The organism is Modestobacter italicus, assembly GCF_019799965.1.
GTDB lineage: Bacteria > Actinomycetota > Actinomycetes > Mycobacteriales > Geodermatophilaceae > Modestobacter > Modestobacter italicus_A.
Map to the genome: position 1 here is coordinate 225,697 of NZ_JABGCJ010000005.1, position 54,006 is coordinate 279,702.

The 54,006-nt window shown below is 74.9% G+C and carries 61 protein-coding genes (2 of these 61 cut by a window edge); 27 read left to right on the forward strand and 34 right to left on the reverse strand.

Translation table 11 applies throughout. The features are described 5' to 3' along the window. On the forward strand, positions 1-95 hold the 3' portion of the coding sequence (locus HLA93_RS14125; RefSeq protein WP_222195027.1) for a metallophosphoesterase. Its footprint begins 787 nt before the window's first position; 95 of the gene's 882 nt are visible here — the last part of the coding sequence; its start codon lies beyond the left edge, outside the window; the stop codon is at positions 93-95. Positions 96-220: 125 nt separating this feature from the next. Next, complete coding sequence (locus tag HLA93_RS14130) at positions 221-628, forward strand: four-helix bundle copper-binding protein (protein WP_222195028.1); 408 nt, start codon at positions 221-223, stop codon at positions 626-628. A 33-nt stretch (positions 629-661) separates the two neighbouring features. On the opposite strand, the gene HLA93_RS14135 is transcribed toward HLA93_RS14130, so the two are convergent. From HLA93_RS14135 to HLA93_RS14145, 3 genes are all read right to left on the reverse strand, one after another. Beyond that, a complete protein-coding gene (locus HLA93_RS14135; protein WP_222195029.1) occupies positions 662-835 on the reverse strand; it encodes a hypothetical protein in 174 nt (57 codons plus the stop codon). An 82-nt stretch (positions 836-917) separates the two neighbouring features. Next, positions 918-1,241, reverse strand: a complete 324-nt coding sequence (locus HLA93_RS14140) for a hypothetical protein (protein ID WP_222195030.1) — start codon at positions 1,239-1,241, stop codon at positions 918-920. An 80-nt stretch (positions 1,242-1,321) separates the two neighbouring features. Further along, positions 1,322-1,876, reverse strand: a complete 555-nt coding sequence (locus HLA93_RS14145; RefSeq protein WP_222195031.1) for a DUF421 domain-containing protein — start codon at positions 1,874-1,876, stop codon at positions 1,322-1,324. Positions 1,877-2,170: 294 nt separating this feature from the next. Here HLA93_RS14145 and HLA93_RS14150 point away from each other — a divergent pair, with 294 nt between their 5' ends. Then, complete coding sequence (locus HLA93_RS14150; RefSeq protein WP_222195032.1) at positions 2,171-2,473, forward strand: STAS domain-containing protein; 303 nt, start codon at positions 2,171-2,173, stop codon at positions 2,471-2,473. A gap of 62 nt (positions 2,474-2,535) precedes the next feature. Here HLA93_RS14150 and HLA93_RS14155 read toward each other — a convergent pair whose 3' ends face one another. After that, complete coding sequence (locus HLA93_RS14155; protein WP_222195033.1) at positions 2,536-3,900, reverse strand: DUF2254 domain-containing protein; 1,365 nt, start codon at positions 3,898-3,900, stop codon at positions 2,536-2,538. Positions 3,901-3,938: 38 nt separating this feature from the next. Next, entirely contained in the window at positions 3,939-4,289 is a 351-nt protein-coding gene (locus HLA93_RS14160) for an STAS domain-containing protein (RefSeq protein ID WP_222195034.1), read from the reverse strand. Between the two features lie 143 nt (positions 4,290-4,432). Between HLA93_RS14160 and HLA93_RS14165 the strand changes: the two genes are divergently transcribed. From HLA93_RS14165 to HLA93_RS14185, 5 genes are all read left to right on the forward strand, one after another. Further along, positions 4,433-5,164 carry a response regulator transcription factor gene (locus HLA93_RS14165; protein ID WP_222195035.1) on the forward strand — a complete coding sequence of 244 codons (732 nt, stop codon included), beginning with the start codon at positions 4,433-4,435 and terminating at the stop codon, positions 5,162-5,164. Beyond that, on the forward strand, positions 5,161-6,537 hold the full coding sequence (locus HLA93_RS14170; protein WP_222195036.1) for a sensor histidine kinase: 1,377 nt from the start codon (positions 5,161-5,163) through the stop codon (positions 6,535-6,537). The genes HLA93_RS14165 and HLA93_RS14170 overlap by 4 nt, the downstream gene beginning before the upstream one ends. Continuing rightward, complete coding sequence (locus tag HLA93_RS14175; protein ID WP_222195037.1) at positions 6,534-7,214, forward strand: GerMN domain-containing protein; 681 nt, start codon at positions 6,534-6,536, stop codon at positions 7,212-7,214. Before HLA93_RS14170 ends, HLA93_RS14175 begins: the two co-directional genes overlap by 4 nt. A gap of 187 nt (positions 7,215-7,401) precedes the next feature. Continuing rightward, entirely contained in the window at positions 7,402-7,554 is a 153-nt protein-coding gene (locus HLA93_RS14180; protein ID WP_222195038.1) for a hypothetical protein, read from the forward strand. A 128-nt stretch (positions 7,555-7,682) separates the two neighbouring features. Continuing rightward, positions 7,683-7,931, forward strand: coding sequence for a hypothetical protein (locus HLA93_RS14185; protein ID WP_222195039.1), 249 nt, complete (start codon positions 7,683-7,685; stop codon positions 7,929-7,931). A gap of 71 nt (positions 7,932-8,002) precedes the next feature. Here HLA93_RS14185 and HLA93_RS14190 read toward each other — a convergent pair whose 3' ends face one another. The 3 genes from HLA93_RS14190 to HLA93_RS14200 form a co-directional block, all read right to left on the reverse strand. Further along, positions 8,003-8,149 carry a hypothetical protein gene (locus tag HLA93_RS14190; protein WP_222195040.1) on the reverse strand — a complete coding sequence of 49 codons (147 nt, stop codon included), beginning with the start codon at positions 8,147-8,149 and terminating at the stop codon, positions 8,003-8,005. A gap of 176 nt (positions 8,150-8,325) precedes the next feature. After that, positions 8,326-8,940 (reverse strand): TetR/AcrR family transcriptional regulator, encoded by a 615-nt coding sequence (locus tag HLA93_RS14195; RefSeq protein ID WP_222195041.1) that lies wholly within the window; start codon positions 8,938-8,940, stop codon positions 8,326-8,328. Continuing rightward, the gene (locus HLA93_RS14200) at positions 8,937-9,131 is read right to left on the reverse strand and encodes a hypothetical protein (protein WP_222195042.1); all 195 of its coding nucleotides are present in this window, start codon (positions 9,129-9,131) and stop codon (positions 8,937-8,939) included. Before HLA93_RS14200 ends, HLA93_RS14195 begins: the two co-directional genes overlap by 4 nt. Positions 9,132-9,189: 58 nt before the next feature. Here HLA93_RS14200 and paaA point away from each other — a divergent pair, with 58 nt between their 5' ends. The 5 genes from paaA (at position 9,190) to paaE (ending at position 13,180) form a co-directional block, all read left to right on the forward strand. Further along, positions 9,190-10,146 (forward strand): 1,2-phenylacetyl-CoA epoxidase subunit PaaA, encoded by a 957-nt coding sequence (paaA, locus tag HLA93_RS14205; protein ID WP_222195043.1) that lies wholly within the window; start codon positions 9,190-9,192, stop codon positions 10,144-10,146. Continuing rightward, entirely contained in the window at positions 10,139-10,504 is a 366-nt protein-coding gene (paaB, locus tag HLA93_RS14210) for a 1,2-phenylacetyl-CoA epoxidase subunit PaaB (RefSeq protein ID WP_368858264.1), read from the forward strand. Before paaA ends, paaB begins: the two co-directional genes overlap by 8 nt. A 119-nt stretch (positions 10,505-10,623) precedes the next feature. Then, on the forward strand, positions 10,624-11,532 hold the full coding sequence (paaC, locus tag HLA93_RS14215; RefSeq protein WP_222195044.1) for a 1,2-phenylacetyl-CoA epoxidase subunit PaaC: 909 nt from the start codon (positions 10,624-10,626) through the stop codon (positions 11,530-11,532). After that, a complete protein-coding gene (gene paaD, locus HLA93_RS14220; protein ID WP_222195045.1) occupies positions 11,529-12,104 on the forward strand; it encodes a 1,2-phenylacetyl-CoA epoxidase subunit PaaD in 576 nt (191 codons plus the stop codon). Before paaC ends, paaD begins: the two co-directional genes overlap by 4 nt. After that, positions 12,104-13,180 (forward strand): 1,2-phenylacetyl-CoA epoxidase subunit PaaE, encoded by a 1,077-nt coding sequence (gene paaE / locus HLA93_RS14225; RefSeq protein ID WP_222195046.1) that lies wholly within the window; start codon positions 12,104-12,106, stop codon positions 13,178-13,180. Before paaD ends, paaE begins: the two co-directional genes overlap by 1 nt. Before the next feature lie 46 nt (positions 13,181-13,226). Here paaE and HLA93_RS14230 read toward each other — a convergent pair whose 3' ends face one another. Together HLA93_RS14230 and HLA93_RS14235 are read right to left on the reverse strand one after the other, a co-directional pair. Then, a complete protein-coding gene (locus HLA93_RS14230; protein WP_222195047.1) occupies positions 13,227-14,492 on the reverse strand; it encodes an aldose epimerase family protein in 1,266 nt (421 codons plus the stop codon). A 145-nt stretch (positions 14,493-14,637) separates the two neighbouring features. Then, entirely contained in the window at positions 14,638-15,096 is a 459-nt protein-coding gene (locus HLA93_RS14235) for a GNAT family N-acetyltransferase (RefSeq protein WP_222195048.1), read from the reverse strand. A 6-nt stretch (positions 15,097-15,102) separates the two neighbouring features. On the opposite strand from HLA93_RS14235, the gene HLA93_RS14240 reads away from it, so the two are divergent. Then, positions 15,103-16,644: an ATP-dependent DNA ligase gene (locus HLA93_RS14240; RefSeq protein WP_222195049.1), complete on the forward strand. Its 1,542-nt coding sequence runs from the start codon at positions 15,103-15,105 to the stop codon at positions 16,642-16,644. Between the two features lie 10 nt (positions 16,645-16,654). On the opposite strand, the gene HLA93_RS14245 is transcribed toward HLA93_RS14240, so the two are convergent. The 7 genes from HLA93_RS14245 to HLA93_RS14275 all read right to left on the reverse strand — a co-directional run bounded on the left by HLA93_RS14245 (position 16,655) and on the right by HLA93_RS14275 (position 21,745). Further along, entirely contained in the window at positions 16,655-17,032 is a 378-nt protein-coding gene (locus HLA93_RS14245; RefSeq protein ID WP_222195050.1) for a DUF4267 domain-containing protein, read from the reverse strand. Then, a complete protein-coding gene (locus HLA93_RS14250) occupies positions 17,029-17,589 on the reverse strand; it encodes a hypothetical protein (RefSeq protein ID WP_222195051.1) in 561 nt (186 codons plus the stop codon). Before HLA93_RS14250 ends, HLA93_RS14245 begins: the two co-directional genes overlap by 4 nt. Then, complete coding sequence (locus HLA93_RS14255) at positions 17,589-18,224, reverse strand: class I SAM-dependent methyltransferase (RefSeq protein WP_222195052.1); 636 nt, start codon at positions 18,222-18,224, stop codon at positions 17,589-17,591. The genes HLA93_RS14250 and HLA93_RS14255 overlap by 1 nt, the downstream gene beginning before the upstream one ends. 36 nt (positions 18,225-18,260) lie before the next feature. Then, positions 18,261-19,376, reverse strand: coding sequence for a lysylphosphatidylglycerol synthase transmembrane domain-containing protein (locus HLA93_RS14260; RefSeq protein WP_222195053.1), 1,116 nt, complete (start codon positions 19,374-19,376; stop codon positions 18,261-18,263). Positions 19,377-19,650: 274 nt separating this feature from the next. After that, positions 19,651-20,679: an Atu2307/SP_0267 family LLM class monooxygenase gene (locus tag HLA93_RS14265; RefSeq protein WP_222195054.1), complete on the reverse strand. Its 1,029-nt coding sequence runs from the start codon at positions 20,677-20,679 to the stop codon at positions 19,651-19,653. 77 nt (positions 20,680-20,756) lie between these two features. Continuing rightward, entirely contained in the window at positions 20,757-21,377 is a 621-nt protein-coding gene (locus HLA93_RS14270; protein ID WP_222195055.1) for an SRPBCC family protein, read from the reverse strand. Next, positions 21,374-21,745: an ArsR/SmtB family transcription factor gene (locus tag HLA93_RS14275; RefSeq protein ID WP_222195056.1), complete on the reverse strand. Its 372-nt coding sequence runs from the start codon at positions 21,743-21,745 to the stop codon at positions 21,374-21,376. The genes HLA93_RS14270 and HLA93_RS14275 overlap by 4 nt, the downstream gene beginning before the upstream one ends. A gap of 76 nt (positions 21,746-21,821) precedes the next feature. On the opposite strand from HLA93_RS14275, the gene HLA93_RS14280 reads away from it, so the two are divergent. After that, positions 21,822-23,093 (forward strand): D-arabinono-1,4-lactone oxidase, encoded by a 1,272-nt coding sequence (locus tag HLA93_RS14280; RefSeq protein WP_308128133.1) that lies wholly within the window; start codon positions 21,822-21,824, stop codon positions 23,091-23,093. A 43-nt stretch (positions 23,094-23,136) separates the two neighbouring features. On the opposite strand, the gene HLA93_RS14285 is transcribed toward HLA93_RS14280, so the two are convergent. From HLA93_RS14285 to HLA93_RS14315, 7 genes are all read right to left on the reverse strand, one after another. Further along, the gene (locus HLA93_RS14285) at positions 23,137-24,144 is read right to left on the reverse strand and encodes a sugar phosphate isomerase/epimerase family protein (protein WP_222195058.1); all 1,008 of its coding nucleotides are present in this window, start codon (positions 24,142-24,144) and stop codon (positions 23,137-23,139) included. Positions 24,145-24,245: 101 nt separating this feature from the next. Continuing rightward, complete coding sequence (locus HLA93_RS14290; RefSeq protein WP_222195059.1) at positions 24,246-25,427, reverse strand: Gfo/Idh/MocA family protein; 1,182 nt, start codon at positions 25,425-25,427, stop codon at positions 24,246-24,248. Between the two features lie 74 nt (positions 25,428-25,501). Beyond that, a complete protein-coding gene (locus HLA93_RS14295; protein WP_222195060.1) occupies positions 25,502-26,557 on the reverse strand; it encodes a substrate-binding domain-containing protein in 1,056 nt (351 codons plus the stop codon). A 147-nt stretch (positions 26,558-26,704) separates the two neighbouring features. After that, on the reverse strand, positions 26,705-27,862 hold the full coding sequence (locus HLA93_RS14300; RefSeq protein WP_222195061.1) for an ABC transporter permease: 1,158 nt from the start codon (positions 27,860-27,862) through the stop codon (positions 26,705-26,707). Next, positions 27,862-29,445, reverse strand: coding sequence for a sugar ABC transporter ATP-binding protein (locus tag HLA93_RS14305; RefSeq protein WP_308128134.1), 1,584 nt, complete (start codon positions 29,443-29,445; stop codon positions 27,862-27,864). Before HLA93_RS14305 ends, HLA93_RS14300 begins: the two co-directional genes overlap by 1 nt. Positions 29,446-29,751: 306 nt before the next feature. Beyond that, positions 29,752-30,969: an ROK family transcriptional regulator gene (locus HLA93_RS14310; RefSeq protein ID WP_222195062.1), complete on the reverse strand. Its 1,218-nt coding sequence runs from the start codon at positions 30,967-30,969 to the stop codon at positions 29,752-29,754. Between the two features lie 72 nt (positions 30,970-31,041). Then, positions 31,042-32,010, reverse strand: coding sequence for a serine/threonine dehydratase (locus HLA93_RS14315; protein ID WP_308128135.1), 969 nt, complete (start codon positions 32,008-32,010; stop codon positions 31,042-31,044). A gap of 77 nt (positions 32,011-32,087) precedes the next feature. Between HLA93_RS14315 and pnuC the strand changes: the two genes are divergently transcribed. Further along, positions 32,088-32,798, forward strand: coding sequence for a nicotinamide riboside transporter PnuC (gene pnuC, locus HLA93_RS14320; protein ID WP_308128136.1), 711 nt, complete (start codon positions 32,088-32,090; stop codon positions 32,796-32,798). A gap of 9 nt (positions 32,799-32,807) precedes the next feature. Here pnuC and HLA93_RS14325 read toward each other — a convergent pair whose 3' ends face one another. Beyond that, positions 32,808-34,502 (reverse strand): alpha-keto acid decarboxylase family protein, encoded by a 1,695-nt coding sequence (locus tag HLA93_RS14325; protein WP_222195063.1) that lies wholly within the window; start codon positions 34,500-34,502, stop codon positions 32,808-32,810. A 93-nt stretch (positions 34,503-34,595) separates the two neighbouring features. Here HLA93_RS14325 and HLA93_RS22080 point away from each other — a divergent pair, with 93 nt between their 5' ends. Then, positions 34,596-35,075, forward strand: coding sequence for an Lrp/AsnC family transcriptional regulator (locus HLA93_RS22080; RefSeq protein WP_308128137.1), 480 nt, complete (start codon positions 34,596-34,598; stop codon positions 35,073-35,075). A gap of 38 nt (positions 35,076-35,113) precedes the next feature. After that, entirely contained in the window at positions 35,114-36,451 is a 1,338-nt protein-coding gene (locus tag HLA93_RS14335; protein ID WP_222195064.1) for a M20 family metallopeptidase, read from the forward strand. Positions 36,452-36,464: 13 nt separating this feature from the next. On the opposite strand, the gene mug is transcribed toward HLA93_RS14335, so the two are convergent. After that, positions 36,465-36,995, reverse strand: coding sequence for a G/U mismatch-specific DNA glycosylase (mug, locus tag HLA93_RS14340; protein ID WP_308128138.1), 531 nt, complete (start codon positions 36,993-36,995; stop codon positions 36,465-36,467). A 94-nt stretch (positions 36,996-37,089) separates the two neighbouring features. Here mug and HLA93_RS14345 point away from each other — a divergent pair, with 94 nt between their 5' ends. The 5 genes from HLA93_RS14345 to HLA93_RS14365 all read left to right on the forward strand — a co-directional run bounded on the left by HLA93_RS14345 (position 37,090) and on the right by HLA93_RS14365 (position 43,008). Next, on the forward strand, positions 37,090-38,658 hold the full coding sequence (locus tag HLA93_RS14345) for an AbgT family transporter (protein WP_222195066.1): 1,569 nt from the start codon (positions 37,090-37,092) through the stop codon (positions 38,656-38,658). A gap of 79 nt (positions 38,659-38,737) precedes the next feature. Beyond that, positions 38,738-39,601: an NAD-dependent epimerase/dehydratase family protein gene (locus HLA93_RS14350; protein WP_222195067.1), complete on the forward strand. Its 864-nt coding sequence runs from the start codon at positions 38,738-38,740 to the stop codon at positions 39,599-39,601. After that, complete coding sequence (locus HLA93_RS14355) at positions 39,574-40,902, forward strand: glucose-6-phosphate dehydrogenase (protein ID WP_308128139.1); 1,329 nt, start codon at positions 39,574-39,576, stop codon at positions 40,900-40,902. The genes HLA93_RS14350 and HLA93_RS14355 overlap by 28 nt, the downstream gene beginning before the upstream one ends. 232 nt (positions 40,903-41,134) lie before the next feature. After that, a complete protein-coding gene (locus HLA93_RS14360; protein WP_222195068.1) occupies positions 41,135-42,274 on the forward strand; it encodes a globin domain-containing protein in 1,140 nt (379 codons plus the stop codon). Continuing rightward, positions 42,271-43,008 carry a DivIVA domain-containing protein gene (locus HLA93_RS14365; RefSeq protein ID WP_222195069.1) on the forward strand — a complete coding sequence of 246 codons (738 nt, stop codon included), beginning with the start codon at positions 42,271-42,273 and terminating at the stop codon, positions 43,006-43,008. Before HLA93_RS14360 ends, HLA93_RS14365 begins: the two co-directional genes overlap by 4 nt. Before the next feature lie 66 nt (positions 43,009-43,074). Here the strand turns inward: HLA93_RS14365 and gdhA are convergent, their stop codons facing one another. Further along, entirely contained in the window at positions 43,075-44,424 is a 1,350-nt protein-coding gene (gene gdhA, locus HLA93_RS14370; protein ID WP_222195070.1) for an NADP-specific glutamate dehydrogenase, read from the reverse strand. A gap of 251 nt (positions 44,425-44,675) precedes the next feature. Between gdhA and HLA93_RS14375 the strand changes: the two genes are divergently transcribed. Beyond that, complete coding sequence (locus HLA93_RS14375) at positions 44,676-46,079, forward strand: short-chain fatty acid transporter (RefSeq protein ID WP_222195071.1); 1,404 nt, start codon at positions 44,676-44,678, stop codon at positions 46,077-46,079. Positions 46,080-46,103: 24 nt separating this feature from the next. Here the strand turns inward: HLA93_RS14375 and HLA93_RS14380 are convergent, their stop codons facing one another. After that, entirely contained in the window at positions 46,104-46,328 is a 225-nt protein-coding gene (locus HLA93_RS14380; protein WP_222195072.1) for a hypothetical protein, read from the reverse strand. A 166-nt stretch (positions 46,329-46,494) separates the two neighbouring features. Here HLA93_RS14380 and HLA93_RS14385 point away from each other — a divergent pair, with 166 nt between their 5' ends. Continuing rightward, positions 46,495-46,647, forward strand: a complete 153-nt coding sequence (locus HLA93_RS14385; RefSeq protein WP_222195073.1) for a hypothetical protein — start codon at positions 46,495-46,497, stop codon at positions 46,645-46,647. A gap of 12 nt (positions 46,648-46,659) precedes the next feature. Here the strand turns inward: HLA93_RS14385 and HLA93_RS14390 are convergent, their stop codons facing one another. Both HLA93_RS14390 and HLA93_RS14395 read right to left on the reverse strand, forming a co-directional pair. Next, a complete protein-coding gene (locus HLA93_RS14390) occupies positions 46,660-47,247 on the reverse strand; it encodes a hypothetical protein (RefSeq protein WP_222195074.1) in 588 nt (195 codons plus the stop codon). Positions 47,248-47,260: 13 nt separating this feature from the next. Continuing rightward, entirely contained in the window at positions 47,261-48,400 is a 1,140-nt protein-coding gene (locus HLA93_RS14395; RefSeq protein ID WP_246626645.1) for a zinc-dependent alcohol dehydrogenase, read from the reverse strand. Positions 48,401-48,501: 101 nt separating this feature from the next. On the opposite strand from HLA93_RS14395, the gene HLA93_RS14400 reads away from it, so the two are divergent. Further along, entirely contained in the window at positions 48,502-48,786 is a 285-nt protein-coding gene (locus HLA93_RS14400) for a YciI-like protein (protein ID WP_222195076.1), read from the forward strand. Between the two features lie 120 nt (positions 48,787-48,906). On the opposite strand, the gene HLA93_RS14405 is transcribed toward HLA93_RS14400, so the two are convergent. Next, complete coding sequence (locus HLA93_RS14405; protein WP_222195077.1) at positions 48,907-49,512, reverse strand: hypothetical protein; 606 nt, start codon at positions 49,510-49,512, stop codon at positions 48,907-48,909. A 165-nt stretch (positions 49,513-49,677) separates the two neighbouring features. Here HLA93_RS14405 and HLA93_RS14410 point away from each other — a divergent pair, with 165 nt between their 5' ends. Continuing rightward, positions 49,678-50,919, forward strand: a complete 1,242-nt coding sequence (locus tag HLA93_RS14410; protein ID WP_222195078.1) for an esterase-like activity of phytase family protein — start codon at positions 49,678-49,680, stop codon at positions 50,917-50,919. 61 nt (positions 50,920-50,980) lie between these two features. Here the strand turns inward: HLA93_RS14410 and HLA93_RS14415 are convergent, their stop codons facing one another. The 3 genes in view from HLA93_RS14415 to kdgD are tightly spaced (at most 57 nt apart) and all read right to left on the reverse strand, a layout consistent with a single transcriptional unit that may run on beyond the window. Then, positions 50,981-51,847 (reverse strand): ATP-grasp domain-containing protein, encoded by an 867-nt coding sequence (locus tag HLA93_RS14415; protein WP_222195079.1) that lies wholly within the window; start codon positions 51,845-51,847, stop codon positions 50,981-50,983. Then, positions 51,844-53,358, reverse strand: coding sequence for an aldehyde dehydrogenase (NADP(+)) (locus HLA93_RS14420; RefSeq protein WP_222195080.1), 1,515 nt, complete (start codon positions 53,356-53,358; stop codon positions 51,844-51,846). Before HLA93_RS14420 ends, HLA93_RS14415 begins: the two co-directional genes overlap by 4 nt. Positions 53,359-53,415: 57 nt before the next feature. Further along, a protein-coding gene (kdgD, locus tag HLA93_RS14425) for a 5-dehydro-4-deoxyglucarate dehydratase (RefSeq protein ID WP_246626753.1) crosses the window boundary here: on the reverse strand, positions 53,416-54,006 show its 3' portion. It continues 318 nt past the right edge of the window; 591 of the gene's 909 nt are visible here — the last part of the coding sequence; its start codon lies off the right edge, out of view; the stop codon is at positions 53,416-53,418.

A 54,006-nucleotide genomic window follows, 5' to 3' on the forward strand; every position in this document is an offset into this window, starting at 1 on the left:
TCACCTGCGGCGTGGGCCTCGGCCGCGCCCCGGTCCGGCTGTTCGCCCCACCGCAGGTGGTGTTCGTCGAGCTGAGCCCGGCGTCCACGGGCTGATCCGGCCGACCATGACGACCCGGTGACAACACCGCCCGATCGCGGATGACCCGGGGCGCGCCGGGCAGCCACCCGGGAGCGGGCGGCACCAGCCGCCGGCGCACACCGACCGGGAGGAACACCTGATGACCGTCGCCGCCGACATGCTGAGGACCTACCCGAAGGACCTGGGGGGCATCGACCGGGAGGCCCTGGTCGCGTGCATCGAGGCCTGTGTCGAGTGCGCGCAGGCCTGCACCGCCTGCGCTGACGCCTGCCTCAGCGAGGACATGGTTGCCGAGCTGACCACCTGCATCCGCACCAACACCGACTGCGCCGACGTCTGCGACACCACCGGGCGGGTGCTGTCCCGGCACACCGGCTACGACGCCAACCTGACCCGGGCGGTGCTGGAGGCCTGCGCCGCGGCCTGCAAGGCGTGCGGGGACGAGTGCGGCTCCCACGCCGAGATGCACGAGCACTGCCGGGTCTGCGCCGAGGCGTGCCGACGCTGCGAGCAGGCCTGCCGCACGCTGCTCAGCTCGCTGGGCTGATCACGACTCCGCCGGCGGGGTCCGGAGGGAGGGTCAGGAGCGTGCCGCCCAGCGGTGGCCGCAGGCGCGGCAGCGCATCCGGGCCCACCAGCTCCGGTCCTCCGCCGCGGGGGTGGCGTCCACCAGGTCACGGGAGGCGCAGCCCGGGCAGTGCAGCAGCAGCGCGAGGGCCCCGCTGCGCGCCGTGACCGGCCGGAGGCTGCCCACACGCACGCTGCCGGCACGGGCTCTGCCCTCGTGTGAGGTGGCACGGACGGCGACCGGGGGCAGCACGCTGGTCACGGCCGGCTCACGCGTCCGCGAACGACGGCGCGACGGCGCTCGGCTGGGGGACGCCGGCGGCCGTTGCGGCCGCTGCGGCGGCCGCCGCCGTCGGGGGCGCGACCTCCCACACCTCGGCGGTGTGGGGACGACCCAGCGCCTCGCGGTGGGCGTACAGCTGCTCGCGCGGCGGCAGCGGGTGGCCCACCGGGCAGCGCAGCGTGCCCACCTCGCCGACGTGCACCGGGCTGCGCCGACCGGGGACGACACACCGCCCGGCCCGCTCGATCAGCCGGGTGTCGCACTCCGGGCAGTGGAGGTTGTGCACTGACAGGATCCAGACGGAGACCATGCGCACACCCTGCGTGACGCAATGGCGACGGATCCAGGGCCGGTCGGCGGTTTCCGCCGACCTTCACACGATCGCAAAGCTCACCCGCGCCATCCGGCCGGGTCCTCGTCGGCCGGATCGCGCGGCTCGACCCCGGCCACCCCGTCCAACGCGGACCAGTCGCCGATCTTGCTGCGCGGGACGACGCTGAGCGTCCCGTCGCTCTCCAGCACCACCGCCGCCACCTCCCGCAGGTCACCGGAGCCCGTGGCCCGTACCGCCTGTCGCACCTCGTCCAGCGCCACCCGCTGCCGGGTCAGCGCCTCGGGGATGGGCTGCCCGTCGCGCCAGAGCAGCGTCGGCCGCGAGGTGACCACCCCGCGCGCCGCCGGCCGGTGCACGGTCACCCAGGCGACCAGCGCCTGCAGCGCGGCCAGCAGCACCAGGGCGGCCACGCCCTCGGCCCACGAGACGTCGGAGTTGAGCAGGATGGTGGCCAGGGTCGAGCCCAGGGCCACGGTGACGATGAGGTCGAAGGCGTTGAGCTTGGCCAGCGTCCGTTTGCCGGACAGCCGCAGCACGACCACCACGCTCACGTAGGCGGCCGCACCGACCGCCAGCACCCGGGCCACGTCCGACCACGAGTCCCACCACATGTCGCCTCCTCCGTCTGCAACCGGCTGTCCCGCGGTGCCGCTCCGGGGGCACCCTCCGGTCACCCGCCCCGATGCAGCCTGCGGGCACCGTCGCCGGCCCGCGAGCCGACGGCGGGCACGGTCCCCCGCCGTGTGAAGGGTCCGTGACTCTTCGGCGCGCTGCTTGTCGCGGAACCGGATCGGCTGCCATGGTCGGGCGACGGCGTACCTCGGTGGCGGGCTGCTCCGGCGAGCGTGCGCCGCCGCCCGACCCGCCGTCCACCCACGGATCGCACCGACAGACCGGAGGACGACATGCCCCCCACGCGATCACCGCGCACCCCCATCGGCCGCACGCTGACCGAGGTGGTGGACGGCCACACCGGTCGGGTCCAGGTCAGCGGCCACCTGACCCCGGCGGGCGCCGACCTGCTCCGGGGCACCGTCGAGGGCCTGCGCCGGCAGGGCCACTCCACCGTGGTGCTCGACCTGGCCGACGTGCAGGCCGCCGACGACGTCGGTCTGCACGTCCTCTCCAGCCTGCGCAGCTCGATGGCCGACTCCGGCGACCAGCTGCTGGTCCGCAACGCCCCGGCGGGGTCCGCGACCGGCGCCTGAGCCGGCACCGACGACGGCCGGACCCCCACGCGGGGTCCGGCCGTCGTCGTGTCCCCCGCCGGTCAGGGAGGCGGTGGCCAGCTCCCGGCGAGGGCGAGGTCCACCAGGTGCCGCCACCCGCGGGTCTCGTCCTCGCCGACGTCGGTGGTCTCCCCCGCGATCGCCGCCACCTTCGCCACGTAGTGCCGCAGCGGCTCGTCCACCCCGCGGCCGCGGGCCCGCCAGGCGACCTCGCGCAGCAGCCCGGCGATCCGGCGCAGCACGGCCGGCTGCCCCTCGGCGAACTGCAGCGGCTCCTCCAGCACCAGCTGCAGCAGTGCGGGCAGCCCCCAGGCGGGGACGACCACCCGCACCGACCCCTCGTCGTCCCGTACCAGCCGGAGGTCGGAGGGCCGGGTCGCCAGCACACCGAGCAGGGCCGAGGCGTGCGAGAGCGCGTGCACCGCGGTCGTCGGGTCGTTGATCCCGGGCGAGAGCGCCCGGACGGCGATGTCGATGACCTTGCGCAACGCGTAGGCGACGTCCCGGTCGGGCGAGCGCTCGAAGTGCAGCTGCAGCACCTCCTCGAGCACCTCCTCCAGCCGCACGGTGTCGACGGGAGCGCCGGGCACGTCGGGCCAGGCGTGCGCCACCGGCGTGCCCTCGACCACGGAGTCCCCGATCCGCACCGCCAGCCGCAGCTGCGCCCCGGCGTCCCGGACGGCACGGACGGCGGCTGCCTCGGCGATGCCGACCACGAAGCCGCTGGAGCGGGCCACCAGCACGACCGGCGGACCGGGTGGCGGACCCGGGTCGTGGTCCGGTCCGTCGTCCCGCTGGTCGTCCTCGGGGGCGCCCAGCTCCCGGTGGATCGTCCGGGTGCCCTCGGAGTGGACGTCGCGCAGCATCGTCTCCACCCGCAGCACCCGGGAGAGGTGTTCCAGGAACACCACCAGGGCCAGCACGCTGCCCAGGGTCAGCACGTAGGCGACGGTGATCGACAACCGGGGCACGAACGCGGTCTCGTCCTCGGTGGCGCTCTCGGTGCGCACCGTGCGCAGCACGGTGAGGGCGTAGACGAAGGTCAGCATCAGCTGCGCCAGCGTCAGCTGGACCACCCGGTCGGTGGCGAAGGTCTGCAACAGCCGCGGGCTGTACTGGCTGCTGCTCAGCTGCAGGGCGATGACGGTCAGGGAGAAGGTCAGGCCGGTGACCGAGATGAGCGAGCCCGCGATAGCCGCCAGCAGGTCCCGGGCGGCCGAGGCGCCGCCGCCGAAGGCGAAGGTGAGCGGATGACCGTTGGGCTCGTCGAGCCAGCCGTCGATCGCCGGGACCAGGACGCCCAGGCCGATGGCCAGCAGCACCCCCAGCACCGGGATCGGCCACAGCGAACTGCCGATCTTGCCGAGCACGGTGCTCAGCGGTCCGCCACGCCGGTCGTCGGTCACACCTGAGTCTCCCCCGGCGCCGGCCGACCGGCCGGACGTCACCCGCCGGGCTGGTCCTCCACCTGCATGACCCGCCACAGGCCGGTCCGGTGCAGCAGGTCCTCGGTGCGCCGGTTCACCCCGCGCAGGACGACGGCGCCGCCGCGCGCCCGGCAGGTCCGGTGCGCCCACAGGAAGCTGGCCACCGCGGTGCTGGACAGCTGGCGCACGCCGGTCAGGTCCACCACCAGCCGGCGGGCCCCGGACAGCAGTGCGTCGTGCAGCAGCCAGCGCAGGTCGGCCAGCCCGTCGGCCAGCAGGTCGTCGCTGAGCACGAGCACCACCTGCCCCTCACGGCCGGGACGCGCCGGGACGACCGGCACCGGGTGGTGGGTGGCGGCAACGGTCATCGGTGACGCTCCCCTCGCTCGTGAGTGGTCCTGCGGTCTGACCCGAGGGTCACCGCCGCACCTTGCGATCCGGCGCACCGTTGCTTTGCGATCGTGTGACGGCTGTGCTGCCGACGCGGGGAGCCGCCGCCGCCGGTGGCAGCATGTCCCGCGTGTCGCCGCGCCTGCTCCTCGTCGAGGACGACGACCACATCCGGATGCCGCTGCGCTGGGCCCTGGAGGACGAGGGCTACCAGGTGGCCGAGGCGGCCAGCGGCGAGGACGCCTGCCGGCAGGTCGACGAGGCTCCGCCGGACCTGATGCTGGTCGACCTGATGCTCGGCGCGATGGACGGGTTCCAGGTGATCCGCCAGGTCCGCCGCCAGCACGACCTGCCGATCGTGGTGGTCAGTGCCCGGGCGGACACCCACGACATCGTGGCCGCGCTGGAGGCCGGTGCCGACGACTACGTGACCAAGCCCTTCCAGGTCAAGGAGATCACCGCGCGACTGCGGGCGTTGCGCCGCCGGGCCCGCGGTTCCGGTACCCCGGCGGACGGCGGCACGGGCGAGCGTGGCAGCGAGCTGGTGCTCGACCCGGACCCGGTCGCTCCTCTGGTGCTGCGCCCCGAGCGCGGGACGGTGCACCGCGGCGAGGAGCAGTTGCCGCTCACGCTCACCGAGTTCCGGCTGCTGTGCGAGCTGGCGGCCTCGGCGGGCCGGGTGATGAGCCGGCAGGCGCTGCTGGAACGGGTGTGGGAGCACGGCTTCTTCGGTGACGAGCGACTGGTCGACGTGCACGTGCGCCGGCTGCGCACCAAGGTCGAACGCGACCCCAGCGCACCCAGCCTGGTGGTCACCGTCCGCGGTCTGGGGTACCGGCTGGATCCTCAGTGAGGCTCGCGCTCGGGCCCCGGGGGCTGCGGGCGCGGATCGTGCTCGCCTTCGCCGTCGGGGCGCTGCTGGTCTCCGCCGTGCTGGTGACCACCACCTTCCTGCTCGCCCGCAGCTACCTGCTGGACCAGCGCGAGACCGCGCTGACCCGGCAGGCGTTCGCCGACGCCAACGTGCTGGCCAGTCGGCTGTCCACCGCCGGCGCCGAGGTGGGTGACGAGCTGGTCGACCTGGTGCCCTCCGGCGGCGCCGACGTCGTGGTCAACAGCGACGGCGCCTGGTACTCCTCCCGGCTGGACGTCGGTGCGCGGGACGTGCCCGAGTCGCTGCAGGAGCTGGTCGCCGACGGATCGGCCGGCACCGCCCGGATCCGCACCGCGGCCGGGCCGCACCTCGTGGTCGGCGTCCCGATCGCCGCCGCCGGCGTGCAGTTCTACGAGGTCGCCCCACTGGTGGAGCTGCAGGCGGCGCTGCGCACGCTCACCGCCGTGCTGGGCGCCGGGGCGCTGGTGGCCACCGCCGCCGGGGCGCTGTTCGGTGGTTGGGCCAGCCGGCGGGTCGTGCAGCCGCTGGAGCAGGTGGCCGGTGCCGCGACCCGGATCGCCGGCGGCGAATTGGACATCCGGCTGCCCCCCACCGAGGACCCCGACCTGCTGGCCATCGTGGCGAGCTTCAACAGCATGGTCGACGCGCTGGCCTCCCGGATCGACCGGGACGCCCGGTTCGTCGGCGACGTCAGCCACGAGCTGCGCAGCCCGCTCACCAGCCTGGTCACCAGCGTCGAGGTGCTCGGTGCCCGGCGGGAGGAGCTGTCGGACCGCGGCCAGCAGGCGCTGACCCTGATCGAGGGCGAGCTGGGCCGCTTCCGCCGGATGCTCGACGACCTGCTGGAGCTCGCCCGGGTGGACGGCGCCCCGACGCAGGTGTCCGCGGAGCCGGTGTCCCTGGCAGTGCTGGTGCGGGAGGTGGTCTCCCGCCGCGGGCTGCCTGCCGACGTGCTGCACACCGGCTCGGACGAGGAGACGACGGTGCGGGGTGACAAGACGCGGCTGGAGCGCGCGGTGACGAACCTGCTGGACAACGCCGACCGCCACGCCGGCGGCCCGGCCGGCATCCGGGTGGAGCGACGCGACGGCTCGGTGGTCCTGCTGGTGGACGACGCCGGGCCGGGGGTGCCGCAGGCCGAGCGGGAGCGGGTGTTCGAGCGGTTCGTCCGCGGACCGCGGGCGGCCCGCCGGTCGCTGCCGGGCGCGGGGCTCGGGCTGGCCATCGTCGAGGAGACCGCCACCGGGCACGGTGGTGCGGCCTGGGTGGCCGACAGCCCCGCCGGCGGCGCGCGCTTCACCTTGTCGCTGCCGGCGGCGGTGGACGCGTGACCGGCACTGGACGCCGGGCCGGCACCCGAGGCCGGGGCGGTGCGGCCACGGTCCTGACGCTGGCGCTGGCGCTGGCGGGGTGCGGCGTGCCCACGGGCGGGTCGCCGGCCACCATCGCCGCCTCCGATGTGCCCTACGACCTGGCCTCGCCGAGCGCGCCGACCTCGGGGCCGCCGGCGACCCCTGCGGGGGTCGAGCAGCCGGAGGTCTACCTGGTCACCGAGGACGGAGCACTGGTTCCGCGCGGACGGACGGTGCCCGCCGGGCAGCTCCGGGACCGGCTGACCGACCTGCTGGAGGACCTCTCCGGTGGCCCGACGCCGACCGAGCTCACCGAGCGGCTGTCCACCGCGCTGCGCCCGGACACCACGCTCTCGGTGACCGCCCTCAGCGACTCCACGGCCACGATCGACATCGGTGGCAACGCGGAGGCCCCGTCCGGCCGGGAGAGCCGGCGGACGGTGGGCCAGATCGTGCTCACCGCCACCAGCCTGCCCGGCATCGAGTCGGTGCAGCTGACCCGCGCCGGGGAGCCGGTCGACGCGCCGCTCGCCTCCGGTGAGCTGACGTCCCGGCCGGTGACCGCGCAGGACTACCTGCCGCTGCTCACCCCGGAGGCCACGTCGGCCACCCCGGAGGCCGTCCCCCTGGACGCGGAGCCCACCCCCACCTCCTGACCGGTCGCGCCGCGCGGGTGCGCCCGACCCGGCAGCTCGGCGGATGACGAGACCGTGACGATCCGCGCCACGCGACCCGTCCGCGCCCCCGCGCTGCCAGCATGGTCCGTGGTCGCCGGGCGCCGTCGACGCCGCCTGGCGACCACCCGACGGGGTTCCGCCCCGCGCGGCCGGGTAGCCCACCGGCATGCGTGAGATCGACCCCAAGGACCCCGACACCCTCTACGCCGAGGGGCCGGTCGCTGCCGAGCCTCCGGACGACGACCTGCCCGAGACGTCGCCGATGCGGGACTCCGGTGGGACCGGCCCGGGGCCGGACGACCTGGACCGACTGCTCTGACGGCAGGAGCAGCCGAACGGGGGGCGACCGCGCCGCCGGGTTGCCCGCGCTCCGGGTGGGCCCGGCCCGGCCGGTGACCGGCCCCGTGCGCACCGAGCAGGACGGACCACACCCCTGGGAGGCCCCCGATGAGCTCTGCACCCGACCGATCGGCAGCCCACCGCTCGGCGCCCGACCGCACCGAGCGCGACCGCTCCGACGGCGACCGCGCCGAGGGCGACCGCTCCGAGCTCGACCGCTCTGTGCGCGCCGGCCTGCGGCGGAGCATCGCCGACGGGCGCTGGCCGCTGTTCGCCCTGGAGCTGGTCGTGCTGGCGGTGGTCTTCGGCTGGCTGTTCCTCACCGTCGCCGCCACCGGGGGCAACCTGCCCTGGTGAGGTGAGCCCCGCCGCGGGGCCGGCCGGAGTGACTCCCGGCCGGCTCGTTCGGTCGACGGGCCGCCGCCGCGTCAGCCCGGCTGGCCGACCAGGATCATGAAGCCGAACGCCACCACGATCATCAGCACGAACACCGACACGATCAGCACCCGGGCGCGGTTCTTGGGCAGCCGCCCCGAGTCGCTGGGACGATCGGGCCCGTCCGGTGCCTGCGTCATCTTTCCTCCTGGTGGGTCGGGGACCACGCCGGTCAGCGGTGGTGTGCGGCCGCCGGTCCACGCGTCGGTGGACGGTCGTCCCCCCGCAGTGCCCAACGTCGGGGTGACCCACTCCTCGCCCTCCCGGTGCCGGGCAACGGCGGTGCCCCGCGATCGGCGGTCGCCGGTGGACGCGGTCAGCCGGGCGGTCCGGCACGCAGGCCGCTGAAGGTGGTGGTGACCAGGGCGTCGGCCAGCGCGTCCGGGGTCAGCCCGCCGTCCGGGCCGCGGCCGGGGCGGTACCACTCGGTCAGCGAGTTGACCGCGCCGAACAGCAGCCGGCTGGTGACCGCGGGATCGACGTCCGGGCGGACGTCGCCCTCGGCCGCAGCCGCGCGCACCAGCTCGGTGACGAACCGGTCGAAGGCCCGCCGGCGCAGCAGCGCCTCGCGTTCCACCGGGGAGTTGCCGCGCACCCGCAGCAGCAGCGTGACGAACGGCAGCTCTGCGCTGAGCACCCGGACCGAGCCGCGCACGACGTGCTCCAGCCGATCGATCGCCCGGCCGGTCGCCGCCCCGGGCTCGGTGGTGACCGCGAAGAGCGCGTCCAGCGCCCGGTCCAGCGCGAGCCGGAGCAGCTCCCCCTTGCCCGACACGTGGTGGTAGATCGCCGACTTGGTGACCCCGAGCCGGGCGGCCAGCTCGTCCATGCTGGTCGCCTCGTAGCCCCGCTCGATGAACACCGCCACGGCGACGTCGAGCAGCGACTCCAGCGAGTGCCCGGGCCGCCCGCGCCGGGCCGGGGCGCTCACCTGCGCACCCGGCGGTCGGTGAGCCACTGCAGCTGGTGGGCTCGCGGCCCGTCCACGCCCACCCGCTCAGCCGGGTCGCCCAGCTCCGCGCGCGGTGTCGTCCGGTGCCGCCGGCTCGCTCCGTCCGTCGTCATCGCCCCCTCCTCGGCCGGACCGGCCGGGCGCTTGTGCCGGTCCGTGGCCTCGGTCACACTATTACTGACCGCACGGTCGGTAAATGGTCGGCAGCAGCTGTCCGGAGGAGGAGCGATGTCCGCGCCCGCGCTCGACCGGCCCCTCGACGAATCCGCCCTGCAGGGGCGGTTCGACGCCACCATCGCCGCCGGACACCGGATCGAACCCCGCGACTGGATGCCCGAGGGGTACCGGAAGACCCTCGTCCGGCAGATCGCCCAGCACGCGCACTCGGAGATCATCGGCATGCAGCCCGAGGGCGACTGGCTGCTGGCCGCGCCCAGCCTGCGGCGCAAGGCGGTGCTGCTGGCCAAGGTGCAGGACGAGGCCGGCCACGGCCTCTACCTCTACTCCGCGGCCGAGACGCTCGGCGCGGACCGGGCCGACCTGACCGACAAGCTGATCGAGCGGCGGCAGAAGTACAGCTCGATCTTCAACTACCCGACGCTGACCTACGCCGACGTCGGCGTCATCGGCTGGCTGGTCGACGGCGCGGCGATCTGCAACCAGGTGCCACTGTGCCGCAGCTCCTACGGCCCCTACGCCCGGGCGATGATCCGGGTCTGCAAGGAGGAGTCCTTCCACCAGCGGCAGGGCTACGAGCTGCTGATGACGATGATGACCGGCACCGCGGAGCAGCAGGCGATGGTGCAGGACGCCGTCGACCGCTGGTGGTGGCCCTCGCTGATGATGTTCGGCCCGCCGGACGACGAGAGCCCCAACTCCGCGCAGTCGATGGCCTGGGGCATCAAGCGGCACAGCAACGACGAGCTGCGCCAGCGCTTCGTCGACATGACCGTGCCGCAGGCGGAGGTGCTCGGGGTGACCCTGCCCGACCCCGAGCTGGCGCTGGACCGGGACACCGGCCGGTACCGGTTCGGGGCCATCGACTGGTCGGAGCTGCAGCGGGTGATCAGCGGCCAGGGCCCGTGCAACGACGAGCGGATCGCCCGGCGTCGCGCCGCCCGGGACGACAACGCCTGGGTCACCGAGGCGGCCACCGCCTACGCCGAGAAGCACGCCGGTGTCTGACCTGACCGCCGAGGGCGGCCACGGCGCCGTCCCGACCGGGCCGGAGGTGCCGGTCGAGCCGGGGGCGGCCACCACGCGCCGCGACTGGCCGCTCTACGAGGTGTTCGTCCGCGGCAAGCGGGGGCTCAACCACGTGCACGTCGGCTCGCTGCACGCTCCGGACGAGGAGATGGCCGTGCACGCCGCGCGCGACCTCTACACCCGGCGCAACGAGGGCGTGAGCATCTGGGTGGTGCGGGCCGCGGACATCACCGCCTCCAGCCCGGACGAGAAGGACCCGATGTTCACCCCCAGCGGCGACAAGGTCTACCGCCACCCCACGTTCTACGAGATCCCCGAGAACGTCCCGCACATGTGAACGTCCGCGGTCGATCGCGAGAAGCAGCGCGCGTACTTGATCGCGCGAAACCGCGCGTACGTGATCGCGCGAAACCGCGCGGACGTGATCGCGCGAAACCGCGGAGGAGAGGCGAGAGCATGCACGAGGAGACCGTGTACGACGCGCTGGACTCCGCCCACGGCGGCGAGGGGCAGTGGGCGTTCGGCACCGGGTTCGACGAGCCGCTGGCCGGTGTCGACACCACGGTGCCCGACGGGATCGACCCGGCCGACCTCGGCGAGTACTGCCTGATGCTCGGCGACGACGCCCTGGTGCTCGCCCAGCGGCTGACCGAGTGGATGACCGCGGCCCGGGAGCTGGAGGAGGAGGTCGCCTTCGGCAACACCGCCCTCGACCTCCTCGGCCAGGCGCGGTTGCTGCTGGCCCGGGCCGGGTCGGTCGGCGTGCTCGGCCGCAGCCGGGAGCGGGCCACGCCGTCGATCCCGGACGAGGACGCGCTGGCCTACTTCCGCGACCCCGACGAGTTCCGGTGCACCGCACTGGTGGCAGCCCCCGGCGGGGACTTCGGCCAGACGATGGTCCGGCTGCTGGCCGCGTCCACGCTGCGGCTGGCGGTGTTCACCCGGCTGCGCGACTCGCGCGACCCGGTGCTCGCCGCGATCGCGGCCAAGGGCGTGCACGAGCTGACCTACCACCGCGACCACGCCGCCCGCTGGGTGCTGCGGCTGGGCGACGGGACGCCGGAGTCGCACCGCCGCGCGCAGGCCGGGGTCGACGCGGTCTGGCCGCTGCTGGCCGACGTCTTCTCCGCCACCGACGTCGAGCGGCGCCTCGTCGCGGCCGGGGTGGCGGTCGACCCGGCGGCCACCCGTTCGGAGGTGACCGCCGTGCTCACCCAGGTGCTCGGCCAGGCGACCCTGCGCGTGCCGGAGTGGCCCGCCGACGTCCCGCCCCGCGGCCGGGTCGGTGAGCACTCCCCCGACCTGACCGCCCTGCTGGCCACCCTCCAGGGCCTGGCCCGCCAGCACCCCGCGGCCACCTGGTGACCGCCGCCAGCCCCGGCCATGTCGGCGAACGTGGCCGCGCGTCGGACGCCCCCTCCGGACATGTTGGCGAACATGGCCGGGAAGAGCGGGCGCGGGCGGTTGCGGAGGCGGTGACGGACCCGGAGCTGCCGCTGGTCACGCTGGCCGACCTCGGGGTGCTGCGGGACGTCCGGGTCGAGGACGGCGTCGTGGTCGTGGAGATCACGCCCACCTGGTCCGGCTGTCCGGCGATGGGGGTGATGCGCGCGGACCTGGTGCACGCGCTGCACCGGGCCGGGTACGCCGAGGTCGACGTGCGCACGGTGCTCTCCCCCGCCTGGAGCACCGACTGGATCACCGGCGAGGGGCGCCGCAGGCTCGCCGCCGGCGGCATCGCCCCACCCGGGCCGGCGCCGGCCCGCAGCACCGGCCCGGTGCCGCTGACCCTGGGCCCCAGCCGGCGGACGGCGGAGTGCCCGGTCTGCGGATCGGCGGACACCGTGGAGACCAGCGCGTTCAGCGGCACCGCCTGCAAGGCACTGCGCCGCTGCCGCAGCTGTGCCGAGCCCTTCGAGCACCTCAAGGAGCGCTGATGACGGCGGTGCACCGGCGCAGGCCGCAGTTCCACCCGCTGACCGTGGCCGGGGTCGAACGACTCACCGACGACGCGGTCGCGGTGACCTTCGCCGTCCCCGACGAGCTGGCCGAGGTCTACCGCTTCTCCCCCGGCCAGGCGCTCACCCTGCGCCGGGTGGACGACGACCGGGACGAGCGCCGCTCGTACTCGATCTGCGCCCCGCTCGGGGCGCCGCCGCGGGTCGGCGTGCGGGAGGTGCCCGGCGGCTACTTCTCCTCCTGGCTGGTGCACGACGTGCGGCCGGGCGACCGGATCGACGTCCTGCCCCCGGCCGGGACCTTCACCGCTGACCTGTCGGTGCCCGGTGACCACGTGTTCGTCGTCGCCGGGTCCGGGATCACCCCGGCGCTGTCCCTGGCCGGCTCGGTGCTGCGCGACGGGGTCTCGACGGTCACGGTGTTCTACGGCAACCGCCGGGTCAGCACGGTGATGTTCGCCGACGAGCTGGCCGACCTGAAGGACCGCCACGGCCCCCGGCTGCAGCTGGTGCACGTGCTGTCCCGGGAGCCCCGGGACGCCGAGCTGACCAGCGGGCGGCTGGACGGTGACCGGCTGCGCCGGCTGGTCGGTGCCCTCGTCGACGCGCCGGCGGTGGACCACTGGTGGCTGTGCGGCCCGCACGGGATGGTCACCGACGCCCGCGAGCTGCTGGCCGAGCTGGGGGTGCCCGGCGAGCGGGTGCACCAGGAGCTGTTCTTCGTCGACGACCTCCCCCCGGAGCCGGTGCGCGGCGACGAGCAGACCGTGCAGGGCCCCAGCGCCGAGGTGACCGTGGTGCTGGACGGCCGGACGACGACGCTGGCCCTGCCCCGTGACGTCCCGGTGCTCGACTCGGCCCAGCAGGTGCGCGGTGACCTGCCCTTCGCCTGCAAGGGTGGGGTGTGCGGCACCTGCCGGGCGCGGGTGACCGCGGGCGAGGTGACCATGCGCCGCAACTACGCCCTGGAGGCCGCGGAGGTCGAGGCCGGCTACGTGCTGACCTGCCAGACCCTGCCGTTGTCGGAACGGGTCACCGTCGACTTCGACGCCTGAGGCCACCGGGTGCGGGTGGGGTGGCGCCCCGCCCGCACCCGGTCCGTCAGTTGTCCAGCTCGAAGACCGTGGTGCTCTCGTACACCTCGCCCGGGCGCAGCTCGGTGGACGGGAAGCCGGGCTGGTTCGGGGAGTCCGGGAAGTGCTGGGTCTCCAGCGCCAGCCCGTCGCTCTGCCGGTAGACGCTGCCGCCGGTGCCCACGAGCGTGCCGTCGAGGAAGTTGCCCGAGTAGAACTGCAGCCCCGGTTCGGTGGTGGAGACGGTCAGGGTGCGGCCGCTCTCCGGGTCGTGCAGCTCGGCGGCCTCCTCCAGCTCGTCCTCGCCGTCCGAGCCCTCCCGCGCACCGTCGTCGTCCCGGTTCAGCACCCAGTTGTGGTCGTAGCCCTGGCCGTACAGCAGCTGCTGGTCGGCGACCCGGATGCGGGCCCCGATGGCGGTGGGGTCGCGGAAGTCGAACGGGGTGCCCTCGACGGGCGCGATCTCGCCGGTCGGGATGAGCGTCTCGTCCACCGGGGTGTAGGCGTCGGCGTCGATCTCCAGCTCGTGGTCGTAGATCGTCCCCGACCCCTCGCCGCCGAGGTTCCAGTAGGTGTGCTGGGTCAGGTTGACCACGGTGGGTGCGTCGGTGCTGGCCTCGTAGTGGACGGTCAGCCGCTCCTGCCGGTCGACGCTGTAGGTGACCGTCGTGGTGAGCGTGCCGGGGAAGCCCTGGTCGCCGTCCGGGCTGACCAGCTGCAACTGCAGCGCCGCGGTCCGGCGGTCGCCGACCGGGGTCGCCGTCCACACCCGGTCGTCGAAGCCCTCGGGCCCGCCGTGCAGGGTGTTCGGCCCGTCGTTGAGCGGCAGCTGGTACCTCTCGCCGTCCAGCTCGAACTCACCCCCGGCGATCCGGTTGCCGTACCGGCCGATCAGCGAGCCGAAGTACGGGTCGGCGTCGGAGGCGTAGCCGGCCACGTCGGGGAAGCCCAGGACGACGTTCTCCACCTGGCCGTGCGCGTCGGGCACCTCGAGGGTCTGGATCACCCCGCCGTAGGTGAGCACCCGCACCGTCATGTCGCCGTTGCGCAGCGTCCAGCGCTCGACCGGGGTGCCGTCGGGTGCGGTGCCGAAGGGCTCGACGGTGGTGCTCGCCTGCCCCCGGTGGTGGCCGCCGCCGCGATCGGGGCGGTCGTCGGTCGCAGCGGCCGGTGCAGCGGCGCTGCCGACGAGCAGGCCGGTGCTGAGCGCGGCGACCAGCGGCCAGGAACGCCGTCGGCGGCGGCCGGCCATCGCGGCGGGGTGGGAAGAGGGCAGGGGAACGCGTCCAGGCATGCGGGACTCCGTCGTCCGTCGCGGTGGCAGGTGCACGTGCCCCTCGACACCGGAACGGCGAACGGGGACGTGCCCTCGGTCGGTCCTGTGGAACGCACTCGACGGTAGGGACGCCGCCGAGCCACTGTCAATGGCGGGGCCGGCGTCAGTCCCGGCCGACCGCGACCGTGGTCCGCGACCGGTAGAGCAGGTCGCCGTGCTCGGCCTGGTGCCGGGCGATGTAGGCCTCGACGAAGGGGCACACCGCCAGCACCCGCAGTCCCTGGCGCCGGACGTCGTCCAGTGCCTGGCGCACCAGGGCCGAGGCGATGCCCTTCCCCTCGTGCCCGGGGTACACCTCGGTGTGGGTGAAGACGACGAGCTCGGCGGTCTTCAGGTACTCCGCGATCGCAGCCAGCTCGCCGCCGACCCGCCCCTCGTACCGGTGCCGCTCGCTGGCGTCGGTCATCTCGACCTGCATGGTGGTCCCCTCTCGCCGCCCGGGTGGTCGGCCCATCCTGGCCGGGTCGGGCCACTGGGAGGGCACCGGGGGCGGCAGCACGCTGCTCGCCGGTCGCCGGTCGCCGGTCGCCGGTCGCCGGTCGCCGGTCGCCGCTGCGAGCATGGCGGCGTGCTGCTCACCGACGTCCTCGCCACCTCTGCCGCCGTCACCGCCACCAGGTCCCGGACGGCGAAGGCCACGGCGATCGCGGACCTGCTCCGCCGGGCCGCCGCGGAGGAGGTGGAGCCGGTGACCGCCTGGCTGTCCGGCGAGGTGCGCCAGGGCCGGCTGGGCATCGGGTGGCGCACCCTCTCCGCGCTCTCCGGCCCCGCCGCGCCGGAGCCGTCGCTGACCGTGCTCGACGTCGACCGGGCCCTGGCCGAGCTGGCCGGCGTGACCGGCCCCGGTTCGGCGGCCCGCCGGGACGCCCTGCTGCGCACCCTGCTGGGCGCCGCCACCGCCGACGAGCAGCACTTCCTGGTGCGGCTGCTGACCGGGGAGCTGCGCCAGGGTGCGCTGGAGGGCGTCGTGCTGGACGCGGTCGCCACCGCCGCCGACGTGCCGGCCCCGACCCTCCGCCGGGCGTTCATGCTCTCCGGCCGGCTGCCTGAGACCGCTGCCCTGGCCCTCACCGGCGGGGTCGACGCGCTCGTCGCGGTGCGGCTGGAGGTCGGCCGGCCGGTGCGGCCGATGCTGGCCAGCCCGGGGTCGTCGCTGGACGCCGCGCTCGCCGACCTGGGCAGCGAGGTGACCGTGGAGACCAAGCTGGACGGCGCCCGGATCCAGGTGCACCGGGACGGCGACCTCGTCCGGGTGTGGACCCGCACGCTGCGCGAGGTCACCGACGGCGTCCCCGAGCTGGTGGAGCGGATCCGGGCGCTGCCCTGCACCACCGCCGTGCTGGACGGCGAGACCCTCGCACTGGACGACGACGGCCGGCCGCGGGCCTTCCAGGACACGATGAGCCGGTTCGGCAGCGATGCCTCGGACGCCGGGGTGCTGCTGAGCCCGTTCCTGTTCGACGTGCTGCACCTGGACGGCCGTGACCTGCTGGACGAGCCGCTGGCGGTCCGGCTGGACGCGCTGGCCGGGCTGCTCGCCGCCGAGGAGCACGCCGCGCTCCGGATGCCCGGGGTGCGCCGGCCCACCCCGGAGCAGGCGGCCGGGGTGCTCGAGGAGGCGCTGGCCGCCGGGCACGAGGGCGTGGTGGTCAAGGCGCTGGACGCGCCGTACGCCGCCGGTCGCCGCGGCCGGGCGTGGCAGAAGGTCAAGCCGGTGCACACCCTGGACCTGGTGGTGCTCGGCGCCGAGTGGGGCTACGGCCGGCGCAGCGGCCGGCTGTCCAACATCCACCTGGGCGCCCGCGACCCCGACGGCGGTGAGCCGCTGATGGTCGGCAAGACGTTCAAGGGGATGACCGACGAGCTGCTGGACTGGCAGACCCGCACGTTCCCCGAGCTCACCGCCGAGCGGGCCGAGTGGGGGCTACGGCTGCGGCCGGAGCTGGTGGTGGAGATCGCGCTGGACGGCGCGCAGCGCAGCACGCGGTACCCCGGCGGGCTGGCGCTGCGCTTCGCCCGGGTGCTGCGCTACCGGCCGGACAAGACCGCGGCCGAGGCCGACACGCTCGACGCGGTGCGCGCCCTGCTCGCCGGGCACCCGGCCGACTGATCCCCCGCGGTCAGCGGCGGTGCCAGCGGGCCGCGCCCGCCGCGGCGAGCGACAGCACCGTGAGCGACAGACCGGCGCTGCGCCCGGCGACGTCCCCGCCGCGGCGGCCGACCAGGACGGCGGCGGCGTCGAGCACGGTGAGCAGCAGGGTGACCTCGGTGGTGCGCCGAGCCTGGGGCGCAGGGGTGACCAGCAGCGCGGCGCCCATGGCGATGTTGCGGGCGGCGATCAGCCGCACCAGCAGTGGCAGCGCCACGTCGGTGCGGGTGGCCTCCTCCCGCACCCCCAGCACCCGGGTGATCGCCCGCGGCGCGAACAGCGCCCCGGTGCCCAGCCAGATCGACAACGACCCGATCGTCTTGCGGGTCCCGTCCCAGTCGTTCGTCATGCAGGGCTGGTGCCCGGTGGCCGCGCCGGCCAACCGGAGGCCAGCACCAGGACCACGGCGAGGAAGGGCAGTGTCGCGGCGCTGGCGACCAGGTCGCTGACCGCGGCCACGGTGAAGGCGCCGACCCCCGGTGAGTCCAGCGGCCCGAGCACCCGGTCCGCGCCGAGGGCGGCGACCGAGACGGGGATGGTCAGCAGCGCCGACACCGCGCCACCGGCGACGACCCCGGCCAGCACGGTGCCCGGCGCCCGCCGCACCGCGCGGGCGGCCAGGACGACGCCGCGGCGCAGCGCCCCGGCGGTCTCGGCGCCGCGGCCGGCGGGCAGCCCGGCCAGCGCACCGGTCACCCACAGCTGGGCGATCAGGCCGGTGGTGAAGCCGACGGCGTCCACGGCCAGGGCCGCCCCCAGCCGCGGGTCGTCCCAGACCAGCACCTGACGGAGCACGTCGGGCACGGTGTTGACCAGGGTGGCGGCGAGGGCGACCAGCCAGGCGGTGCGGGCGTGCCGGCGCAGCACGCCGAGTGCCGCGCGCAGCGTGCCCGATGGTGCGGGCATCAGGCCCGGGTGGCGACGAGCGCCGTCCAGCAGCCGGCCACCCGGGTCTCCTGGGCGGTCACCTCCAGCCCGGCGGCGCGGCAGGCGGCGGCCAGGCCGGCCGGGGTGGGGCGGTCGCCGTCGGCGGGGTGCCGGGAGACCGCACGGAGGGGCCGGCTGTCGACGATCCGGGCGGTCATCTCGCAGGAGTACAGCCGGCCACCCGGACGCAGCACCCGCGCGGCCTCGCGCAGCACGGCCCGCCAGTCCTCGGCGTGGTGCAGCACGTGGTAGCCGAAGACGGCGTCGTAGCTCCCGTCGGGTGCGGTCAGCCGGGTGGCGTCCCCGGCCGCGACGGACACCCGGTCGCCCAGGTCGGCCACCGCCGCGCGGCAGGCGTCCGCGCTGGCGGGGAAGAGCTCCACGCCGTCGGCGTGCGCGGCGCCGAAGGTGTCCAGCGCCAGTCGGAGCCCGGTGCCGCGCCGTCCGGTGCCGAGCTCGAGCACCCGGCCGCCGGGCACCGGCCCCCCGAGTCGCAGCAGCCGGGGTGCCTCCACCTGGCGCTGCGCGCGGGCGCGCAGCCGGGAGTCCACCCAGAGCCGGTTGGCGTCGACCACGGTCGAGGGGACGGCGGAGCGCGCGGGTGTGTCGGGCACGGTCCCGTGGTGCCCCGTCACCGGCGGGCACAACCGTCAGGCGGCCGGCCCCCTCCGGCCACGCGGCCGGCGCGCGGGTGACCCCGGCGTGGCGACCAGGAGCACCGCCCCGAGGCCGATCAGCAGCCACTGGCTGACCAGCCGGTAGACCAGCACCGCCGGGACCGCCTGGCTGGCCGGCATGCCGGCGGCCACCAGGGCGGCGACCAGCGCGGCCTCGACCACGCCGATCCCGCCGGGGGTCAGCCGGGCGGAGGAGACCAGCGCGCCGGCGGCCCAGGCGAGCACCAGCCCCTGCCAGGGCACGGGCGCGCCCACGGCGACCAGGGCGAGGGCCAGGCAGCCGATGTCGAGCACCCAGTTGGCCAGGGCGAGGAGGAAGGCGCGGCCGCCGGTGGCCGGACCGAGCCGGAACGCGCCCAGGGAGGTGAACAGGTCGTCGATGCGCTGGTCGACGTGCGCGCCGCGCAGCGCGGGCACCCAGCGCGCCAGCACACCGGCGGTGCGGCCGACCAGCCGCACGACCACCGTCCGGCTCCGCTCGTGCCGCAGCACCAGCACCACGCCCACGATCGGCACGACGCCGGCCGCGGTGGCCACGAACGCGCCGAGCGCGCCGACCAGCGACCCGGTCAGCGCGGAGCCGACCGCGAGCACCACGGCCAGCGTGGCGGTGGCCACGATGCCGGAGACCGCCAGCGCCCAGCCCACCAGGGCGGTGCTGTTGCCCAGCGCGTGCAGCCGCCGGTAGGTGTAGGCGGCGCTGGCGGCCGCCCCGGCGACCGGCACCGTCGCGGAGATCGTGTTGCCGGCGTAGATCGTCGTGGTGGCGTGCAGCAGCGGGACCCGCCCACCACCGGCGCGCAGCAGCCCGCGCTGCTGCAGCACCAGGCAGTGCATCGACAGCAGCGAGATCCCGGCTGCGAGCAGCACCCACGACCAGCGGACACCGACCAGCCCGTCCCACCACTCGGCGATCCGGTCGTGGAAGGCGGCGACGAGCACCACCGCGGCCACGAGCAGGCCGGCCCGCAGCGCCAGGCCGGCGACGGCGGTGCGGCGGCGACCCGCGGAGGGCGGGTCGTGCCGGCCGGTGCCGGCAGCGGCGACGGCCACCTGCTCCGGTGGCCCGGTCACCCCTCCCCCGGTCACCGTGCCGACCTCGCGGCCGGCGCCGACCCGGGGACGACACGTCCCGGACGGCGCCGCGGGAGGACGGCGAGGAGGCAGGGCATGCGCCCATCCTCCCAAGCCGCCGCCGGGACCGGGGTCGCCGCGCCCACCACCGGGGTCAGGCGGTGGTCAGGCGTCACGGCCGGCCCACCCCGTGGCCCGGCTGCACCCGCGACCCGGCCCTGGGCGACCGGTTGCCAGGCCCCGGCTCGGATGGCTCGGCCAGCGGCCGGGCAACGGCTCGGTCAGCGGCTCAGGCGGTGGCGACCCGCGGGGCCACCTCGGTGCCGAGCAGCTCGATCCCGCGCAGCAGGTCGGCGTGCGCCAGCCGCGGGTTGGTCATCTGCAGCGAGATCCGGTCGACCCCGCCCAGCTGGCCGGAGATGCGCACCAGCTTCTCGGCCACGGTGTCCGGGTCGCCCATGAAGAAGGCGCCGTCCGGTCCGCTGGTGGCGTCGAACTGGGCGCGGGACGGCGGGGCGAAGCCACGCTCCCGGGAGACCTTGGTGAACATCTCGTGCCAGCCGGGGTAGATCGTGTCCGCGGCGGCCTGGGTGCTCTCGGCGACGAAGCCGAAGACGTGCAGGCCGACCTGCAGCGCCTCGGGCGCGTGCCCGGCCTGCGCCCCGGCCCGGCGGTAGAGGTCGATCAGCGGGGCGAACTGGCGCGGCTCCCCGCCGATGATCGCCACCATCAGCGGCAGGCCGAGCAGCCCGGCGCGGGCGAAGGACTCGGGGCTGCCGCCGACGCCGACCCAGATCGGCAGCGGGTCCTGCAGCGGCCGTGGGTAGACGCCCTGCCCGGTGAGCGCCGGGCGGTGCCGGCCGGACCAGGTGACGTGCTCGGAGTCGCGGATCTGCAGCAGCAGGTCGAGCTTCTCGGTGAACAGCGTGTCGTAGTCGGCCAGGCTGAGCCCGAACAGCGGGAACGCCTCGGTGAACGACCCGCGGCCCACGACCAGGTCGATGCGGCCCTTGGAGATCAGGTCGAGGGTGGCGAACTCCTGGAACACCCGCACGGGGTCGGCGGCGCTGAGCACGTTGACCGCGCTGCCCAGCCGGATCCGCGAGGTGCGGGCGGCCGCGGCGGCGAGGATGACCGCCGGCGCCGAGTCGTAGTACTCGGGGCGGTGGTGCTCCCCGATCCCGAAGGAGTACAGCCCGACCTGGTCGGCGAGGGCGATCTCCTCCAGCAGGTGCTCCATCCGCTCCTCGGGTCCGACCAGGCGCTCGGTCCCGGGGTCGGTCACCGCTGCGACGAAGCTGTCGACGCCGATGTGCATGGGTCCTCCTGGAGGTCGCGCGCCGACGGCCGGTGTCCGTTCAACGCTCAACCACCAGTGAACCAGACCTGGCGGGATCAGCCGACCGCGTCCGGGGTGAACTGCGCCCGGGCCGCGGCGACCGCCCCGTCGACCTCCTCGGGGGTCGCCGTCCCGCTCGCCCGGACGACCTCGCTCCACGCCGCGATCGAGGCCGCGTTGTAGCCGGCGACCTCCGGCGTGCCCTCCCAGGCGGCCGGGTCGCCGACGTCCTCGCCGCGCAGGAACAGGGCCAGCCCCAGCACGGCGATGTCCCAGCCCGGCCCGACGTAGAGGGCGCCGGCTCCGCTCCCGGCGAAGGCCACCGGCACCGAGTGCTCCAGCGCCAGTTCGGTCCCCTCGCCGTCCGGGGTGAGGCTGAGCCGGACGACGCTCTCCGGCCCGCCCCAGGTGACGGTGAAGCCGTGCGGCGGGTCGCACGCGGTCACCTCTCCCCCGGCGTTGCCCTCGACCTGGAAGGCGCCACCCTCGCGCAGCTCGCCGCTGACCGGGGCGAACCAGCGGGCCAGCCGGGCCGGGTCGGTCACCGCGTCCCAGACGTCGGACACGGCGGCGTCGTACCGGCGGCGGGCGGTGACGGCGATCAGCTCGGCGTCGCCGTCCCCACGACGGACGACGTCCCGGTGGGCAGGGACGATCTCGTCGACGAGGTCTCTCATGGCTCCTCCTCCGTACGGACCACGGGACCCTCGCCCGCGGTGGTGGAACGGGACCGCTTCCCCCGCGCGAGCTCGGTGGCCAGCGCGTCGAGCCGCTGGTCCCAGAACCGCCGGAAACCCTCGAGCCAGGCGTCGACCTCGCGCAGCGCCGCGGTGTCGACGGCGTAGAGCCGCCGGGTGCCCTCGGCGCGCACCCGGGCGAACCCGTTCTCCCGCAGCACCTTCAGGTGCTGGGACGCCGCGGGCTGGGAGATGCCGAACTCGGCGTGCACCGCGGCGGCGAGCTGCCCGGCGGGCTGCTCGCCGTCGGCGAGCAGCTCCAGCAGCCGGCGCCGCACCGGGTCGCCGAGGACGTCCAACGCGTGCACAGCCGAACTGTATAAGTCTTCCCTTATGGGGGACAACGTCCGCGTGCACGAACGACGGATCGCGGGACACTGGGGCGTGACCGATGTGGCAGTGCAGTGGGCAGGGATCAACTGGGCCGGCAACTACGAGTACGGCGCGAGCACGCTGCACCGGCCGGAGAGCCTGGCCGAGCTCCAGGAACTGGTGGCCGGCACCCCCCGGCTGCGCGCCCTGGGGTCCCGGCACTCCTTCACCGCGATCCCCGACTCCGCCGAGCTGGTCAGCCTCGAGGCCATGACCGGCACGGACGTCGCCGTCGCCGCCGACCGGCGCGCGGTCACCGTCGACGCAGGCCTGCGCTACGGCGAGCTGGTCACCGCCCTGCACCGCGAGGGCCTGGCCCTGCACAACCTCGCCTCACTGCCGCACATCTCCGTCGCCGGGGCGGTGGCCACCGCGACCCACGGCTCGGGCGTGGGCAACCGCAACCTGGCCGGCGCCGTGGCCGGGCTGGAGCTGGTCACCTCCGACGGCGAGCTGCTCCGGGCGGCCCGCGGCGACACCGACTTCCCCGGCCTGGTCGTCGGCCTCGGCGCGCTCGGCGTGGTCACCCGGGTGACCCTGGACGTCGAGCCCGCCTTCGAGGTGCGGCAGCGGGTGTTCGACCAGCTGCCGTGGGCTGCACTGTTCGAGCACTTCGAGGACGTGGTCTCCAGCGGCTACAGCGTCAGCCTGTTCACCCTCTTCGGCGACGCCGTGGACATGGTCTGGGTGAAGTCGCGCACCGACGCCGGGCCGGGCCCGGAGGGCGAGCTGTTCGGCGCCCGCGAGGCCGACGGCGAGCGGCACCCCATCCCCGGCATCGACCCGACCCCGACCACCCCGCAGCTGGGCGAGCCCGGGCTGTGGTCGGACCGCCTGCCGCACTTCCGGATGGGCTTCACCCCCAGCAACGGCGACGAGATCCAGTCCGAGTTCCTGCTCCCCCGCGCCGACGCCGTCCCGGCGCTGGAGGCGCTGCTCCGGCTCGGCCCGCGGATCCGGCCGCTGCTGCAGACCTGCGAGATCCGCACCGTCGCCGCCGACGACCTCTGGATGAGCACCGCGCACGAGCAGGACTCGGTGGCACTGCACTTCACCTGGGTGCCGGCGCAGGCCGAGGTGGAGGCACTGCTGGTCGACCTGGAGGCGGCGCTGCTGCCGCTGGGTGCCCGCCCGCACTGGGGCAAGCTCTTCCTCGCCGACGCCGCGACGCTGGCACCCCGGTACGCCCATCACGCCGACTTCGTCGCGCTGGTGCAGCGGCTCGACCCGCGCGGCGCCTTCACCAACGACTGGCTCGAGCGGTACGTCCTGCGCGCCGGCTGACCTACCGGTCGCGGGAGCCCCCGTGGCTCCCGCGACCGGGGGCTCAGTTGCCGCTGGCGAACGCGGCGTCGAAGGCCGCCGCCGGCGGGTCGAACGCCAGCCGGCGGACGAAGGCCAGCGCCTCGGGGGCACCCACCAGCCGGTCCATGCCGGCGTCCTCCCACTCCACCGAGATCGGCCCGGTGTAGCCGATGGTGTTGAGCATCCGGAAGCAGGCCTCCCACGGGACGTCGCCGTGACCGGTGGAGACGAAGTCCCAGCCGCGCCGCGGGTCGGCCCAGGGCAGGTGCGAGCCCATCCGGCCGTTGCGGCCGTTGCCGACCTGCTTCTTCGCGTCCTTGCAGTCGACGTGGTAGATCCGGTCCTTGAAGTCCCAGAGGAAGCCGACCGGGTCGAGGTCCTGCCAGACGAAGTGGCTGGGGTCCCAGTTCAGCCCGAACGCCTCGCGGTGGCCGATCGCCTCCAGGGTGCGCACCGTCGTCCAGTAGTCGTAGGCGATCTCCGAGGGGTGCACCTCGTGCGCGAACCGGACGCCGACCTCGTCGAACACGTCCAGGACCGGGTTCCACCGGTCGGCGAAGTCGGCGTAGCCGGCCTCGATCATCGACTCGGGCACCGGCGGGAACATCGCCACGGTCTTCCAGATGCTCGACCCGGTGAAGCCGACGACGACGTCCACGCCCAGGGCCCGGGCCGCCCGCGCGGTCGCCTTCATCTCCTCCGCCGCCCGCTGCCGGACGCCCTCGGGGTCGCCGTCCCCCCACACCCGGGGGTGCACCATGCCGCGGTGCCGCTCGTCGATCGGGTCGTCGCAGACCGCCTGGCCGTTGAGGTGGTTGGAGATGGCGAACACCTGCAGGCCGTGCCGCTCCAGCAGGTCGAGCTTCTCCTTGACGTAGGCCGGGTCCTCGGCGGCCCGGACGACGTCGAGGTGGTCGCCCCAGCAGGCGATCTCCAGGCCGTCGTAGCCCCACCCGGAGGCGAGCCGGCACACCTCCTCGAACGGAAGGTCGGCCCACTGGCCGGTGAACAGGGTGACGGGGCGGGGCATCGCTGGTCCTCCTCGAACGAACGGACGGGGTGTCGGCAACCCCCGCGCACTTGGTCGCGCGAAACCGCGCGCGGTTCGCGCGCGCAAGCGCGGGGGGCGGGTCAGGTGGGGATGTCGGTCCAGGTGGAGCGGGCGGCCGCGCTGCGTTCCACGGCGTCGAGCACCCGCTGCACCTGCAGCCCGTCGGCGAAGGACGGCGTGGGCTGCTCACCCGCGGCCAGCGCGGTGACCAGGTCGACGATCTGGTGGGTGAAGCCGTGCTCGTAGCCCAGCCCGTGACCGGCCGGCCACCAGGCGCCGACGTAGGGGTGCTCGGGCTCGGTGACCACGATCCGGCGGAAGCCTGCGGTCGCGGCCGGCTCGCTGCCGTCGTAGAAGTGCAGGACGTTCATGTCCTCGAAGTCGAACGCCAGGCTGCCGGCCGAGCCGTTGACCTCGATCCGGATGGCGTTCTTCCGGCCGAGGGCGAAGCGGGTGGCCTCGAAGGTGGCCAGCGCGCCCCCGGTGAACCGGCCGAGGAAGACGGCGGCGTCGTCCACGGTGACCTCGCCCATGCCCTCTCCCCCGACGCCCCCGAGCTTGCCGCTGCTGGCCGGCAGCGGGCGCTTGCGCACGAAGGTCTCCAGCACGGCGCTGACGCCGGTGATCCGCTGGCCGGTGATGAACTGGGTGAGGTCGACGATGTGCGCGCCGATGTCCCCCAGCGCGCCGGAGCCGGCCTTCTCCCGCTGCAGCCGCCAGGACATCGGGGCGGCCGGGTCGGCGATCCAGTCCTGCAGGTACTGGGCGCGCACGTGCCGGATCTCCCCCAGCCGCCCGTCGGCGACCAGCCGGGCGGCGAAGGCGACCGCCGGCACCCGGCGGTAGGTGAAGCCGACCATCGCCCGGACGCCGGAGGCCGCGGCCCGCTCGGCCGCGGCGGCCATCGCCTCGGCCTCGGCCACCGTGTTGGCCAGCGGCTTCTCGCACAGCACGTGCTTGCCGGCCGCCAGCGCGGCGATCGCCATCTCGGCGTGGGTGTCGCCGGGGGTGCAGATGTCGACCAGGTCGACGTCGTCGCGTTCGAGGAGCCGCTGCCAGTCGGTCTCGGTCGACGACCAGCCGAGCCGGTCGGCGGCCTCGGTGACGCGGGCGGCGTCCCGGCCGGCGAGCACGGTCAGCTGAGGGTCCAGCGGGAGGTCGAAGAAGCGGGGCGCGGTACGCCACGCATGGGAGTGGGCGGCGCCCATGAAGGCGTGGCCGATGAGGCCGACGCGCAACGGCGGCCGGGCGGGGTGGGTCATCACAGGCTCCAGGGACGACGGGACCGGTGCCGCCGGTGACCGGTGCGGTCACCGGCGGCACCCGGTCGGGGAGGTCAGGACTCGAACGCGTCGTCGATGTACTGGTCGACGTTCTCGGCGGTGACCACCGGCGCGTTCAGCACGATCTCCCGCGGCACCTCCTGCGACACCAGGTCGGACATGCTCTTGCCCTGGGCGACGAGCCGGGCCAGCGCGATGCCGTCGGCGGCCTGGGTCGCCGGGTAGATGACGGTCGCCTCCAGCACCGACTCGCCGGACTGGATGTCCCGCATCGCGTTGGCCGAACCGGCGCCGCCGACCATGAAGAACTCGTCCCGGCCGGCGTTGTTGATCGCGGCCAGCACGCCGACGCCCTGGTCGTCGTCGTGGTTCCACAGCGCGTCGATCTGCGGGGCGGCCTGCAGCAGGTTCGCCGCCGCCTCCTCGCCGGACTCCACGGTGAACTCCGCGGCCACCCGGTTGTCGACATCCAGGCCGCAGTCGGCGAGCGCGTCGGCGAAGCCCTGGCTGCGCTCCTGGGTCAGCGGCAGCGAGTCGATGCCGGCGATCTCGGCCACGACCGCGTCGGGCTGGTCGCCCAGCCGCGAGCAGATGTAGGTGCCGGCGGAGACGCCCATCCCGTAGTTGTCGCCCAGGATGGTGGCGCGGGCGGCGAACGGGCTGGAGAACTCCCGGTCGACGTTGATCACCGGGATGCCGGCCTCCATCGCCCGCAGCGCCACCGGGGTGAGCGCGGCACCGTCGAAGGGCAGCAGCACGATCGCGTCGACACCCTCGTTGATGAACGTCTCCACCTGGGCGATCTGCGCGCTGACGTCGTTGGTGCCCTCGGCGACGATCAGGTCGACGTCCTCGTGGCGGTCGGCCTCGGCCTGGGCGGCGTTGCTGATGCCGGCCATCCAGCCGTGGTCGGCGGCCGGTGCGGAGAAGCCGATCCGGACCGTCTCGCCGGTCTCGTCGTTGGAGCTGGCGACGTTGCTGCCGCCGTCGTCGGAGCCGGAGCTCTCCGGGGTGTTGCTGGTGCAGCCGGCCACCAGGGCACCGGCACCCACCAGGCAGACGGCGGTGGACAGCAGGCGACCGTACGGACGCTGCCTCGTTGCAGACATGTTCTCTCCTCGCAGATCGCCGTCCTGGCTGCACTGCCAGGAGTCGGGGGTGGATCGGGTGGTGCGCCGGAGGCCGGACGGGCCGGTCGCCGGTGGCTGGTCCCGCGCAGCGGCTCGGAGCCGGGACGGGATCAGGTCTGAGTGGACTCAGGTCGGGGGTCGGCCGCCGGAGTCGCCAGGTCGTGCGCCGGCCGGCCCACCCGGGGTGGCCGACCCGCCGGGCAGCGCGCCGGCCGGGCTGCCCGGGGTGGCTGCGCCGCGGGCCTTCTTGCGGGGGCGGGCCCCACCGGCGGCCAGCCGCTGCTGCAGCAGGACGGCGAGCACGATGATCACGCCGCGGGCCACCGCCTGCGCGGAGCTGGACAGGTTGTTCAGCGTGAAGACGTTGCCGAGCGTGGTGAAGATCAGCACGCCCAGGACGGTGCCGACGATGGTGCCGCGCCCACCCACCAGCAGCGTCCCGCCGATGACGACGGCGCCGATCGCGTCGAGCTCGAGCTGCGTGCCGTGGGTGGAGCTGCCGGTCGTCGTCCGGGCCATGAGCATGACGGCAGCGATGCCGCAGGTGACCCCGGACAGCACGTACAGCCAGACGGTGTGCCGCTGCACCCTGATGCCGGCCAGCCGGGCGGCCTCGGCGTTGCCGCCGACGGCGAAGGTGCGGCGGCCGAAGGTCGTGCGGTTGAGCAGCACCCAGCCGGCCGCCGCGACCAGGGCGAAGATGATCACCAAGGTGGGGATGCCGAGGACGTCGCCGCCGAAGAACTCCAGGAAGCCCCGGTCCTGGACGATCTGCGTGCGCCGGTTGGCGATGATCTCTGCCAGGCCGCGGGCGGCCGCGAGCATCGCCAGGGTCGCGATGAAGGCGACGAGCTTGCCGTAGGCGATGACGATCCCGTTGACCAGCCCGGCACCGGCGCCGACCAGGACGGCGGTGACCACCATGACGATCCAGTGGAAGTCCTCGGCCATCGCCTGGGTGGCCAGTGTGGTGGCCCAGACCGAGGAGAGCGCGACCAGCGCACCCACCGACAGGTCGATGCCGCCGCCGATGATCACGAAGGTCATCCCGACGCTGACCACGCCGACGACCGCGGCCAGCCGCAGGATCGTCAGCACGTTGTCCACGTCGACGAAGCGCCCGGGCGCGGTGACGGCGCCGACGACGCAGAGCAGCAGCAGGGCCACGACCAGCCCGAGGTTGCGGCCCAGCGGACCGGCCAGCAGGCCCGGGCCCTTGCCGCCCTCGTCGGCGGCCCCGGTGGTGCTGCCCGCCGGCGGTGTCGCTGTGGTGGTCTCGCTCATCACGCCACGTCCCCTTCGCGTGCGGCGCCGTCGGTGGCGGCCGCTCCTTCCATGACCAGGTCGAGCACCCGGTGCTCGTCGAGCTCCCCGGCGGGGGCGCGGGCGACGACGGCGCCGTCGGCCACCACCAGCACGTGGTCGGCCAGGCCGAGCACCTCCGGGATCTCGCTGGAGACGACCACCACGGCCACCCCGCGGTCGGCGAGCGCCCGGATGAGCGCGTAGATCTCCGAGCGGGCGCCGACGTCGACGCCCCGGGTGGGCTCGTCGAGCAGCAGCACCGTGCAGTCGCGCAGCAGCCAGCGGGCCAGCACGACCTTCTGCTGGTTGCCGCCGGACAGCGTGCGGACCTCGCGGTCGACGTCGACGGGCCGCAGGTCCAGCGCCTCGGCCTGCTCCCGGGCGGCCTGCTTCTCCGCTCCTCCGGACAGGTAGCCCCCGCGGGCGAACCGGGCCAGGCTGGCGAGGGTGATGTTGCGGTAGATCGGCTCGCCCAGCAGGAGGCCCTGGCTCTTGCGCTCCTCCGGCGCCAGCCCGACCCCCGCGTCGACGGCGGCGGCCACGTCGCCGGGCCGCAGCCGGCGTCCGGTGACCTGCACCGTGCCGGTGGTGGCCCGCCGGGCGCCGTAGACGGTCTCCAGGATCTCCGACCGGCCCGAGCCCACGAGCCCGGCGAGGCCGAGCACCTCCCCCGGCCGGACGGCGAAGGAGACGTCGCTGAACCTGCCGAGGAGGGACAGGTCCCGCACCTCCAGCACCGGCTCGGCGGTCCGGCCGGGGAACTCGCGGCGCTCCGGGAAGACGTACTCGATCGTGCGGCCGGTCATCAGCGTGATGACCTCGGCGGTGGAGGTCTCCCGGGCCGGCAGCCCGGTGGCCACCGTGCGGCCGTCCTTGAGCACGGTGATCCGGTCGCCGACCTCGCGGATCTCCTCCAGTCGGTGGGAGATGTAGACGACGGCGACACCCTGCGCGGTGAGCTCGCGGACGACCTGGAAGAGGTGGTCGACCTCCTCGCCGTCCAGCACCGCCGACGGCTCGTCCATCACGATCAGCCGGACGTCCTGGGACAGCGCGCGGGCCATGCTGACCATCTGCTGGGCCGCCGCGGACAGCGAGCCGACCTCGGCGGTGGGCCGGATCTCCGGGTGGCCGAGCCGGGCGAGCAGCTCACCGGCGGCACGGTTGGCCGCTGCCGGCCGGGTGATGCCGAGCCGGGACCGCTCCCGGCCGAGGAAGACGTTGTCGGCGACGGTCAGCCCGGCGACCAGGTCCAGCTCCTGGTAGATCGTCGCGATCCCCCGGGCCATCGCCACCTGCGGGTCGCCGAGGGTGACCGGCTCGCCCTCCCAGCGGATCTCCCCGGCGTCGGGCTGGTGCGCGCCGGCGAGGACCTTGATCAGCGTGGACTTGCCGGCGCCGTTCTGGCCCAGCAGGCAGTGCACCTCGCCGGCCCGGACGTCGAGGTCCACGCCGTCCAGGGCGCGGACGCCGGGGAACTGCTTGACGATGCCGCGCATCTCCAGCAGCGGCGTCGACGGCAGCGACGGTCCGCCGGACGGCGACGCGACGGACGTGCTCACGCGCGCTCTCCGCGGTCGGGACCGGTTGCGCCGGGCATCAGGACCAACTCCAGACTTTTGCTCAACACTGAACAGAAGTACGTTGCGGGCAGACCATATGACCACGCTCACAGGAGGGTCAAGGTGCCGGCGCCGCGTTACCGAACCGCAACCGGCGGGCGCTCGGCCACCGACCGCGCAGGGGTCAGCTTGGGTGCGGGGCCGTGGGCCGGCAGTGCAGCAGCGCGGGCCGGGCCGTCGCGTGCCGGATGCGAGGTGATCAGACCCGGCGCGCAGCGTGCGCGGGCCGGACCGGGAACGCTGGGGTCAGCGAGTGGGCGAGCTGCCGCGCACGGCGGCCCGGGCCGGGCCGGCCTCGTCGGCGGGCAGCAGCCGGGTGACCGACTCCTCGTCCAGGAACCCCTCGATCGCCATCAGCGCCGCGCCGAGCCGGCCGGAGAGGTCGGGTGCGTCGCTGACGGTGATGTCCAGCGCCCGGGCGGCCAGGGGCAGCGAGCGACCGTAGACGGCCTCCCGGATGCCGGCCAGCAGCGGGGCCCCGGCCTGCGCCACCCCGCCGGTCATCACGATCCGGTGCGGGTTGAAGAAGTTGACCAGGCTGGCCAGCACCGTGCCGATGGTCCGGCCCGCGTCGCGGACCAGCTCCAGGGTGGGCCCGTCGCCCCGCGCCGCCAGCTCCAGCAGCTCACGCGTGGTGGCGACCGGCAGCCCGGCCGCCTGGGCGTCACGCAGCAGCGCCCCGCCCCCGGCGATCGCCTCCAGGCAGTTCTCGTTGCCGCAGCGGCAGACCACCGGCCGGCCACCCGGCGGCGACACCGAGATGTGCCCGATGTCGCCCGCGCTGCCCTGCGCCCCGCGGTACACCCGGCCGTCGACGATGATCCCGCAGCCGATGCCGGTGCCCACCTTGACGACCAGCACGTCCTCCACCGAGCCGGCCACGCCCATCTCGCCCAACGCCATCACGTTGACGTCGTTGTCGGCGTACACCGGGCAGTCGTAGCGGGCGAAGGCGCTGGGGATCGGGAAGTCGTGCCAGCCGGGCATGATCGGCGGGTGGACCGGCCGCCCGGTGGAGAACTCCACCGGCCCCGGCACCCCCACCCCCACGGCGCAGACGTCGGCCGGCGTGCGCCCGGCCTCGGCGAGCACCAGCTGGGCCAGCCGGTCCACCTCGGCGAGCACCGGGCCGGGGCCCTCGGCGATGTCGATCGGGTGCCCGACCGTGGCCAGCACCTGCGCGGACAGGTCGGTCACCGCGACGTCGACGCTGGTCACGCCCAGGTCGACGGCGAGCACGCAGCCGGCCCGGGCGTTGAACTGCAGCAGCGTGGGCGGCCGCCCGCCGGTGCTCCAGCCGCGGCCGCCCTCCTCCAGCAAGCCGGCCCCGATCAGCTGGTCGACCCGCGCACTGACGGTGTTCCGCGAGGCCCCGGTGAGCGCCACCAGCTCCGCCCGGCTGTGCGCCCGGCCGGTGCGCACGTGGTGCAGCAGCGCGCCGGCCGAGGCGGAGGGGTGGACCACGACGTCATGGTGGCACGCGGACCGGTGACCGGCGGCACACGCGGCGTGCGGACCGGCCGGGAGGGAGCCGGCTCAGCCGGTGAGGTCGGCCGGGTCGGCGTTGGCGCCGCAGACGACCACGCCGACGCGCTCCCCCGCCGCCGGCACGTACGCCCCGGCCAGCAGACCGGCCAGCGCCGTCGCCCCACCGGGCTCGGCGGCGACGTGCAGCTCCTGCCAGAGCAGCCGGCGCGCGGCCCGGACGGCGTCCTCGTCGACCAGCACCGCCCGCACGCCGGTGGCCAGCGCGGTGCTGAACCCGTGGCCGCCGACCCGGCGGGCACCGAGGGCGTCCGAGGCCAGCCCGCCGACCTCGACGTCCACCGGCCGGCCGGCGGTCAGCGCCGCGGACAGCGCCGCGGTGCCGTGGGTCTCCACCGACACGACCCGGGCCGTGTCGCCGTACCAGGCGGCGATGCCACCGATCAGCCCGCCGCCGCCGGTGGCGACCAGCACGGTGTCCAGGCCGGGCACCTGCGCGTCCAGCTCCTCGGCGACGGTGCCCTGCCCGGCGACGACGTCCCGGTCGTCGTAGGCGTGCACGGCCAGCGCGCCGGGTGCCTGCGACCGCTCCCGGCTGGCTGCGGCTGCCTCGGCGTAGGAGGAGCCCGCGAGCACCGCCGTGGCCCCGAGCGCCCGGATGCCGGCGACCTTGACCGCCGGCGCCGTCTCGGGCACGTACACCTCGGCCGGGAGGCCCAGCTGCCGGGCGGCGTGCGCCACCGCCAGCCCGTGGTTGCCGCCCGAGGCGGTCACCACCAGGTCGGGCAGCCGGGGCGCGGCCAGCAGCCGGTTGAGCGCGCCGCGGGCCTTGAACGAGCCGGTGTGCTGCAGGAACTCCAGCTTGAGCACCACCGGCACAGGCCCGCCGGGCAGCGGCACCGCCCACTCCACGGTCGGCGTCCGGCGCACCCGGCCGGCGATCCGGCGGCCCGCGGCCGCCACCTCGTCGCGGGTGACCGGCGCCGGCAGCGCCTGGTCCGGGTCCTCCTGTGCCGTCACGGCGACGAGGCTAGGCCGGGGCGGCCGGGCGGGAAGAACCGAGGAGCCGGCCGGCTTCTCACTCCCGGACGTGACCAGTGGCCGGACCGGCCCTGACCTGCGGGAGGACGGCCATGGGCTGGCTGCTCGACGCGCACGTGCACGTGCTGGGCGCGGACGTCCTGTGGCGGGAGATCATCGGCAACGGGATCGGCCTGGCCAGCGCGGTGCTCGGCATGGGCCGGCGGACGGCGGCGTGGCCGGTCGGGATGATCGCCAACGTCCTGCTGTTCACCGTCTTCCTCGGTGGGGTGTTCGCCACCCCGCAGGACACCGACCTGTACGGGCAGGCCGGCCGGCAGGTGCTCTTCTTCGCCGTCAGCGCCTACGGCTGGTGGCGCTGGCACCGCAACCGGGCCACCGGCGCCGACGCGGCTGCGGTCAGCCCGCGCTGGGCGACCGGGCAGGAACGGCTGACCCTGGCACTGGCCACCGCGGCCGGAGTCCTCGTGGCCTGGTGGGCGTTGACCCGGCTGGGCAGCTTCGGGCCGCTGGCCGACGCGTGGATCTTCGTCGGCAGCATGCTGGCCACCTACGGCATGGCCCGCGGGTACCTGGAGTTCTGGCTGGTCTGGGTGGCCGTGGACGCGGTCGGGGTGCCGCTGCTGCTGCGCGCCGGCTACTACCCCTCGGCGCTGCTCTACGTCGTCTACGGCGCCTTCTGCGTGTGGGGCTTCGTGACCTGGCTGCGGGTGCACCGGTCGGCGGTGGCCGGGGCGGCCGACCCGTCCCTGGAGGCGGTGGGCTGACCGACCGGCTCAGCCGCGGGCGGCGGTGGCGCGCTCGGCGAGCAGCCGCAGCAGCGGCGGGACGTCGTCGCGGCCCAGCCGCACGTGCACGAACACCAGCTCGTCCCGGAGCTCGGTGGCCTCGGCCAGCGCCGCCCGGAGCTCGTCGGTGGTGGCCGCCGAGCGGTACCGGCTCCGCCCCCCGGTGAGGCCGGTGACGACCGCCTCCCAGTCCCAGGCGGGCACGTCGTTGTAGGTGGCGTCCGGGCTCTGCAGCGCCCGCTCGATGGTGTAGCCGCGGTTGTCCAGCAGCACCACCACCGGCGCCAGGCCGGCGGCGGCGATGGTGCCCAGCTCCTGCACGGTCATCTGCGCCGCGCCGTCCCCGATGAGCAGCACCGGACGGCGGACGGGGTCGGCCAGGCCCTGGCCGAGCACCGCCGGCAGCGCGTAGCCGATGGAGTTCCAGATCGGCTGGCCGACCCAGACGGTGTCGGTGGGCAGCCGCAGGCTCAGCGCGCCCCAGAAGGCGGTGCCGGTGTCGGCCAGCAGCGCGGTGTGCGCCGGCAGCCAGGCCTGCAGCAGCTGCCAGGACGAGCGCTGGGTGAGTGCGCCGGCGTCGGCCGGGTCGTCGGTCCAGCCGCGCGCCGGGGTGCCCGGGACGACGGGCTCCCACGACGAGCCGGCGACCGCCCGGCCCAGCGCGCCGAGCGCGTCGGGGAACAGCACGTCGCCCAGCCGCTCGGCCCCGAGGGTGACCTCGGTGGCGTGCAGGGCGACCGTCCGCTCGTCCGGCCGGCGGGCGGTGCCGAAGCCGGTGAGCTCGGCGGTGAGCACCGTGCCGACGTGCAGCACCACGTCGGCCCGGTCGACCAGGGCGGTCGTCGCCGGGTCCAGCATGTCGCCGCAGCTGTCGCCGGCGAACGGCGCGTCGGTGCCGACCACCCCGCGGGCAGAGATCTGGGTGACCACCGGGATGCCCGACCGCCGGCAGATCCGGGCCAGCTCGGCGCCGAGACCGAACCGGGCCACCAGGTGGCCGGCGACGACGACCGGGCGGCGGGCCTCGGCGAGCAGCGCCCGGACCAGCCGCTCGAACCGGCACACGGCCGCGGCGTCGGAGTGCGCGCGCAGCGGCACCTCCAGCGGGGTGGCGTCGACCCGGGCGGTGGCGACGTCCTGCGGGACGCTCAAGTAGGCGGGCCGGCGGTGGGTCATCGCCGCCAGCACGGCCGCGTCGATCTGCTCGCCCGCCCGGTGCCGGGTCAGCACCTCGGTCCGCACGCTCACCTCGGCGGCCGCCCGGGTGAAGTGGTCGAAGTCGCCGTCGGCCAGGGTGTGGTGCAGAAGTGCGCCGGCGGCCACGCTCGCCGTCCGCGGGGAGCCGACCACGTGCAGCACGGGCACGTCCTCCGCGGCGCTGCCGGCCACGGCGTTGAGCGCGCTCAGCTCACCGACCCCGTAGGTGGTGACCAGCACGCCCAGGCCGCGGCGGCGGGCATAGGCGTCCGCGGCGTACCCGGCGCCCAGCTCGTTGGCCGAGCCGACCCAGGCCAGCCCGTCGACGGTGGCCAGCCCGTCCAGCAGGTCGAGGTTGAAGTCGCCGGGGACGCCGAACAGGTGCTCGACACCGGCCTGGCGCAGTCGGCGGCCCAGGTACTCGGCGACCGAGACGGTGGCGATGGGCCGGTCGGTCACGGCGGGGAGGGCGTCGACGACGGACATGGCCGTGAGCATGATCGGACTGCGAGGATGCGCAAGGAAGGGGCGACACGTTGAGCGGTCTGCCCAGCGGATCGACGCCCCGAGGGAGCACGAGTGAGCAGAGTGCCCGGACTCGACGCGACGGACGCACGGATCCTGCTGGCCCTGGACGACGACCCGCAGGCCTCGGTCATGGCCCTGGCGACCCGGCTGGGGCTGGCCCGCAACACGGTGCACGCCCGGCTGCGGCGGCTGGAGGACAGCGGCGCGCTCGGCGCGCACAGCCGGCGGGTCGACCCGGCCGCGCTGGGCCGGGGGCTGCTGGCCTTCATCACCCTGTCGATCAGCCAGAGCGAGGGCGACCGGGCCGGCGAGGAGCTGGCCCGGATCCCGGAGGTGGTCGAGATCCTCGCCGTCACCGGGGACGGCGACCTGCTGGCCCGGGTGGTCGCCCGGGACACCGCCGACCTCTACCGGGTCACCGAGCTGATCCTGCAGGCACCGGGGGTGGTGCGGGCCAGCACCTCGATCGCGCTGCTGGAGGTGCAGCCGATGCAGATCGCCCCGCTGCTGGCGCAGCACGCCGCGGAGTGAGAGCTGCGCCGCCGGCCGGGCAGCGGTAGACACGAACCGTGATCGAGGCCACCGGACACCAGACCCCCGTCCCTCCGGACACCGCCCACCTCGACCAGCTGCGCGCGGCCACCGAACGCGCGGCCGCGACGGCCGAGCCGCTGGGCTCGGCGCACGCCGGTGCCCCGGCGGAGCTGCTGGACCGCACCGAGCAGGCGATCGAGGCGATCGGGCCGGAGCTGCTGGCGCTCAGCCACGACCTGCACGCCCACCCCGAGGAGGGCTACGCCGAGCACCGCTCGGCGCGGGCGGTCGCCGACCTGCTCGGCCGGCACGGCGTCGAGGCCGAGGTCGGGGTGCACGGGCTGCCCACGGCGTTGCGGGCGCGCACCGGCAGCGGCGGGCCCACGGTCGCCGTGCTCGCCGAGTACGACGCGCTGCCCGGCATCGGCCACGGCTGCGGGCACAACGTCATCTGCTCCACCGCGGTCGGTGCCTTCCTCGGCCTGCACGCGACGCTGGCCGCGGCCGACCTGCCCGGCACCGTGCTGCTGCTGGGCACCCCGGCCGAGGAGGGCGGCGGCGGCAAGGAGGTGATGGCCCGCGACGGCGCCTTCGACGACGTCGACGTGGTCGTGATGCTGCACCCGTTCTCCTACGACGCCGCGGTGCAGCCGTTCCTGGGCCGCCGCCAGCTGCGGGCGACCTTCACCGGTATCGCCGCGCACGCCTCCGCGCAGCCGTTCATGGGCCGCAACGCCCTGGACGCCGTGGTCGCCGGGTACCAGGGCGTGGCGATGCTGCGCCAGCACGTCCCGGACACCGACCGGGTGCACGGGGTGATCACCGACGGCGGGCAGCGGCCCAACGTCGTCCCGGAGACCGCGGAAGCGCTGTACTACGTGCGCTCGGCGAGCCCGGAGACGCTGGCGGACCTCAGCCGCCGGATGGAGGCGGTCATGGTGGGTGCGGCAGCGATGACCGGCTGCGGGGTCGAGCTGACCTGGGACGAGCTGCCGGCCTACCTGCCGATCCGGGCCAACCTGGAGCTCGCGGCCCGGTGGACGCAGCACCAGGCGCGCCGCGGGCGCACCGCGCTGCCGCCCGGGGTCACCCCGGCGTCGCTGGCCGGCTCGACCGACCTGGGCAACGTCAGCGTCCGGGTGCCCTCGATCCACCCGATGATCGCCATCGCCGGCCCGGAGACCTCGATGCACACCACCGGGTTCGCCGCCGCGGCCGCCTCCCCGGCCGGGGACGCCGCGGTGCTGGACGGCGCGGTGGGCCTGGCGCTGACCGCGCTGGACGTGCTCGCCGACCCGGCGGTGCTGGCCGCGGCCCGGGCGGAGTTCGAGGCCGAGGGTGGCGTGCTGGACGTGGCGACCGCCCTGGGCTGACCCGGCTGCCGGGTCAGGCCGGCCGCAGCTCCCGGTAGAGCCGGGCGAGGTCGGGCAGCTGGTGGTGGGCGTTCAGCCCGCTGGGGTTGGGCGCCACCCAGGTGGTCACCCCGCCGATCCGTTCCGGCTGCTCCCCCAGGGTCGCCTTCGGCCGGCCGAAGGCATGCCGCCAGGCGGTCACCCCGAGGACGGCGAGCACCCGCGGCCGGTGGCGGGCCACCAGCTCCTCCAGCGCCACCGCCCCGGCCCGCAGCTCCTCCGGCGTCAGCTCGGCCGCCGTCCGGGTCGGCCGGTCGACCATGTTGGTCACGCCCAGGCCGTGGTCGAGCAGCTGGAGGTCCTCGTCGGGGGTCAGCAGCCGCGGGGTGAGCCCCGCCAGCTGGATCGCCGGCCAGAACCGGTTGCCCGGGCGGGCGAAGTGGTGCCCGCGCTCGGCCGAGACCGGCGAGGGGTTGATGCCGCAGAAGAGCACGTCCAGGCCCGGGGCGATGACGTCGCGCAGCGGCTTGCCCGCCCCGGCCGGCTGCTGGTCGACTCCGCTCACGCCGTCCAGTCTGGGCCAGCCGGTGCGCCGGCGGTGCCGGGCCGGTAGACACATCGCACTGACCGCCAGGGGACGCACGCCAGGAGCCGCTGCGATGACCACACCGGGCACCACCACCCGCACCGACCGGCTGCTCGGGGGCATCGAGCGGGTCGGCAACCGGATCCCCGAGCCCTTCGTGCTGTTCGTCGGCCTGTTCACGGTGCTCGCGGTGGTCTCCACCGGCATGGCGATGGCCGGCGTGCAGGCGCAGATCGAGGGCACCGAGGAGCCCACCGTCGTCCGGGGGTTCTTCACCGTCGAGGGGCTGCGCTGGTTCGCCACCACCCTGGTGGACAACTTCGTCGGCTTCCCGCCGCTGGGCACCGTGGTGGTGATCCTGCTGGCGGTCGGGATCGCGCAGAGCAGCGGGCTGCTGTCCACGCTGATCAAGAGGACCTTCGCCGGGGCGCCGTCCTGGGCGCTGCCCTACGCGGTCGCCCTCGTCGGCACCATCGGCAGCGTCATGGCCGACTCGGTGATGATCGTGCTGCCGCCGCTGGCCGCGATGGTCTTCGCCGCGGCCGGCCGGCACCCGGTCGCCGGCCTGCTCGGCGCCTTCGCCGCCGCCGGGGCCGGCTACTCGACGTCCATGGTGGTGACCAGCCTGGACGCGCTGTTCGCCGGGATCACCTCCGCGGTCACCGAGTCGCTGCCCGACCCGGGCACGCCGGTCACCCCGGTCTCCAACTGGTACTTCAACATCGCCAGCTCGCTGGTGCTGACCGTGGTCTGCGGGCTGCTGATCACCAAGGTGCTCGAGCCGCGGCTGGCGCGGCTGGGCGTGCCCCGGCACCAGACCGAGAGCGAGGACGGCGACACCCTCGGCGCGGTCGAGGACGTCGACGACCTGACCATCGACGCCACCGCCCGGCGCGGGCTGCGGCTGGCCGGGCTCGCCGCACTGGTCACCGCGGCCGCCCTGGTGCTGCTGACCGTGCTCCCAGGCGCCCCGCTGCGCAACGAGACCGGCGGCTACCTGCCGGAGTCGCCGCTGCTGGACGCCGTCGTGTTCATCGTGGTGGCCATGCTCGCCGTCCCCGGGCTGGTGTACGGCTTCACCACCGGCACCTTCACCTCGATCAAGGACGTGCCGCGGGCGATGGCCGACGCGGTGAAGGACATGAGCTCCTTCATCGTGCTGGCCTTCGTGCTGGGCCAGTTCATCGCGCTGTTCAACTGGTCCGGCGTGGGCACCTGGCTGGCCGTCACCGGGGCGAGCGCGCTGTCCTCGCTCAGCTTCACCGGCTTCGGCGCCGTCCTGGCGTTCATCCTGCTCTGCTCGCTGCTGAACCTGTTCATCGTCTCCGGTTCGTCGATGTGGACGATCATGGGCGCGGTCTTCGTGCCGCTGTTCGCCCTGCTCGGCTACGAGCCCGGCTTCACCCAGGCCGCCTTCCGGATCGGCGACTCGGCCACCCAGATCCTCACCCCGCTCAACCCCTACCTGGTGATCGTGCTGGCGATGCTGCGCCGCTACGAGCCCGGCGCCGGGTTCGGCACGCTGATCTCCCGGTTCCTGCCGTTCACCGTCTGCTTCTGGCTGGCCTGGGCCGTCGTCCTGACCGTCTGGTTCCACGCCGGCCTGCCCTTCGGTCCCGGCCAGTACGCCCGGCTGGAGTGATCTCCGCCCCTCGGGGTGCGGGGCGGCCGGGCCCGGGGAACGCTGTCCCGGGCACACCGGACGACGACCAGGAGGAACGATGGCGCGCGCAGCGGTCACCGGCACGAGCGGCAAGCTGGGCCGGGCGGTGGTCACCCACCTGGTCGAGCACGGCTGGGACGTGCTGGCGCTGGACCGGGTGCCCAGCCCCCGGACCGACGTGGAGTCCGCGGTCGTCGACCTCACCGACGCCGGCCAGGCGATCGAGGCCCTCGGCGGCTTCGACGAGCACCGCGCGCCGATCGACGCGCTGGTGCACCTGGCCGCCGTCCCCGCCCCCGGGCTGATGCCGGACGCGGCCACCTTCGCCAACAACGTCACCGCCTCCTACAACGTCTACAGCGCGGCGCTGCGGGCCGGCGTCCGCAAGATCGTCTGGGCCTCCAGCGAGACGGTGCTGGGCCTGCCCTTCGACGAGGACCCGCCCTACGTGCCCGTCGACGAGGAGTACGCACCCCGGCCGACGACCACCTACTCGCTGGTCAAGACGCTGGAGGAGGAGATGGCCCGCCAGCTGTGCCGCTGGCACCCGGACCTGTCGATGACCGGGCTCCGGTTCAGCAACGTCATGTACCCCGAGGACTACGCCGCCTTCCCCGGCTACGACGCCGACCCGGCGCTGCGCCGGTGGAACCTGTGGGGCTACATCGACGCCCGGGACGGCGCCCAGGCGGTGCGCCGCGGGCTGGAGCACACCGCGCCCGGGGCCGACGTCTTCATCGTCGCCAACCCCGACACGGTGTCCGCCCGGCCCACCGCCGAGCTGCTGGCCGACCAGTTCCCCGCCGTCCCGGTCCGCCGTGAGCTCGGCGAGCACGAGACCCTGCTGTCGATCGACAAGGCCCGCCGGGTGCTGGGCTTCGAGCCCACCCACTCGTGGCGGGACGAGCCGGGGCGCGGGTGATCGACCGGCTGCTCCTGCTCGGCGCGACCGGCGACCTGGCCGGCCGGTTCCTGCTGCCGGCGCTGGCCGAGCTGACCGCCACCGGGCGGCTGCCCGCCGGGCTGCAGCTGGTCGGCTCGGCGGCGGAGGACTGGGACGACGCCCGGTTCGCCGCCCACGTCGCCGCCCGGCTGGACGAGCACGCCGGCGACGTGCCGGCCGCCGCCCGCCGGGCACTGGTCGCGGCGGCCCGCTACCGCCGGGTCGACCTGGACGTGCCGGCCACCGTCGCCGCCGCGGCGGGTGCGTTCGACGGCGCCGGGCCGGTCGCGGCCTACCTGGCCCTGCCGCCGGTGCACTTCCCGGCCGCGGTGCGCGCCCTGGGTGCCGCCGGCCTCGCGACGGGCAGCCGGATCGCGGTGGAGAAGCCGTTCGGCCGGGACCTGGCGAGCGCCCGGTCGCTCAACGCGCTGCTGGCGGAGGCGACCGGGGGCCAGGAGCAGGCGGAGTTCCGGGTCGACCACTTCCTCGGGATGCCGGCCGTGGCCGGCCTGCTCGCGCTGCGCGGGCCGCTGGCGACACGGTGGGACGGCGAGCACATCGCGCAGGTGGACGTGGTCTGGGAGGAGACCCTGGACGCCGGCGGCCGGGCCGGGTTCTACGACCGGACCGGCGCGCTCCGCGACGTGCTGCAGAACCACCTGGTCCAGGTGCTCACCCTGCTGGCGATGGAGCTGCCGGCCACGTCGGCCGAGGAGGACCTGCACCGGGCCCGGCTGGCGCTGCTGCGGTCGGTACGGGCACCGGCGCCGGCGGCCACCCGGCGGGCCCGGTACACCGCCGGCCCGGGCGGGCCGGCCTACACCGCCGCGGACGGCGTGGACCCGGCCCGCGGCACCGAGACCCTGGCCGAGCTCGTGCTGACGGTGGACACGCCCCGTTGGGCCGGCACCCGGTTCGTGCTGCGCACCGGCAAGGCACTGGCCGCCGACCGCAAGCAGGTGCTGCTGCACCTGCGCTCGGCTGCGCCCGCGGAGTGCCCGCCGGGTGTCGAGCGGGTGGGCGACACCCGGCTGGCGATCCCCCTGGACGGCGCGCAGCGGGCCTCCGCCGGCGTTCGAGTGCACGCGCCCGGCGAGCGGACGGCCTACGGCGCGGTGCTCGCCGACGTGCTGTCCGGCAGCAGCCGCACCGCGGTCAGCGCCGCCGAGGCCGAGGAGGCCTGGCGGTTCACCGACCCGGTGTCGCGCGCCTGGGCCGCCGGTGAGGTGCCGCTGCTGGAGTACCCGGCCGGCTCGGCCGGCCCGCCCGCGGGTCGCTGACCGTCACCGCCGCACCCGGCTCCCGAGCCGGTCGGTGGGGCTCCACCGAGTCGTCCACCACCCGGTCCACCTGGTGATCCACGACTGGCACGGCCCGCGCCGAGGCACCAGACTCCAGACGTGTCCGTGGCCCGACGGCTACCCCCGGTGAGCACCGACGCGGAACCGGGGGCGGCACCGAGCGGCGCACCGTGCTCCCCACCGCGCACCGACCAGGAGGAGGACCGAGCGAGTGGACATCCCCGCGATGCGGGCCAGCTTCGCGAAGGCGGCCGCGCACGGCGACCAGGTGCCGCTGTGGTTCTACTCCCACCTGTTCCTGACCCACCCCGAGACCCGGGACATGTTCCCGGTGTCGATGGCCCACCAGCGGGACCGGCTCTTCGCCGCCCTCGGTGAGGTCGTCGCCCGGGTCGACGACCTGGACACCCTCGTCCCGATCCTGCAGCAGCTCGGCCGCGACCACCGCAAGTTCGGCGCCCTGGCCGCGCACTACCCCGCCGTCGGCGCCAGCCTGCTGGCCACCCTGGAGCACTTCGACGACGAGTGGGACGACGCGCTCGCGGCCAGCTGGGCCGAGGCCTACGGCGTGATCGCCGAGGTGATGATCGCCGCCGCCGACGAGGCCGCCGACGCACCGCCCTGGTGGGAGGCGGAGGTGGTCGGCCACGACCGGCGCACCATCGACGTCGCCGTCCTGCACCTGCGCACCGAGCAGCCGCTCCCCTACCTGCCCGGCCAGGCGCTGTCGGTGGAGACCGACCTGCGGCCCCGGCTGTGGCGCTGGTACTCCCCGGCCAACGCACCGCGGCCGGACAACGCCCTGGAGCTGCACGTCCGGGCCCGGGACGGCGGCCCGGTGAGCACCGCCCTGGTCCGGCAGGCCCAGCAGGGCGACGTCGTCCGGCTGGGCCCGCCGGTGGGGCACCTGGCCCTGGACGTCGACTCCGACCGGGACCTGCTGCTGGTCGCCGGTGGCACCGGACTGGCACCGCTCAAGGCGCTGGTCGACCAGGTCGCCCGGCAGGGCCCGGCCCGGCGGGTGGACCTGTTCGTCGGCGCCCGGACCGAGGACGGCTTCTACGACCGGGCGGACCTGCACCGGCTGGCGCAGGAGCACCCCTGGCTGACCGTGACCTGCGCGGTGTCGCACGAGAAGAGCTCCGCCCTCGAGCACGGCGACATCGGCGACGTCGTCCTGCGCCACGGCCCGTGGAACGGCCGCGACGCCTACGTCGCCGGGAACCCGGCCACCGTGGAGGACACGGTCACCCGGTTGCACGCCGCCGGGTTGCCGATGGGCCGCATCCGCACCGAGGTGTTCGCACCCAGCCGACCGAGCCCGACTGTTGACGGGAAGGTGACCGAATGACCACCAGCGACTCCGGCCGCGGCGCCGAGATCGGGCCGCCCACGGCCGACGACCTCCGCGCCGTGCACTTCACGCCGGCCAGCATGCTGCACCCGGGGTACACCGACCGCGAGGTCGACGCCTTCGTCGCCCGGGCAGCCGATGAACTGGCCCGGCTGACCGAGGAGAACACCCAGCTCCGCCAGGAGGTGGCGATCCTGGAACAGCAGGTCGCCGAGGCGGCGGCGCGCCCCTCGCCCAGCGACCAGGCCGTCGGGATCCTCGCCACCGCGCAGCTCACCGCCGACCAGTACGTCTCCGAGGCCGAGGACTTCAGCCGGCAGATGACCAGCGAGGCCCGCGCCCAGTACGAGGAGCAGCTGGCCGCGGCCCGGGAGAAGGCCGGGGCGATCATCCAGGCCGCCCAGGAGGCCGCTGCGAGCATCCGGGGCAACGGCGTCCCGGTGGTCAGCGGCGGCCAGCCGGAGTCCGAGGAGCTGCAGGAGCAGGTCGCCTACCTCAAGGCGTTCAGCCAGGCCTGCCGCGTGCAGTTGCGCTCCTACCTGGAGGCGCTGCTCAGCGACGTGGAGACCGAGTGGGGCCGGGCGCACCCCGGCGCACTGCCCACGCCCCCGCGCGGCACCCGGCCCCAGCAGCTGGAGCGCGGCCGGCCCGACGTGGCCTTCGCCGGCAACGCGACGACCGACGACACGGAGCCCGCCGGCGCCGTCCCGTTGTCCCGCTCCTCCTCCTGAGCCGGGTGGGGGCCCGGGCCGGCACCGCCTCGGCGGTGACGGCCCGGGTCCGGGGCCGGGCGGTGGTCAGACCAGGCCGTGGGCGTGGACGGCCTCCGCCACCTGCAGGAAGCCCGCCACGTTCGCGCCGAGCACCAGGTCGCCGGGGGCGCCGTACTCCTCGGCCGTCTCGTGGCAGCGGGCGTGGATGCCCCGCATGATCTCCTCCAGCCGCTGCTCGCTGTGCTGGAACGTCCAGCGGTCCCGGGACGCGTTCTGCTGCATCTCCAGCGCCGAGGTGGCCACCCCGCCGGCGTTGGCCGCCTTGCCCGGCGCGAACGCCACCCCCGCCTCGCGGAGCACCCGCACGGCGTCCGGCGTGGTCGGCATGTTGGCGCCCTCGACCACGTAGCGGCACCCGTTGCCGATCAGCGCGCGGGCTGCGTCGGCGTCCAGCTCGTTCTGCGTGGCGCTGGGGATCGCGACGTCGCACGGGACGTCCCAGATGCTGCCGCCCTCGACGAAGCGCGCTGAGGGGACCCGGTCGGCGTAGCCGCTGATCCGCGCCCGCTCGACCTCCTTGACCTGCTTGAGCACCTCGAGGTCGATCCCCCGCTCGTCGACCACGTGGCCGGAGGAGTCCGAGCAGGCCACCACCGTGCCGCCGCGCTGGTGCACCTTCTCGATCGCGTACACCGCCACGTTGCCGGAGCCGGAGACGGTCACCCGCTTGCCGTCGAAGGAGTCACCGCGCACCGCCATCATCGCCGCGGCGAAGAAGGCCGCGCCGTAGCCGGTCGCCTCGGTGCGCACCTGCGCGCCGCCCCAGCCCAGCCCCTTGCCGGTGAGCACGCCGGACTCGTACCGGTTGGTGATCCGCTTGTACTGCCCGAACAGGTAGCCGATCTCCCGCGCGCCGACCCCGATGTCCCCGGCCGGGACGTCGGTGTACTCGCCCAGGTGCCGGTAGAGCTCGGTCATGAACGACTGGCAGAAGCGCATCACCTCGGCGTCCGACCGCCCCTTGGGGTCGAAGTCCGAGCCTCCCTTGCCGCCGCCGATCGGCATGCCGGTGAGCGCGTTCTTGAAGACCTGCTCGAAGCCCAGGAACTTCACGATGCCCAGGTTCACCGACGGGTGGAAGCGCAGCCCGCCCTTGTAGGGCCCCAGCGCCGAGTTGAACTCGACCCGGAAGCCGCGGTTGATCCACACCTCGCCCTGGTCGTCCTGCCACGGCACCCGGAAGATGACCTGCCGCTCGGGCTCGCAGATCCGCTCGATCGTCTTCATCTCGCTGTACTCGCGGTGCCGGGCCAGCACGACGGTCAGGGAGTCGAGCACCTCGCGGACCGCCTGGTGGAACTCGGTCTCCCCCGGGTTCCGCCGGAGGACGTCCTGGTAGATCCGCTCGACGACCGCTGGGACGTCGGTGTCCATGCGCTGCTCCCGTCCTCGATGTGGGCCCACCCCACCACTGCTTGCCCCGACCCGCCAGAGCCGAGCGGGGCGGGACGCGGCGCAGCTGCAGCCGGCGCGCCGGCTGCCTCGCCCGCGCGCCTGCGCGGTACCGGTGCCAGGATCCCTGGGTCGCCGCTGCCGTCGCAGGCTCCGCGGCCCGCGCGGCCGGCGACCGACTGCCGACCCCGGCGTGGCCCCGGCCACCCGGCCTCCTCGAGAGCGGAGCTGCGATGACCAGGACCCCCGGTGCCGGGACCGACGCCGGATCGAGCTCGCCGGGCCGGTCCAGCGGCCTCTCCTCGCTGATGCGGCCGGTCAACGCCGTCGTCGAGCGCTACATCCCCAGCGCGCTGGTGTTCGCCGTCGTGCTGACGTTCGTCGTGGCCGCGCTGGCGCTGCTGCTCACCGACGCCGGCCCGGTCGACGTCCTGGACGGCTGGGGCGACGGGCTGTCCGGGCTGCTGGCCTTCATGACCCAGATGGCGCTGATCCTGCTGCTGGGGCACACCCTGGCCAACACCGGCCCGGTGCGGCGGCTGCTCACCCGCCTGGCGGCCGTGCCCCGGACGCCACTGCAGGCCTACCTGTACGTCTTCCTGATCGCGGCCCTGGCCTCGCTGATCACCTGGGGGCTGGGGCTGGTCGTCGGCGCACTGCTGGCCCGCGAGCTCGCCGTCCAGGGCCGGGAACGGGGCCTGCGGCTGCACTTCCCCCTGCTGGTGGCGGCCGGCTACTCCGGCTACGTCATCTGGCACATGGGCTACTCGGGCTCGGGCCCGCTCACCGCCGCCACCGAGGGCTCCTTCCTCGCCGAGCAGCTGGGCCGCACCGTCCCGGTCGGCGAGACGATCTTCACCTGGTGGAACATCACCGCCGCGGTCGCCACGATCCTGGTCGTCGGCCTGGCGCTGGCCGCGGTCGCGCCCCGCGGGGCCGACCGGGTGGTCGAGCTCCCGGCAGGCGTGCGCGACTCCGACGCCGTCCCGCTGGACGACGAGGTCGTCACCCCGGCCGACCGGGTCGACGGCAGCCGGGTGGTGACCACCCTGGTCGGCCTGGCGCTGACCGCCTACCTGGTGCACCACTACGTCGACGGCGGCACGGCCACCCTGGACATCGTCAACTGGACGTTCCTGGCGCTGATCTTCCTGCTCGTCCGCAACCCGTTCGAGCTGATCGCGCTGGTGAAGAACGCCGCGGCCAACGTCGGGGAGATCCTGCTCCAGTTCCCGCTGTACGCCGGGATCATGGGGATCATGTCGACGACCGGCCTGATCGCGGTGTTCTCCGACGCCGTCGTCGACATCGCCTCGCCGGCCACGTTCGGCCTGCTGGCCTTCCTCTCCGCCGGCCTGGTCAACTTCTTCGTCCCCTCCGGCGGTGGGCAGTTCGCCGTCCAGGGGCCGGTGATGATCGACGCCGCGCAGAGCCTGGGGGTCGACCCGGTGGTGGCGATCATGGCGATCGCCTACGGCGACCAGTGGACGAACATGATCCAGCCCTTCTGGGCGCTGCCGGTGCTGGCCATCGCGGGGCTGAAGATGCGCGACATCCTGGGGTACACGACGGTCACGCTGATCGCCTCGGGCCTGGTCTTCGGCACCGTGACGCTGCTGCTCGGCGTGCTGGCCTGAGGGGCACGGCAGCGGCCGCCGGGGTCAGGTCCAGGGCGACCGGCCCGTCCGTTCCCGGTGGGCGGCGGCCAGCCGGGCGAGGGTGCGCGCCCCGCGGAGGACGTCGTCGGTCAGGACCAGCACAGCGTCGACCACCCCGTCGACCCAGGTGTCGGTGCGCGGTCGCCCGCCCGGGGTCTCCCGCCGGTGGCCGCGGCCCAGCGCGCGGAACAGCAGCACGCTCAGGAGCAGGAAGAGGAACAGCTCCACCGGGCACCTCCGCCACCGCGCCGGCGCCCCCGGGTGGGGTGCCGCACCGCCACGATGGCCGGGCCGAGCGCGCGAGGGCCAGCGGCAGGAACGCCAGCGACCGCCGCAGGTCTGCCAGTCCATCGACCGGGGCGCAGCCGGGCGGCGGGGCCGGGGAGGAGGCACGGTGGACACCGCGTGCGCCGCCGGCGCCCGGGGGCTGGACGTGGCGCAGACCCACAGCAGGCCAGGGCGGGTGGGCCGGCGCACCTGCGCCGGGTCGCCCGCGAGCCGAGCCGGCGGCGCCGGTGGCGTCACCGGCACCGGTCGGTGCCGGTGACGCGCTGCGGGATCAGCTGCGCAGCACCCGGGCCAGCCGGCGCACCGCCAGCGCACCGAACCCAGCCCCGGCCACCCAGGGACCGGCGACCAGCAGCGGGTCGAGCACGTGGTGGCGCCGGTCGGAGCGGCCGGCGCGGGAGCGCAGGCCACCGTGCGTCAGCTCGGTGCGCACCCCGGTCTCGGTGACCGGGTTGTCCGGGCTGGCGGTGGCGAACGACCGGAGGTGGCTCCCCCAGGCGTCGACCCGGTCACCGGCGATGAGCAGCAGCCAGTGCGCCAGCCGCCCCTCGCTGAACCGGTCGTAGGCCAGCCGCCGGATCGACCCGGACAGGCCGTGCAGCGGCTGGGCGGTGCCGAACACCGGGGTGACGAAGGCGTGCTCGATGGAGCGCTCCCGGCCCGCCGACCCGGGCTGCCGGTCGGGGAAGTCCCAGTGGGCGCCGGTGTCGGCGGGGTACTGCAGCTTGGGGTGGGACGGGCGGTCGGCGGGGTCGAGGTCGGCTCCCCACCCGGGGATGCGGGCCCGCAGCTCCTCCCGGCTCGGCGGTGCGGTGCGCTTGTCGCGGACGTAGGCGCTGGGGATGTCGGGCTCGGTCATGGTGGTCCCTCCCTCAGTTCGCGCCCGGCACGACGAGCGGCTTGATGCAGCCGTCGAGCTTGGCGGAGAAGACGTGGTAGGCCTCGGCGATGTCCTCCAGCGGGAACCGGTGGGTGACCATCTGCCGCGGGGTCAGGTGACCGTTGCGGACGTGCTCGAACATCCGCGGCCACTGCCGCTTCACCGGCGTCTGGTTCATCCGCAGGGTGAGGCCCTTGTTCATCGCGTCGCCGAACTTCACCGCGTTCGGCACCGGGCCGTACGCGCCGACCACCGAGACCGTGCCGCCCTTGCGCGCGGCGTCGATCGCCCAGTTCAGCGCGGTCGGTGACCCGCCCTGCAGCTTCAGCTTCGGCCCGGTGAGCTGCTGGGTCAGGTTCCCGTCCGCCTCCGCGCCCACCGCTTCGATCACGACGTCGGCGCCGAGGTAGTCGGTCTGCTTCTTCAGCTCCACCACCACGTCGTCGTGCTCGTCGTAGTCCAGCGTCTCGGCGTAGGCCATCTCCCGGGCCTTCGCCAGCCGTTCGGCGAGGTGGTCGACGACGATCACCCGGCCGGCGCCCATCAGCCAGGAGGACTGTGCGGCGATCAGGCCGACCGGCCCGGCACCCAGGACCACCACCGTGTCGCCCTCGGCGATCTCGCCCAGCTGTGCGCCGAAGTAGCCGGTCGCGGCGGCGTCGGTGAGCAGCACGGCGTCCTCGTCGTGCATCCAGTCCGGGATCTTCACCGGCCCGACGTCGGCGAAGGGCACCCGCACGTACTCGGCCTGCCCCCCGTCGTAGCCGCCGGTGGTGTGCGAGTAGCCGTAGATGCCGCCGACCGCCGTGGCGTTGGGGTTGACGTTGTGGCAGTTGGAGTACAGGCCACGGGCGCAGTACCAGCAGGAACCGCAGAAGATGTTGAACGGCACCATCACCCGGTCGCCGACCTGCAGGTGCTGCACCGACGGGCCCACCTCGTCGACGACGCCGATGAACTCGTGGCCGAAGGTGTGCCCGATCCGGGTGTCCGGCATCAGCCCGTGGTAGAGGTGCAGGTCCGAGCCGCAGATCGCGGCCAGGGTGACCCGGACGATCGCGTCGTTGGGGTGTTCGATCCGGGGTCGGTCCTTCTCCTCGACCCGCAGCTTGTAGGGACCTCGGTAGGTCATCGCTCGCATGCGTCCTCCTGGGAACAGCCGGTCCGCCGGGAGGTGCCCCGCCGGGTCGGGCGGCAACCGTGACCGGTGGCGGGTGTGTGAGGGTGACGGCCATGCACCTGCTGCTGGAGTACACGCTGGCCGAGGACTACCTGGAGCGCCGGACGGCCCTGCGGGCGGACCACCTGGCGCTGGCCCGGGCCGCCCACGAGCGTGGCGAGCTGCTGCTGGCCGGCGCCCTGCCGGACCCGTTCGACCGCGCGGTGCTGGTCTGGACCGCTCCCCGCGAGGTCGTCGAACGGTTCGTCGAGGCCGACCCCTACGTCGTCCAGGGGCTGGTCACCGCCTGGACGATCCGCCCGTGGAACGTGGTCGTCGGCGACACCCCCACCGGCTGACCCGCCTGCGTCCGGCCATGTTGGCGAACATGGCCGGACGCATGGCCGGACGCATGGCCGGACGCGGGCCGGTCGAGCCGGCCATGTTGGCGAACATGGCCGCAAGCGGACGGGGCGGGGTCAGGGCAGTCGGACGGTCGTGGTCACCCGGACCACCGACGGGTCCGGCGGGACCGAGCCGAACCCGAAGGTGACCGGTGGCCGCACCGGCGCCAGGCCGCCCAGCGGCTCGCCGTCCCAGCTCGCCTCGACGGCGGCGAGCCGGTGCAGGTCCTGGACGCCGTACCACTCGCGGCGCCCGTTGCCGGCCGAGCCGGTCGTGCGCAGGCCGGTGAGCAGCCGGGCCGGCCGGTCCAGCAGCCCGACCCACGCCGGCGTGCGGGCCAGCGGCGCGGGAACCGCGCGCAGCAGCAGCCCGAGCGGGGGCCGGGCGCCGGTGCGCGCCCGCAGCGTGAGCGGTCCGGCGCGCAGCGACCAGGTGACCTCGTCCGGCCGGGTCACCTCGACGCCGGTCAGCCGCACCTCGTCGAAGGTGTAGGTCGAGCCGACGAACCCGGCGACGTCGGCGTCCGGGGCGAGCAGCACGCGGTGCCCGTCGGGCCGCTGCACCATCACGTCGGAGAACGGCCCCAACGGAGAGCGCGGCCAGTGCCCGAGCACCACCCGGGTGCCGGAGGTGGTGCCGGTCCCGAGGATCCAGCCGTCGAAGCGCAGCCGCGTCGTCACCGGTGCCTCCTAGCCAGGACGGCGCCCGGCCAACCCGCCGGCTCCGCGGTGGACCACCCGTTCACGGGTCCATCACAGAACGGTCACAGGGACGCCGGGCGGCGGCTGCTTCGCCGCGCCACGGTCAGGCGACCCGCTCCACCGCCGGAACCCAGGAGAGCCCCCGTGCGCCGACCGACCCGCCGTGCCGCCCTGACCCTCACCGCCGCCGGTCTGCTGACCGCCGTCGCCGTCCCGGCGTTCGCCGGCCCCGCCTCCACCGTGCCCCAGGGCAACGGCCACCAGCAGGCCCAGCTGGTGGGCCGCTCCGTGCTCCCCTCGGCCACCTTCGGCGAGCAGGTGCCCTCCGGCGCCCTGGCCAACTCCGCGAACGGCGTCACGACCCCGTTCGCCGCCCAGCCGATCCAGGGCTTCTCCGGCCTGCTTGCCGACGGCGAGGACTGGCTGGTGCTGGAGGACAACGGCTTCGGCACCAAGGCCAACAGCGGCGACTTCCTGCTGCGCGTGGTGAAGCTGCGGATCGACACCGCCACCCAGCAGACGACGGTGCTCGAGGGCGGCTTCAGCCTCTCCGACCCCGACCGGAAGCTGCCGTTCCCGCTGACCCGCAGCGACCGCCGGCTCACCGGCGCCGACCTGGACCCCGAGTCGTTCCAGCGGATGCCCGACGGCACCTTCTGGATCGGCGAGGAGTTCGGCCCCAGCCTGGTGCACGTGGACGCGCAGGGCCGGGTGCTGTCGGCCCCGGTCCAGCCCGACGGCGTCCGCTCCCCCGATGCCTGGAACCTCAACGGGGCCGCCCCGACGATCGGGTCGAGCAAGGGCTTCGAGGGCATGGCGCTCGGCGTCGACGGCCACACGCTGTACCCGATGCTGGAGGGCGCGGTCGCCGGCGACGACCCGGCCACCCGCCGGATCTACTCCTTCGACACCAACCGAGGGAAGTACACCGGCCTCAAGGCGAAGGTGAAGTTCGAGGTGCCGAACAACGCCCTCGGCGACATGGTGGCGCTGGACCAGAACCGCTTCCTGATCCTCGAGCGGGACAACGCCCAGGGCCCGGCCTCGCAGCTCAAGGCCGTCTACCTGATCGACACCCGGGACATCGACCGGGACGGCTATGCCGACAAGCGGCTGATCGCCAACCTCATGGCCATCCCGGACCCGCAGGGCGTCGGCGGCACCGCGGGCGGCTACTTCACCTTCCCGTTCGTCACGATCGAGCAGATCGCCGTGCTCGACGACCACCGGATCATCGTCGGCAACGACAACAACTACCCGGGCTCGGCCGGGCGCACCGCCGGCGTCCCGGACGACAACGAGTACGTCGTCATCCAGCTCGACGAGGACCTGCAGGTCGACCCGGCCCTGGCCTCGATCACCGCACGCGGCAGCCGCACCCGCTGACCCCACCGCCGTCCGGTCCCGGGCTCCCGGGACCGGACGGCGCCGGCTCACCCCGGCGAGGTCAACCGCCGAGGGCGTCCTGGACCCCGGCGACCAGCTGCTCCGCCGCCCCCTCGGGGGCCTGGGGCAGGAAGAGGCTGGGCTCGGTCAGCTCCAGTTCGAGCAGCACCGGCCGGCCGGCGTCGTCGGCGACCAGGTCGATCCGGGCGTACAGCAGCGGCTCGGCGCCCGGGACGAGGTCGGGGACGGCCTCGAACACCGCCTGGGCCACCGCCCGCTGCGCCGGCGTCGGGTCGACCGCGTGCAGGTCGCCGCGGCTGTCCCGGTCCTGCCGCACGCCCTCCCCGCGCCGCAGCAGCGGGCCCTTGCGCACGGCGTGGGAGAACCGGCCGCCGAGGAACAGCATCGCGGTCTCCCCGGCGTCGTCCACGCTGGCCAGGTACGGCTGCACCATCGCCGTCCGGCCGGCGGCGGTGAGCTCGGCGACGTGCCCGAGCACCGCCGCCGGCTCGGTCCACCGCGCGGTGTCCCGGGAGCCGGCCGAGATCGACGGCTTCACCACCCACTCCCCCGCGTCCGGCAGCTGTGCGACGTCGGTGGGGTCCCAGACCGTGGGCACGACGGGCAGCCCGGCGGCCGCGACCTCGCGCAGGTGCGCCTTGTCGGTGTTCCAGGCCAGCACCGGCGCCGGGTTGCGCAGCCGGGGCACGCGCTCCGCCCAGGCCAGGAACTCCGCGCGCCGCCACGCGTAGTCCCAGCAGGACCGGACGACGACCAGGTCGGGCTCGGCCCAGTCGACGTCCGGGTCGTCCCAGCGCACCAGGTCCACGGCCAGCCCGGCGCCGCGCAGCGCCGCGGACGCGATCGGCAGGTCCGGGTCGACCCGCAGTCCCCGTTCGCTGCTGACCAGCGCGACCCGGGCGGTCACGCCGGCAGCTGGAGGACGCCGTCCACCCGGCGCGGGATGCCGGTGAAGTCGTCGGTGAGCTCGGCGGGCAGCACGTCGGCCGGCGCACCCTGCCAGGTGACCGGGCGCAGGAACCGGCGGATCGCCGAGGTGCCGACCGAGGTGTGCTGGGAGTTGGTGGACGGCCACGGACCGCCGTGGTGCTGGGCCCAGGAGACGGCGACCCCGGTCGGGTAGGCGTCGTAGACCAGCCGGCCGGCCCGGGTGCGCAGCTCCTGGGAGACCGCCAGCGGCAGCTGGGTCTCCCCCGCGCCCCGCAGCACGGTGGCGGTCAGCGAGGAGGGCATCTTGCCCAGCGCGGCGAAGAGCTCGGGCTCGCCGTCGTAGCGGGCCACCACGGTGACCGGCCCGAAGACCTCCTCGGTGACCTGCTCGGGCAGTTCGGCGGCCGAGGTGGTCAGCAGCAGCGGCGTGGCGGTGAAGCCGGTGCCGTCGCCCTCGGTGCCGCGGGCGACGGGGCTGACGCCCGGCGCCTCCGCGATGGCCCCGGACAGCTTCCCGAAGGACGCCGCGATGGCCTCGTTGAGCAGCACCTGGGGGCCGCTGCCGCGCACCGCCTCGGCCATCGCGTCCACTACCTGGTCGCCTTCCGCGCCCGCGGGGACGAGCACCAGACCGGGTTTGGTGCAGAACTGCCCGGCGCCCAGGGTGAAGGAGCCGACGAGCTCGGTGCCCAGCTGGGTGCCGCGCTCGGCGGCGGCCTGCGGGGTGACCACGACCGGGTTGAGGCTGCTCAGCTCACCGAAGAACGGGATCGGGTCGGGACGCTGCTCGATGATCTGCAGCAGCGCGCGGCCGCCGTTGACCGACCCGGTGAAGCCGACGGCGCGGATCGCCGGGTGGGCGACGAGGTCGGCACCGGCCTGCAGTCCGTGCACCAGGCCGAGCGTCCCCTCCGGGGCGCCGGCAGCGCGGGCCGCCTCGACGAACACCTCGAACACCAGCTGCGAGGTGGCCGGGTGCGAGCCGTGCGCCTTGACGACGACCGGGCAACCGGCGGCCAGCGCAGAGGCGGTGTCGCCACCGGGCACGGAGAACGCCAACGGGAAGTTGCTCGCCCCGAACACCGCGACCGGACCGATCGGCAGCAGCATCCGGCGCAGGTCCGGGCGGGGGCCCATCGGCGTGTCGCCGGCGTGGTCGATCGTCGCCTCGAGGTAGCTGCCCTCGGCGAGCACCTCGGCGAACAGCCGCAGCTGGTACGCCGTGCGGGTCAGCTCACCGTTGAGCCGGGTGGTGCCCAGGGCGGTCTCCCGGTCGGCGACGGCGACGACGTCCTCCCGCCGGGCCTCCAGGGCGTCGGCCAGGCTGCGCAGCAGCGCCGCCCGGCCGTCCCGGCCGAGGCCCTCCAGCGCGGGCGCGGCGGCCAGCGCGGCCTCGCAGAGCCTGGCCACCTCCGCCGGGCTGGTCTCCTGGGCGACGACCTCGGCCGCCTGACCGGTACGGGGATCGATGCTGACGACGTCGCTCATGTCCTGGTGCTCCTCTTCGTTCGGGTGCCGCGGGCGGTGTGCGGTGACGGGCGCCGATCAGGCCACCTTCTGCACCAGGGTGGTCAGCTCGGCCAGCTCCGCCTCGGTGAGGTCGGTCAGCGGCGGGCGTACCCGGCCGCCGTCCCGTCCGGCGGCGGTCAGCCCCGCCTTGACGATCGACACCGCGTACCCGCGGGCCCGGTCGCGGATGTCCAGATAGGGCAGCACGAAGTCCGACAGCATCCCGTAGACGGCGGTGCGGTCCTGCGCCCGGACGGCGGCGTAGAAGCGCAGCGCGAACTCCGGCAGGAAGTTGTACAGCGCCGAGGAGTAGGTGCTCACGCCCAGCTGGAGCAGCGGCAGCGCGAACGTCTCGGCGGTGGGCAGCCCGCCGACGTAGATCAGCCGGTCCCCGACCTTGGCGTAGGTACGGGTCATCTGCTCGATGTCACCGACGCCGTCCTTGAGCCCGATCAGGTTGGGGTTGCGGTCGGCGAGCGCGGCGACCGTGCTGTCGGAGAGGACGGCGTTGGCCCGGCTGTAGACGATGACGCCGAGGTCGGTGGCCCGGCAGACCGCGCTCACGTGCTCGATGAGCCCCGCCTGGCTGGCCTCGGTGAGGTAGGGCGGGAACAGCAGCAGGCCGGA

Bases quoted from the DNA above. Each gene is read 5' to 3' on its own strand.
- gdhA (WP_222195070.1), bottom strand. From the start codon at position 44,424: ATGGACACCGACGTCCCAGCGGTCGTCGAGCGGATCTACCAGGACGTC.
- HLA93_RS14180 (WP_222195038.1), top strand. From the start codon at position 7,402: ATGCGTGAGATCGACCCCAAGGACCCCGACACCCTCTACGCCGAGGGG.
- HLA93_RS14140 (WP_222195030.1), bottom strand. From the start codon at position 1,241: ATGGTCTCCGTCTGGATCCTGTCAGTGCACAACCTCCACTGCCCGGAG.
- HLA93_RS14420 (WP_222195080.1), bottom strand. From the start codon at position 53,358: ATGAGCGACGTCGTCAGCATCGATCCCCGTACCGGTCAGGCGGCCGAG.
- paaE (WP_222195046.1), top strand. From the start codon at position 12,104: ATGACGGCGGTGCACCGGCGCAGGCCGCAGTTCCACCCGCTGACCGTG.
- HLA93_RS14130 (WP_222195028.1), top strand. From the start codon at position 221: ATGACCGTCGCCGCCGACATGCTGAGGACCTACCCGAAGGACCTGGGG.
- HLA93_RS14350 (WP_222195067.1), top strand. From the start codon at position 38,738: ATGGCGCGCGCAGCGGTCACCGGCACGAGCGGCAAGCTGGGCCGGGCG.
- HLA93_RS14245 (WP_222195050.1), bottom strand. From the start codon at position 17,032: ATGACGAACGACTGGGACGGGACCCGCAAGACGATCGGGTCGTTGTCG.
- HLA93_RS14165 (WP_222195035.1), top strand. From the start codon at position 4,433: ATGTCCCGCGTGTCGCCGCGCCTGCTCCTCGTCGAGGACGACGACCAC.
- HLA93_RS14185 (WP_222195039.1), top strand. From the start codon at position 7,683: ATGAGCTCTGCACCCGACCGATCGGCAGCCCACCGCTCGGCGCCCGAC.
- paaC (WP_222195044.1), top strand. From the start codon at position 10,624: ATGCACGAGGAGACCGTGTACGACGCGCTGGACTCCGCCCACGGCGGC.
- HLA93_RS14345 (WP_222195066.1), top strand. From the start codon at position 37,090: ATGACCACACCGGGCACCACCACCCGCACCGACCGGCTGCTCGGGGGC.
- paaA (WP_222195043.1), top strand. From the start codon at position 9,190: ATGTCCGCGCCCGCGCTCGACCGGCCCCTCGACGAATCCGCCCTGCAG.
- HLA93_RS14395 (WP_246626645.1), bottom strand. From the start codon at position 48,400: ATGACCTACCGAGGTCCCTACAAGCTGCGGGTCGAGGAGAAGGACCGA.
- HLA93_RS14190 (WP_222195040.1), bottom strand. From the start codon at position 8,149: ATGACGCAGGCACCGGACGGGCCCGATCGTCCCAGCGACTCGGGGCGG.
- HLA93_RS14295 (WP_222195060.1), bottom strand. From the start codon at position 26,557: ATGTCTGCAACGAGGCAGCGTCCGTACGGTCGCCTGCTGTCCACCGCC.
- HLA93_RS14375 (WP_222195071.1), top strand. From the start codon at position 44,676: ATGACCAGGACCCCCGGTGCCGGGACCGACGCCGGATCGAGCTCGCCG.
- HLA93_RS14290 (WP_222195059.1), bottom strand. From the start codon at position 25,427: ATGACCCACCCCGCCCGGCCGCCGTTGCGCGTCGGCCTCATCGGCCAC.
- HLA93_RS14390 (WP_222195074.1), bottom strand. From the start codon at position 47,247: ATGACCGAGCCCGACATCCCCAGCGCCTACGTCCGCGACAAGCGCACC.
- HLA93_RS14265 (WP_222195054.1), bottom strand. From the start codon at position 20,679: ATGCACATCGGCGTCGACAGCTTCGTCGCAGCGGTGACCGACCCCGGG.
- HLA93_RS14145 (WP_222195031.1), bottom strand. From the start codon at position 1,876: ATGTGGTGGGACTCGTGGTCGGACGTGGCCCGGGTGCTGGCGGTCGGT.
- HLA93_RS14235 (WP_222195048.1), bottom strand. From the start codon at position 15,096: ATGCTCGCAGCGGCGACCGGCGACCGGCGACCGGCGACCGGCGACCGG.
- HLA93_RS14250 (WP_222195051.1), bottom strand. From the start codon at position 17,589: ATGCCCGCACCATCGGGCACGCTGCGCGCGGCACTCGGCGTGCTGCGC.
- HLA93_RS14285 (WP_222195058.1), bottom strand. From the start codon at position 24,144: ATGCCCCGCCCCGTCACCCTGTTCACCGGCCAGTGGGCCGACCTTCCG.
- HLA93_RS14150 (WP_222195032.1), top strand. From the start codon at position 2,171: ATGCCCCCCACGCGATCACCGCGCACCCCCATCGGCCGCACGCTGACC.
- HLA93_RS14230 (WP_222195047.1), bottom strand. From the start codon at position 14,492: ATGCCTGGACGCGTTCCCCTGCCCTCTTCCCACCCCGCCGCGATGGCC.
- HLA93_RS14325 (WP_222195063.1), bottom strand. From the start codon at position 34,502: ATGTCCGTCGTCGACGCCCTCCCCGCCGTGACCGACCGGCCCATCGCC.
- HLA93_RS14400 (WP_222195076.1), top strand. From the start codon at position 48,502: ATGCACCTGCTGCTGGAGTACACGCTGGCCGAGGACTACCTGGAGCGC.
- HLA93_RS14365 (WP_222195069.1), top strand. From the start codon at position 42,271: ATGACCACCAGCGACTCCGGCCGCGGCGCCGAGATCGGGCCGCCCACG.
- HLA93_RS14270 (WP_222195055.1), bottom strand. From the start codon at position 21,377: ATGAGAGACCTCGTCGACGAGATCGTCCCTGCCCACCGGGACGTCGTC.
- HLA93_RS14300 (WP_222195061.1), bottom strand. From the start codon at position 27,862: ATGAGCGAGACCACCACAGCGACACCGCCGGCGGGCAGCACCACCGGG.
- HLA93_RS14160 (WP_222195034.1), bottom strand. From the start codon at position 4,289: ATGACCGTTGCCGCCACCCACCACCCGGTGCCGGTCGTCCCGGCGCGT.